General features: G+C 72.0%; 55 protein-coding genes and 1 tRNA gene (2 of these 56 cut by a window edge). 20 read left to right on the forward strand and 36 right to left on the reverse strand.

Translation table 11 applies throughout. The features are described from left to right. The 7 genes from RNL97_RS13085 to RNL97_RS13115 form a co-directional block, all read right to left on the reverse strand. Positions 1–1,281: the 5' portion of an ABC-F family ATP-binding cassette domain-containing protein gene (locus tag RNL97_RS13085; protein ID WP_030589003.1), read on the reverse strand. The gene continues 537 nt to the left of window position 1, outside the view; the window shows 1,281 of its 1,818 coding nt (coding positions 1–1,281); it begins with the start codon at positions 1,279–1,281; the stop codon falls past the left edge of the window. Between the two features lie 145 nt (positions 1,282–1,426). Further along, positions 1,427–2,779, reverse strand: coding sequence for an acyltransferase family protein (locus RNL97_RS13090; protein ID WP_030589000.1), 1,353 nt, complete (start codon positions 2,777–2,779; stop codon positions 1,427–1,429). 81 nt (positions 2,780–2,860) lie between these two features. Then, positions 2,861–3,760, reverse strand: a complete 900-nt coding sequence (locus RNL97_RS13095; protein WP_243314209.1) for a 4-(cytidine 5'-diphospho)-2-C-methyl-D-erythritol kinase — start codon at positions 3,758–3,760, stop codon at positions 2,861–2,863. Beyond that, positions 3,757–4,629: a 16S rRNA (adenine(1518)-N(6)/adenine(1519)-N(6))-dimethyltransferase RsmA gene (gene rsmA, locus RNL97_RS13100; RefSeq protein WP_030588994.1), complete on the reverse strand. Its 873-nt coding sequence runs from the start codon at positions 4,627–4,629 to the stop codon at positions 3,757–3,759. The genes RNL97_RS13095 and rsmA overlap by 4 nt, the downstream gene beginning before the upstream one ends. Continuing rightward, positions 4,626–5,957 carry a ubiquitin-like domain-containing protein gene (locus RNL97_RS13105; protein ID WP_308381857.1) on the reverse strand — a complete coding sequence of 444 codons (1,332 nt, stop codon included), beginning with the start codon at positions 5,955–5,957 and terminating at the stop codon, positions 4,626–4,628. Before RNL97_RS13105 ends, rsmA begins: the two co-directional genes overlap by 4 nt. Before the next feature lie 108 nt (positions 5,958–6,065). Next, the gene (locus RNL97_RS13110) at positions 6,066–6,941 is read right to left on the reverse strand and encodes a TatD family hydrolase (protein WP_030588988.1); all 876 of its coding nucleotides are present in this window, start codon (positions 6,939–6,941) and stop codon (positions 6,066–6,068) included. Positions 6,942–7,117: 176 nt separating this feature from the next. Further along, positions 7,118–7,489, reverse strand: coding sequence for a hypothetical protein (locus RNL97_RS13115; protein ID WP_030588984.1), 372 nt, complete (start codon positions 7,487–7,489; stop codon positions 7,118–7,120). 452 nt (positions 7,490–7,941) lie between these two features. Between RNL97_RS13115 and RNL97_RS13120 the strand changes: the two genes are divergently transcribed. From RNL97_RS13120 to RNL97_RS13140, 5 genes are read left to right on the forward strand one after another with little or no spacing between them, the layout of a single operon-like run. Continuing rightward, positions 7,942–8,118, forward strand: coding sequence for a hypothetical protein (locus tag RNL97_RS13120; protein WP_007455151.1), 177 nt, complete (start codon positions 7,942–7,944; stop codon positions 8,116–8,118). Positions 8,119–8,128: 10 nt separating this feature from the next. Then, the gene (locus tag RNL97_RS13125; protein ID WP_030588981.1) at positions 8,129–8,836 is read left to right on the forward strand and encodes a hypothetical protein; all 708 of its coding nucleotides are present in this window, start codon (positions 8,129–8,131) and stop codon (positions 8,834–8,836) included. Next, positions 8,833–9,891 (forward strand): DUF6895 family protein, encoded by a 1,059-nt coding sequence (locus tag RNL97_RS13130; protein WP_030588978.1) that lies wholly within the window; start codon positions 8,833–8,835, stop codon positions 9,889–9,891. Before RNL97_RS13125 ends, RNL97_RS13130 begins: the two co-directional genes overlap by 4 nt. Beyond that, entirely contained in the window at positions 9,888–10,829 is a 942-nt protein-coding gene (locus RNL97_RS13135; protein WP_030588976.1) for a DUF6895 family protein, read from the forward strand. The genes RNL97_RS13130 and RNL97_RS13135 overlap by 4 nt, the downstream gene beginning before the upstream one ends. Further along, positions 10,826–11,887: a serine hydrolase domain-containing protein gene (locus tag RNL97_RS13140; protein WP_243314210.1), complete on the forward strand. Its 1,062-nt coding sequence runs from the start codon at positions 10,826–10,828 to the stop codon at positions 11,885–11,887. Before RNL97_RS13135 ends, RNL97_RS13140 begins: the two co-directional genes overlap by 4 nt. On the opposite strand, the gene rsmI is transcribed toward RNL97_RS13140, so the two are convergent. Further along, positions 11,888–12,781: a 16S rRNA (cytidine(1402)-2'-O)-methyltransferase gene (rsmI, locus tag RNL97_RS13145; RefSeq protein WP_199814240.1), complete on the reverse strand. Its 894-nt coding sequence runs from the start codon at positions 12,779–12,781 to the stop codon at positions 11,888–11,890. A 53-nt stretch (positions 12,782–12,834) separates the two neighbouring features. Here rsmI and RNL97_RS13150 point away from each other — a divergent pair, with 53 nt between their 5' ends. After that, on the forward strand, positions 12,835–14,604 hold the full coding sequence (locus RNL97_RS13150; protein WP_243314211.1) for a dolichyl-phosphate-mannose--protein mannosyltransferase: 1,770 nt from the start codon (positions 12,835–12,837) through the stop codon (positions 14,602–14,604). Positions 14,605–14,745: 141 nt separating this feature from the next. On the opposite strand, the gene RNL97_RS13155 is transcribed toward RNL97_RS13150, so the two are convergent. From RNL97_RS13155 to RNL97_RS13165, 3 genes are all read right to left on the reverse strand, one after another. Next, entirely contained in the window at positions 14,746–14,901 is a 156-nt protein-coding gene (locus RNL97_RS13155; protein WP_010059700.1) for a hypothetical protein, read from the reverse strand. A 157-nt stretch (positions 14,902–15,058) separates the two neighbouring features. Continuing rightward, complete coding sequence (locus tag RNL97_RS13160) at positions 15,059–15,550, reverse strand: hypothetical protein (protein ID WP_030588969.1); 492 nt, start codon at positions 15,548–15,550, stop codon at positions 15,059–15,061. Between the two features lie 63 nt (positions 15,551–15,613). After that, positions 15,614–16,237, reverse strand: coding sequence for a hypothetical protein (locus RNL97_RS13165; RefSeq protein WP_243314212.1), 624 nt, complete (start codon positions 16,235–16,237; stop codon positions 15,614–15,616). A 105-nt stretch (positions 16,238–16,342) separates the two neighbouring features. Between RNL97_RS13165 and RNL97_RS13170 the strand changes: the two genes are divergently transcribed. From RNL97_RS13170 to RNL97_RS13180, 3 genes are all read left to right on the forward strand, one after another. Beyond that, complete coding sequence (locus RNL97_RS13170) at positions 16,343–17,983, forward strand: penicillin-binding transpeptidase domain-containing protein (RefSeq protein ID WP_243314213.1); 1,641 nt, start codon at positions 16,343–16,345, stop codon at positions 17,981–17,983. 287 nt (positions 17,984–18,270) lie between these two features. Continuing rightward, positions 18,271–18,789: a YbaK/EbsC family protein gene (locus RNL97_RS13175; RefSeq protein WP_243314214.1), complete on the forward strand. Its 519-nt coding sequence runs from the start codon at positions 18,271–18,273 to the stop codon at positions 18,787–18,789. Next, positions 18,786–19,637: a DMT family transporter gene (locus tag RNL97_RS13180; protein WP_313750717.1), complete on the forward strand. Its 852-nt coding sequence runs from the start codon at positions 18,786–18,788 to the stop codon at positions 19,635–19,637. Before RNL97_RS13175 ends, RNL97_RS13180 begins: the two co-directional genes overlap by 4 nt. Positions 19,638–19,645: 8 nt before the next feature. Here the strand turns inward: RNL97_RS13180 and RNL97_RS13185 are convergent, their stop codons facing one another. Then, positions 19,646–19,867, reverse strand: a complete 222-nt coding sequence (locus RNL97_RS13185) for a DUF397 domain-containing protein (RefSeq protein ID WP_030588957.1) — start codon at positions 19,865–19,867, stop codon at positions 19,646–19,648. After that, positions 19,864–20,742 (reverse strand): helix-turn-helix domain-containing protein, encoded by an 879-nt coding sequence (locus RNL97_RS13190; protein WP_243314217.1) that lies wholly within the window; start codon positions 20,740–20,742, stop codon positions 19,864–19,866. The genes RNL97_RS13185 and RNL97_RS13190 overlap by 4 nt, the downstream gene beginning before the upstream one ends. A gap of 165 nt (positions 20,743–20,907) precedes the next feature. On the opposite strand from RNL97_RS13190, the gene RNL97_RS13195 reads away from it, so the two are divergent. Both RNL97_RS13195 and RNL97_RS13200 read left to right on the forward strand, forming a co-directional pair. Continuing rightward, entirely contained in the window at positions 20,908–21,342 is a 435-nt protein-coding gene (locus tag RNL97_RS13195; protein ID WP_243314218.1) for an ATP-binding protein, read from the forward strand. Positions 21,343–21,682: 340 nt separating this feature from the next. Next, complete coding sequence (locus RNL97_RS13200; protein ID WP_243314219.1) at positions 21,683–22,681, forward strand: hypothetical protein; 999 nt, start codon at positions 21,683–21,685, stop codon at positions 22,679–22,681. 17 nt (positions 22,682–22,698) lie between these two features. On the opposite strand, the gene RNL97_RS13205 is transcribed toward RNL97_RS13200, so the two are convergent. Continuing rightward, positions 22,699–23,613 carry an aminoglycoside phosphotransferase family protein gene (locus tag RNL97_RS13205; RefSeq protein WP_279344460.1) on the reverse strand — a complete coding sequence of 305 codons (915 nt, stop codon included), beginning with the start codon at positions 23,611–23,613 and terminating at the stop codon, positions 22,699–22,701. A gap of 14 nt (positions 23,614–23,627) precedes the next feature. After that, complete coding sequence (locus RNL97_RS13210) at positions 23,628–24,209, reverse strand: GNAT family N-acetyltransferase (RefSeq protein ID WP_032766254.1); 582 nt, start codon at positions 24,207–24,209, stop codon at positions 23,628–23,630. Between the two features lie 123 nt (positions 24,210–24,332). Here RNL97_RS13210 and RNL97_RS13215 point away from each other — a divergent pair, with 123 nt between their 5' ends. Continuing rightward, the gene (locus RNL97_RS13215; RefSeq protein WP_030588938.1) at positions 24,333–24,782 is read left to right on the forward strand and encodes a GNAT family N-acetyltransferase; all 450 of its coding nucleotides are present in this window, start codon (positions 24,333–24,335) and stop codon (positions 24,780–24,782) included. Positions 24,783–24,820: 38 nt separating this feature from the next. Here the strand turns inward: RNL97_RS13215 and RNL97_RS13220 are convergent, their stop codons facing one another. Genes RNL97_RS13220 through RNL97_RS13230 form a run of 3 tightly spaced genes read right to left on the reverse strand, consistent with a single transcriptional unit; the run spans position 24,821 to position 27,279 of the window. Further along, entirely contained in the window at positions 24,821–25,288 is a 468-nt protein-coding gene (locus RNL97_RS13220; RefSeq protein WP_030588936.1) for a GNAT family N-acetyltransferase, read from the reverse strand. 42 nt (positions 25,289–25,330) lie between these two features. Beyond that, positions 25,331–26,116, reverse strand: coding sequence for an SDR family NAD(P)-dependent oxidoreductase (locus RNL97_RS13225; protein WP_243314221.1), 786 nt, complete (start codon positions 26,114–26,116; stop codon positions 25,331–25,333). Then, positions 26,113–27,279, reverse strand: coding sequence for a serine hydrolase domain-containing protein (locus RNL97_RS13230; protein ID WP_030588929.1), 1,167 nt, complete (start codon positions 27,277–27,279; stop codon positions 26,113–26,115). Before RNL97_RS13230 ends, RNL97_RS13225 begins: the two co-directional genes overlap by 4 nt. A gap of 464 nt (positions 27,280–27,743) precedes the next feature. On the opposite strand from RNL97_RS13230, the gene RNL97_RS13240 reads away from it, so the two are divergent. Next, positions 27,744–28,178 carry an SsgA family sporulation/cell division regulator gene (locus RNL97_RS13240; protein WP_030588926.1) on the forward strand — a complete coding sequence of 145 codons (435 nt, stop codon included), beginning with the start codon at positions 27,744–27,746 and terminating at the stop codon, positions 28,176–28,178. Positions 28,179–28,332: 154 nt separating this feature from the next. Here RNL97_RS13240 and RNL97_RS13245 read toward each other — a convergent pair whose 3' ends face one another. Together RNL97_RS13245 and RNL97_RS13250 are read right to left on the reverse strand one after the other, a co-directional pair. Continuing rightward, the gene (locus RNL97_RS13245) at positions 28,333–30,564 is read right to left on the reverse strand and encodes an MMPL family transporter (protein ID WP_313750718.1); all 2,232 of its coding nucleotides are present in this window, start codon (positions 30,562–30,564) and stop codon (positions 28,333–28,335) included. 121 nt (positions 30,565–30,685) lie between these two features. Next, positions 30,686–31,258, reverse strand: coding sequence for a TetR/AcrR family transcriptional regulator (locus tag RNL97_RS13250; RefSeq protein ID WP_030588920.1), 573 nt, complete (start codon positions 31,256–31,258; stop codon positions 30,686–30,688). A 172-nt stretch (positions 31,259–31,430) separates the two neighbouring features. Between RNL97_RS13250 and RNL97_RS13255 the strand changes: the two genes are divergently transcribed. Together RNL97_RS13255 and RNL97_RS13260 are read left to right on the forward strand one after the other, a co-directional pair. Then, complete coding sequence (locus tag RNL97_RS13255) at positions 31,431–34,823, forward strand: S41 family peptidase (RefSeq protein ID WP_030588918.1); 3,393 nt, start codon at positions 31,431–31,433, stop codon at positions 34,821–34,823. Positions 34,824–34,950: 127 nt separating this feature from the next. Beyond that, positions 34,951–36,042 carry an aromatic ring-hydroxylating oxygenase subunit alpha gene (locus RNL97_RS13260; RefSeq protein ID WP_030588915.1) on the forward strand — a complete coding sequence of 364 codons (1,092 nt, stop codon included), beginning with the start codon at positions 34,951–34,953 and terminating at the stop codon, positions 36,040–36,042. A 106-nt stretch (positions 36,043–36,148) separates the two neighbouring features. Here the strand turns inward: RNL97_RS13260 and RNL97_RS13265 are convergent, their stop codons facing one another. The 4 genes from RNL97_RS13265 to RNL97_RS13280 form a co-directional block, all read right to left on the reverse strand. Next, positions 36,149–36,343: a hypothetical protein gene (locus tag RNL97_RS13265; RefSeq protein ID WP_030588912.1), complete on the reverse strand. Its 195-nt coding sequence runs from the start codon at positions 36,341–36,343 to the stop codon at positions 36,149–36,151. 133 nt (positions 36,344–36,476) lie between these two features. Further along, positions 36,477–37,370 carry an SDR family oxidoreductase gene (locus RNL97_RS13270; RefSeq protein WP_243314223.1) on the reverse strand — a complete coding sequence of 298 codons (894 nt, stop codon included), beginning with the start codon at positions 37,368–37,370 and terminating at the stop codon, positions 36,477–36,479. Further along, positions 37,367–38,305: an alpha/beta fold hydrolase gene (locus tag RNL97_RS13275; protein ID WP_313750719.1), complete on the reverse strand. Its 939-nt coding sequence runs from the start codon at positions 38,303–38,305 to the stop codon at positions 37,367–37,369. The genes RNL97_RS13270 and RNL97_RS13275 overlap by 4 nt, the downstream gene beginning before the upstream one ends. Then, positions 38,302–39,903 carry a flavin-containing monooxygenase gene (locus RNL97_RS13280; protein WP_243314225.1) on the reverse strand — a complete coding sequence of 534 codons (1,602 nt, stop codon included), beginning with the start codon at positions 39,901–39,903 and terminating at the stop codon, positions 38,302–38,304. The genes RNL97_RS13275 and RNL97_RS13280 overlap by 4 nt, the downstream gene beginning before the upstream one ends. 168 nt (positions 39,904–40,071) lie before the next feature. Between RNL97_RS13280 and RNL97_RS13285 the strand changes: the two genes are divergently transcribed. Continuing rightward, positions 40,072–40,713, forward strand: a complete 642-nt coding sequence (locus RNL97_RS13285) for a MerR family transcriptional regulator (RefSeq protein WP_030588900.1) — start codon at positions 40,072–40,074, stop codon at positions 40,711–40,713. A 61-nt stretch (positions 40,714–40,774) separates the two neighbouring features. On the opposite strand, the gene RNL97_RS13290 is transcribed toward RNL97_RS13285, so the two are convergent. Next, positions 40,775–41,590, reverse strand: coding sequence for an exodeoxyribonuclease III (locus tag RNL97_RS13290; protein ID WP_243314226.1), 816 nt, complete (start codon positions 41,588–41,590; stop codon positions 40,775–40,777). 50 nt (positions 41,591–41,640) lie between these two features. On the opposite strand from RNL97_RS13290, the gene RNL97_RS13295 reads away from it, so the two are divergent. Next, positions 41,641–42,129, forward strand: coding sequence for a GNAT family N-acetyltransferase (locus tag RNL97_RS13295; RefSeq protein WP_030588895.1), 489 nt, complete (start codon positions 41,641–41,643; stop codon positions 42,127–42,129). 81 nt (positions 42,130–42,210) lie between these two features. On the opposite strand, the gene RNL97_RS13300 is transcribed toward RNL97_RS13295, so the two are convergent. Both RNL97_RS13300 and RNL97_RS13305 read right to left on the reverse strand, forming a co-directional pair. After that, a complete protein-coding gene (locus RNL97_RS13300; protein WP_030588892.1) occupies positions 42,211–42,672 on the reverse strand; it encodes a GNAT family N-acetyltransferase in 462 nt (153 codons plus the stop codon). A 44-nt stretch (positions 42,673–42,716) separates the two neighbouring features. Continuing rightward, entirely contained in the window at positions 42,717–44,237 is a 1,521-nt protein-coding gene (locus RNL97_RS13305; protein ID WP_243316316.1) for a sigma-70 family RNA polymerase sigma factor, read from the reverse strand. Between the two features lie 139 nt (positions 44,238–44,376). Here RNL97_RS13305 and RNL97_RS13310 point away from each other — a divergent pair, with 139 nt between their 5' ends. Further along, positions 44,377–45,423, forward strand: a complete 1,047-nt coding sequence (locus RNL97_RS13310; protein WP_106978451.1) for a helix-turn-helix domain-containing protein — start codon at positions 44,377–44,379, stop codon at positions 45,421–45,423. 60 nt (positions 45,424–45,483) lie between these two features. Here RNL97_RS13310 and RNL97_RS13315 read toward each other — a convergent pair whose 3' ends face one another. Next, complete coding sequence (locus RNL97_RS13315) at positions 45,484–46,704, reverse strand: S1 family peptidase (protein WP_243314227.1); 1,221 nt, start codon at positions 46,702–46,704, stop codon at positions 45,484–45,486. Between the two features lie 327 nt (positions 46,705–47,031). Here RNL97_RS13315 and RNL97_RS13320 point away from each other — a divergent pair, with 327 nt between their 5' ends. Continuing rightward, complete coding sequence (locus RNL97_RS13320; protein WP_234313475.1) at positions 47,032–47,385, forward strand: hypothetical protein; 354 nt, start codon at positions 47,032–47,034, stop codon at positions 47,383–47,385. 100 nt (positions 47,386–47,485) lie between these two features. Next, positions 47,486–50,785, forward strand: coding sequence for a hypothetical protein (locus RNL97_RS13325; RefSeq protein WP_234313474.1), 3,300 nt, complete (start codon positions 47,486–47,488; stop codon positions 50,783–50,785). Positions 50,786–50,815: 30 nt separating this feature from the next. Here RNL97_RS13325 and RNL97_RS13330 read toward each other — a convergent pair whose 3' ends face one another. From RNL97_RS13330 to sepX, 8 genes are all read right to left on the reverse strand, one after another. After that, a complete protein-coding gene (locus tag RNL97_RS13330) occupies positions 50,816–51,505 on the reverse strand; it encodes a contact-dependent growth inhibition system immunity protein (RefSeq protein WP_030588878.1) in 690 nt (229 codons plus the stop codon). A 12-nt stretch (positions 51,506–51,517) separates the two neighbouring features. Next, positions 51,518–51,823, reverse strand: coding sequence for an RNase A-like domain-containing protein (locus RNL97_RS13335; RefSeq protein ID WP_243314228.1), 306 nt, complete (start codon positions 51,821–51,823; stop codon positions 51,518–51,520). Between the two features lie 30 nt (positions 51,824–51,853). After that, the gene (locus RNL97_RS13340) at positions 51,854–52,525 is read right to left on the reverse strand and encodes a hypothetical protein (RefSeq protein ID WP_030588872.1); all 672 of its coding nucleotides are present in this window, start codon (positions 52,523–52,525) and stop codon (positions 51,854–51,856) included. A gap of 34 nt (positions 52,526–52,559) precedes the next feature. Further along, complete coding sequence (locus RNL97_RS13345; protein ID WP_313750720.1) at positions 52,560–54,296, reverse strand: RNase A-like domain-containing protein; 1,737 nt, start codon at positions 54,294–54,296, stop codon at positions 52,560–52,562. After that, positions 54,296–54,598: a WXG100 family type VII secretion target gene (locus tag RNL97_RS13350; RefSeq protein WP_030588869.1), complete on the reverse strand. Its 303-nt coding sequence runs from the start codon at positions 54,596–54,598 to the stop codon at positions 54,296–54,298. The genes RNL97_RS13345 and RNL97_RS13350 overlap by 1 nt, the downstream gene beginning before the upstream one ends. 17 nt (positions 54,599–54,615) lie before the next feature. Next, on the reverse strand, positions 54,616–55,017 hold the full coding sequence (locus RNL97_RS13355) for a WXG100 family type VII secretion target (RefSeq protein WP_030588866.1): 402 nt from the start codon (positions 55,015–55,017) through the stop codon (positions 54,616–54,618). A 246-nt stretch (positions 55,018–55,263) separates the two neighbouring features. Then, positions 55,264–55,337, reverse strand: a tRNA-Ala gene (locus RNL97_RS13360). Positions 55,338–55,444: 107 nt separating this feature from the next. Next, positions 55,445–55,822: the 3' end of a divisome protein SepX/GlpR gene (sepX, locus tag RNL97_RS13365; RefSeq protein WP_030588863.1), read on the reverse strand. 834 nt of this gene lie beyond the right edge of the window; 378 of the gene's 1,212 nt are visible here — the last part of the coding sequence; its start codon lies off the right edge, out of view; the stop codon is at positions 55,445–55,447.

Here is a 55,822-nt window from a genome sequence, read left to right on the forward strand (position 1 = left end):
GAGCCGTCGGCGCTCACCGCCGGAGAGGTCGCCGACGGGCGTCCACTGCTTCTCCTTGGTGAAGCCGAACTGCTCGCAGAGCTGGCCGGCGGTCATCTCGCGGCCCTTGCCGAGGTCGACCCGGTCGCGGATCTGCTGGACGGCTTCCAGGACGCGCAGGTTCGGGTTCAGCTCGTGGACCTCCTGGGAGAGGTAGGCGAGCCTGACGGTCTTGCCGACGACGATCTTCCCGTCGGCGGGCTGCTCCTCGCCCTGGGTGCGGGCGGCCTCGGCGAGGGCGCGCAGCAGGGAGGTCTTGCCCGCGCCGTTGACGCCGACGAGGCCGACGCGGTCGCCGGGGCCGAGCTGCCAGGTGAGGTGGGTGAGGAGGGTCTTGGGCCCCGCCTGGACGGTCACGTCCTCCAGGTCGAACACGGTCTTGCCGAGGCGGGCGTTGGCGAACTTCATCAGCTCGCTGGTGTCGCGCGGCGGCGGCACGTCGGCGATGAGCTCGTTGGCGGCCTCGATGCGGTAACGCGGCTTGGAGGTACGGGCGGGGGCGCCGCGGCGCAGCCAGGCCAGCTCCTTGCGCATGAGGTTCTGCCGCTTGGACTCCTCGGTCGCGGCGATCCGCTCGCGCTCGGCGCGGGCGAACACGTAGTCGCTGTAGCCGCCCTCGTACTCGTGGACGACGCCGCGCTGTACGTCCCACATGCGGGTGCAGACCTGGTCGAGGAACCACCGGTCGTGGGTGACGCAGACGAGGGCGGAGCGCCGGGTCCGCAGGTGGCCGGCCAGCCAGGAGATGCCCTCGACGTCGAGGTGGTTGGTGGGCTCGTCGAGGACGATCAGGTCCTGCTCGTCGATGAGGAGCTTCGCCAGCGCGATACGGCGGCGCTCGCCTCCGGAGAGCGGGGCGATGACGGTGTCGAGGCCGTGCTCGAAGCCGGGGAGGGCCAGCCCGCCGAAGAGCCCGGTCAGCACGTCGCGGATCTTGGCGCTGCCCGCCCACTCGTGGTCGGCGAGATCCCCGATGACCTCCTGCCGGACGGTCTTCTCCGGGTCCAGGGAGTCGTGCTGGGTGAGGACGCCGAGGCGCAGTCCGCCGTTGTGGGTGACGCGGCCGGTGTCCGCCTCCTCCAACTTGGCGAGCAGCCGGATGAGGGTGGTCTTGCCGTCGCCGTTGCGGCCCACGACACCGATCCGGTCGCCCTCGGACACCCCGAGGGATACACCGTCGAGCAGGGCACGGGTGCCGTACACCTTGCTGACCTGCTCGACATTGACCAGATTGACGGCCATTTCACTCCTGTCCCGGGGGTCCCTGCGGCGAGGACCACTCGACGTACCAGAGTAGTCGCCGTGCGGGGTGCGATAGCGTGCCGCGATCGATCATGGGAAAAAGCCCCAGGTCGGAGCGGTGCGGGCGACATCTGAGGTGGGGACTTCATGAAGATGACGCGCGGGACGGGACCGGGCGGCGTCCCGCCCGCTCCACCAGCAGCCAGCCGCCCAGCGTCATCGCGACGGCGGCCGGGGCGCTGACCGGGATCGCGATCAGCAGGGCCGTGCGGCCGTCCAGCAGGCCGCTGAAGCCGACCATGGACAGGCCGAGGACGCCGAGCAGGCAGAGCGTCGCGCCGAGGGCCGCGAGCGGGCCGGCTCCGGGAGCTCCCGGGGTTCCGGGGGCTGCCGTGGGGGCGGCCGGGCGTTCGAAGGTGCGGAAGGCGGCGACCAGGGCCGCGGTCAGGGCCGCCGCGAGGGCGAGGCGCAGCGGGACCTGGGTCCACCAGGCGGCCGACGCGGGCTCGGGCAGCTCGACGTCGAGGGCCAGCAGCGCCCCGTACACCCCGAACATCGCCGTGAGGTGCCAGAGGAACGCGGTCATCGCCACCCCGTTGGCCGCCACCACCGTGCCCCAGACGCGGGGGCGCTCCAGCAGGCGGGCGGCCGGGCCGCGGAGCAGTTCGACCGCGCCGACGAGCCAGAGGCCGTGGGCCAGCAGGGCGAGGGTGGGCGGGGCCATGTTGCTGACCTTCTCGCCGGGCATCCCGACCATGGACAGCGGGTACGGGCCGAACGCCACCAGCGTGCAGGCGGTGACCAGGCCGCCGCCGGCGAGCAGCGCGGGACGGCGGACGCGGCCGTCGGCGCGCAGGAAGCCGAGCTGGTGGACGGCCAGCCAGACGAACGCGAAGTTGAGGAACTCGACGTAGGGGACGCCGGCGGCGAACCGGAGGACGTCCACCGCGACCGCCGCCCCCGCAAGACCGGCGAACGCCCCCCAGCCGTACCGCTCGTGCAGCCTCAGCAGCGGCGGGGTGAAGGCGACCATCGCCAGGTAGATCCCGATGAACCACAGCGGCTGGGTCACCATGCGCAGGGTCACGCCGGTCAGCCCGCCGCCCCCGCCGAGGAGTTGGACCAGCAGCGCCGCCGCGCCCCAGACCAGGACGAAGACCGTGGTGGGGCGCAGCAGCCGCTGGAGGCGGGCGCGCAGGAAGTCGGAGTAGACGGAGTCCTCGGACCCCTCGGGGCGCTTGCGGAGCAGGGAGCGGTAGGACAGCGCGTGCGAGAAGCCGCCGACGAAGAAGAACACCGGCATGACCTGGAGCAGCCAGGTCAGTGGCTGGAGCGCCGGGACGACCGCGAGCAGGTTGCCCACCCCGTCCGGGGTGACGGCGGCCATCAGCCAGTGGCCGAGCACGACCGCGCCGAGCGAGGCGACCCGGAGGAGGTCGACGTAACGGTCCCGGGTGGCGGGCGTCGCCCCGGCCAGTTCACGAACACTTGATCCCATGGGCCCAACGTCGCGCGAGCCGGGTGGGGTGCGGCAGCGCGACCGTACTCAGATCCGGGGTGAGTACGCCCGGCAGGAAGCTCAGACCACGTGCGCGCCCGGCGCGGGCGACGCCGCAACGCGCGCGTTGCGGCAGGTCCCGGACGCCAGCAGCGCGGCCGCCACCTTCTCGGCCGTCTCCTCGTCCGGCACCAGGAACGCCGTCGTCGGCCCGGAGCCGGAGACCAGGGCGGCTGAAGCCCCCGCCTCCGTGCCCGCCGCCAGTGTGTCCGCGAGGGAGGGGCGCAGGGAGAGCGCGGCGGGCTGGAGGTCGTTGCTCAGGGCTCCCGCGAGTGCGCCCGGGTCGCCGGAGCGCAGGGCGGCCAGGAGGGTGGGGGACGCGGTCGGCTCGGAGACCTCCGCCTGCGCCGTGAGGCGGTCGAACTCCCCGTAGACGGCGGGTGTGGAGAGGCCCCCGTCCGCCACCGCGAAGACCCAGTGGAAGGTGCCGCCGACCTCGATCGGGGTCAGCTTCTCGCCGCGTCCCGTACCGAGCGCGGCCCCGCCCACCAGGCTGAACGGCACGTCGCTGCCCAGCTCCGCGCAGATCGCGAGGCATTCGTCGCGGCTCGCGCCGGTCCCCCACAGGGCGTCGCAGGCGACCAGGGCGGCGGCCCCGTCGGCGCTGCCGCCCGCCATGCCGCCCGCGACCGGGATGTCCTTGGCGATGTGGAGGTGGACGGCGGGGTCGATGCCGTACCGCTCGGCGAGCGCGAGGGCGGCGCGGGCGGCGAGGTTGGTGGTGTCCAGCGGCACCTGCGCGGCGTCCGGCCCCGAGCAGGTGATGCGCAGCTCGTCGGCGGGGGTCGCGGTGACCTCGTCGTACAGGCCGACGGCGAGGAAGACGTTGGCCAGGTCGTGGAAGCCGTCGGGGCGGGCCCCGCCCACGGCGAGCTGGACGTTGACCTTGGCGGGGACGCGGACGGTGACAGCGGCGGTCATGCCGACACCTCCGGCTTGTGCTCCGCGATCGCCGCGAACTCCTCCACGGTCAGCGCCTCGCCGCGCGCCTGCGGCGAGATCCCGGCGGCGACGAGCGCGGCCTCGGCGGCGGGCGCGGAACCGGCCCAGCCGGACAGGGCCGCGCGCAGCGTCTTGCGGCGCTGGGCGAACGCCGCGTCCACGACCGCGAAGACCTCGGCGCGGGAGGCCTCGGTGGCGAGCGGCTCGGTGCGCCGGACGAGCGAGACGAGCCCGGAGTCGACGTTCGGGGCGGGCCAGAAGACGTTGCGGCCGATCGCCCCGGCGCGCTTCACGTCCGCGTACCAGTTGGCCTTCACCGACGGCACGCCGTAGACCTTGTTGCCCGGGCGGGCGGCGAGGCGGTCGGCGACCTCGGACTGGACCATGACGAGGGTCCGCTCGATGCTGGGGAAACGCTCCAGCATCGTGAGCAGGACGGGCACGGCCACGTTGTACGGGAGGTTCGCGACGAGCGCGGTCGGCGCGGGGCCCGGCAACTCGGTGACCAGCAGGGCGTCGGAGTGGACGAGGGCGAAGCGGTCGGCGCGCTCCGGCATCCGGGCCTGGACGGTGGCGGGCAGCGCGGCAGCGAGCACGTCGTCGATCTCGACGGCGATCACCCGGTCCGCCGCCTCCAGCAGCGCCAGGGTCAGCGAGCCGAGCCCGGGGCCGACCTCGACGACCACGTCGTCCGGGCGGACCTCGGCCGTGCGCACGATGCGGCGGACGGTGTTGGCGTCGATGACGAAGTTCTGACCGCGCTGCTTCGTGGGGCGTACGCCCAGCTTCGCGGCCAGGTCGCGGATGTCTGCGGGCCCCAGGAGGGCGTCGGGCTCTGTGCTGCTCACCCGGTAAGCCTACGGCCGCAGTGGGGCCACGGACTCGCCCCCCGCTGCACGTACAGCTTCTTCGCCCGGTACGTCTGCTCGGCGGCGGGCGCCTCCTGGGGCCGTCCGCTGCCGCCGAGGGACTGCCAGGTCCGCGTGTCGAACTGGTACAGCCCGCCGTACGTACCGCTCGGGTCGACCGCGTCGGGGCGCCCGCCGGACTCACAGGCGGCGAGCGCGGACCAGTTGAGCCCGTCCGCCCCGGCCACCGAGTCGGGCCGCTGCCGGGTGCCGGTGCGCACGACGCGGCTCACCGGCATCTGGACCAGCTCCTCGGCGGCCCGGCGCGGCTTCTGCCGGACGCCGTTGACGGTCCGGACGGCGTACGTGACCCGGCGTACACCGTTGCGGCCCGCGCGCTCGACGACCTCCGTGCCCCGGAACAGCTCGGGGTCCTCGCTGCGTTCGACGGCGTACGGGACCGTCTCCTCGCGCACCTCGCGGGTGTCGGTGATCCGCATGACGGAGATCGTCTGGCCGTCGCGCGGGAAGCTCGCGGGGTCGACGGAGGTGGTGTCCCGGCCGTGCAGGGTGACACCCGCCTGGGCGAGGGCCTCGTGGACGGTGGCGGCGTTGGTGCGCAGGGTGCGTTCCTGGCCGTCGGCCATGAAGGTCACGGCGCGTTCGGTGCGGACGGTGAGGGTCAGGCCGGTGCGGGGGATCCGGGTGGAGCGGGCGGCGGAGAGGTGCGCGCCCTCGGCCCGGATCCCGAACTCGCGCAGCGCCCCGGCCACGGTGTCGGCGGTCGTCCAGATCCGGTGGCGGACGCCGTCGAGGGTGAGGGTGACGGGCCGCCCGTGGCGGACGACGACCTCGTCGCCGTGGTCGAGGCCGGCTCCGGGGTCCGGGGAGACGCGGTCGTGCGCGCCGACGGTGACGCCTTCCTCCTCCAGCAGCTCGGTGACGTCGTCGGCGAAGGTGTGCAGGGTGCGGGGCGTGCCGTCGACCTCCAGCCGGACGGCCTTGTCGTGGGCGACGAACGCGGTGGTGCCGCCCGCCAGGAAGGCGACGACCAGGGCCCGGGGGACGAGCCGGCTCAGCTTCAGGTTCTCGGGGGCGGCGACGCGTCTCCGGCGGCGCTTGGCGGCCCGCCGGGCGTCGGCGCGGGTGGGTCCCTGCCGGGGCACGGTGAGCGGCGGCGGCCCGGTGAACGGGGTGTTGACGAGCGGGGTGTCGACGACGGTCGGGGCGTGGGCGGCGGGGCGCGCCGTCCACGCCCCGTCGGCCAGCGTCAGCTGCTCATGGAACGCGTCGATACGCCTGTCCTGCGAAGTGTTCACGCCGTTCACGCCGCTCCCGAAGATCCGCCCGCTGCCGCCCCCGTCGTGCGCGGGGACGATAGCGGAGCAGTGGTGACTCTCCAAAGCGACACGGCTACGCAGCGTGCGCACCCGGGCTCAGAAGTCGAACGCCCGCGCCGTGTTGTCGTAGATCGCGGCGGCCAGCACGTCCTCCTCCAGGCCCTTCACCTCGGCCATCGCGCGGAGCGTGACGGGGATGAGGTAGGGCGCGTTGGGCCGACCGCGGTACGGCGCGGGGGTGAGGAAGGGGGCGTCCGTCTCGACGAGGACCAGCTCGGCCGGGGCGACGGCGAGGGCGTCCCGCAGCGGCTGGGCGTTCTTGAAGGTCACGTTGCCCGCGAAGGACATGAAGTACCCGGCCCGCGCGCAGATGCGGGCCATGTCGGCGTCGCCGGAGTAGCAGTGGAACACCGTCCGCTCGGGCGCGCCCGCGTCCGCCAGCACCCGCAGCACGTCCGCGTGCGCGTCGCGGTCGTGGATGACGAGGGCCTTGCCGTGCCGCTTGGCGATCTCGATGTGGGCCCGGAAGGACTCCTCCTGGGCGGCGACGCCTTCAGGACCCGTACGGAAGAAGTCGAGGCCCGTCTCGCCGACCCCGCGTACGTGGTCGAGGGCGGCCAGTGCGTCGATCTCCGCGAGCGCCTCGTCCAGTGCCGCCTTGCCGCCGGGCTCCCGTGCCCCCTGCCGCGCGGTGCCGTCGGTGCCCTCGACGTACCCGTGGACGATGCGCGGGGCCTCGTTGGGGTGCAGGGCGACGGAGGCGTGGACGGCGGGGTGGGCGGCCGCGGTCCCGGCGGCCCAGCGGGAGCCGGCCACGTCGCAGCCCACCTGGACGACGGTGGTCACGTTCACCGCGGCGGCACGGGCGAGGGCCTCCTCGACGGTGGCGTCCTGCATGTCCAGGTGGGTGTGGGAGTCGGCGACCGGAACCCGCAGGGGCTCGGGCAGCGGCGGGGCTTCGGTACGGCTCATGCCGACGATCGTACGAGGGCCCCGCCCCCGTACGACGCCGGCGTCCGGCCCGGAGCGATCACTCGCGGGGACGGGTCGCCTGCGGGGAAGGGCCGCCTGCGGCGGTGTCACCTGCGGGAGGCGTCACCTGCGGTGGAACGGGTGCAGCAGAGGGGAAGGGCCGCCTGCGGGAGGCGTCACCTGCGGTGGAACGGGTGCAGCAGATCGGACAGCCGCCAGTGCCGGTCCGGCGTGGCGGCGGTCGACACCGCACGGTCCTCCGCACTGCTCTCCGAGGTCTGCGGCGTCTGCTGCTTCCGCAGCAGCTCCTGGACGCCCGCGACCCGCCCCGCCCGCATGATGCGCACCACATGCCCGCCGCAGTTGGCGCAGGTGGGCGTGGAGAGCGGCGACGGCACCCGCTCGCCGTCCGCCGTGTAGACCACGAACGCATGACCGTGCACGTCGACGTGGTGCTCTATCTCGTAGGACTGCTCCCAGCCGTACCCGCACTTCATGCAGGCGAAGGCGTACGCCTCATGGACAGTGGTCGCTGCGATCTCGCTCATGCCTGCTCCTCTTGTCCGCCGGACACGCGCTCCGGGGACGGCCGACCCGCCCGAGGGGTTCGAACAGGTGGCCCGTCCCTTCCAGTGGACACCTGCGCCCGGATGGACGCACCAGCTCAGAGGCATTGTTGATGCGTTCTTGGCCTCCTTTGGCCGCCCTTTGCCGACGCATGGCCGGGGCGAGGAGCGCGGCAGGACAGCGCGTGACCGCCGGCCCACCGAGCGCCCCCGAGCGCGCCGCGCGCCGGTCGTGAACGCGCCCGCGCACCACCCCCGTCCACCCCCTCCCTCTTCCTTGCGATACCGGGCTTTCAGCCCCATCCGCACCTCATGAATTCACCATTCAATTGAATGCACTATTTCCCCGGATGCCGCTCCCGATTTGCGACGTCCCCCTTCCTCCTTTTCACTCATTACGTCCACCCCATTTCCCACAGGACGGGGAACAACCCATGTTCACCACGGATACCACTGCCACCGACATCGAGCTCGACCTCGACGCCGCTCTCAACCCCGGTGAGGTCGAAGGTCTGTACCGCGACTCCCGCGAGTGCGCCTACCTGGCGCTCCTCGCAGGCGGCGGAGCCCTGCTGCTCTCGCCTCCGACCCCGCGCCCGAAGAAGGGCTAGTCGCCGGCACATGGACCAGACACATGCTTCGTCGCCCCTGGCGGGTGCCGTGCATGACCTGGCAACAGAGGTGGTCCTCGCTCTTCGGAGCGGGGACCACCTCGCCACGGTGTGCGGCGCGGCGGGAATCGACGAGGAGAATCGGACCGGAATCGCGGCGGTACGGGTCATCGGGGCCGACCTGCTGCTGCCGAGTGTTCTGTACGGACGCCATCCGCATCCGGGGGACGTCGCCGTACTCGACCGGGCGGTGCGGGAATTCCCGCCCAAGCCCGACGCTCCGGCCGCCACGGCCTGGAGCCACTGGCACATGATCTCCACGCTCCAGCGGATGGCGCCGCCCGCACCGGGCGCCGCTGCCCCCGGCACGTACGCGGAGCCGGACGCCGCCTGGCTGGAGGAGGCCCCCTGGCAGGCGTTCACCCACCAGCTCTCGGTCCTCGCACCGCTCGCCGTTCCGGCCGCCCCCTCGGCCGTGCAGCGGGCCGCGGCGAACCGGGCCGTCGACCTGTCGCGCGGCTTCGTCCGCGCGGTGCGGCGGCGCGACTGGCTCCAGGCGGCGGGCGCGGGCCGCTGGCTCGCGGCGATCGGCGGTGAACCGGCCACCCTGGGCCTGGACCGCGGCCTGGACTTCGTCGAGCTGATGGGCGGGCACGACCCCCGGGTGACGCTCCATGTGCGGGCCGCCCGGCTGATGGCCGAGGCGAGGGCCCGGTGACGACGACCGCGACCGAGGACCCGCAGGGCCGCCCCGGGCCGGGTCCTGAGGAGCGCGCCTCCTCCTCCGGGGCCTGTGGGGCCGCGCTCGCCGTCCTCCCCGGAGTCCTGAGCTCCGCCCTCGCCTGGACCGACGCGCACCGCACGCGCTTCGCGCTCCCCGACGACGTCCTGGAACCCCGCACCCAGGTCAACGCCACGCTGAAGCCGCTGGGCGAGCTGGCCCAGCTCGGCTCGGCGATCCGCCGCACGACCGCCCCCGGCACCCCGGAGCACGAACGGGCCGGGGACCTGGTCACGTACGCCTGGGGGCAGGTGCACGAGGGCGCGCTGCTCCTGGAGCTGCTGCGCGCCGAGCCGTTCGCCGCGTACCCGTACGAGATCTACGCCGCCTTCGCCGGGTACGGGCTGCGCCACGAGGGCTTCGAGGCGCTGGCCCGCCCGCTCACCGCGACCCGCGCCTGGGCGCACACCGAGCAGCACGCGAACCGGCAGCTGGGGCTGGTCAACTCCGAGCGCCGGGTGGGCGTGGTCACCCACACGGACGCGGGCGGGGTGCTGTCCCGGACCTGGCTGGGCGGTCTGTCCGAGCCGTGGATGTTCGAGGGCCCCTCCGGCTACGCGCTGACCCACACCGTCTTCCACCTCACCGACTGGGGCCGGATGCCCGACCGGGTGCCGGAGAAGATCGACGGCTATCTGCGGACCTGGCTGCCCGCGTGGGCGGACGGCTGTCTGGAGAGCCGCCAGTGGGACCTGACCGGCGAGCTGCTGGCGGTGGCCGCGTCGCTGCCGGGCCCGGCCCCCGTGGAGCTGCTGGACGCGGTCTGGCCGGTGCTGGTCGATGTCCAGCACCCGACCGGCTGCGTCCCGGAGACCGGTGTGCCGGCCGAGGACCCGTCGCCCGACCCGTACCCCTTCATCGACTGCTACCACTCCACGCTGGTCACGGCCTTCGCGGCGGCCCTGTCCCTCGGATCGCTGCGGCGGACGCGCGAAGGGACGGGCGAGCAGACACGCGAAACGACTCCCGGCCGGGAAAGGCACACCCCATGAGCAGCGGCACCCCCAGCGGCATCCAGCAGATCCACGACGTCGGGGCCAAGGCCCTGGGCTGGCTGTACGAACACCGCGAGGGCTTCCGGCTGGAGACGGACCCGTCCCCGGAGGCGGGGATGCTGGACCGGTTCAAGCCGCTGGGTGAGCTGGCGCTGATCGGGAAGGTCATCTTCCGCGAGGGGGTGGCCGGTTCGCAGCAGTCCTCCCTCGCCCACAAGCTGCTGGACCACGCCTGGCACGAGCTGCTGGGCTCCGGGGAACGGCTGCTGGAGGGCCAGCGGCGCGAACCGCTCTCGCCGGTGCCGCTGGAGGTCTACGTACCGTTCCGGGAGCTGGGCTACCGGCAGCCGGACCTGGAGTCCGCGATCCGGCTCAACCACCGCCTGGCCAGCTGGGCGGCGCTGGAGGTGCTGCCGGTGCGGCGGCTCGGCCTCAGCGCCATCGAGCGCCGGTTCGGGGTGGAGCCGAGCGTTCCGGAGACGGCGGCGCTGGCCCACACCTGGCTGGCGCGCAGGCCCGAACCGTGGACGGTGGAGGGCCATATCGGCTACGACATCACGCACACGGTGTTCCACCTCACCGACTGGGGCGAGAAACCGGCCGGACTCCCCGCCGACATCGCGGAGTACCTGGCCCTCTGGCTGCCGGTCTGGCTGGACGACTGGCTGGACCTGAAGCGCTGGGACCTGCTGGGCGAACTGCTGGTGGTCGACGCCTGCCTGCCGGAACCGGCCCTGGACCCGGCGGCCTGGACCGGGTTCGCGCAGGCCCAGGAGCCGGACGGGGCGATGCCGGTGGTCGGGGGTATGCCGGAGGGGGACGAGGAGTCGGTGTTCGACCTGGTCTACCACCCGACGCTGGTCGCCGCGTTCGCCTCGGCGCTGGCGATGTCCCGCGCCCTGTCCGGCCTCAGCGCGTCCCCGGCCCCGGCATGACGGACACGGCCGCGGTCCGCGTGACCGCCCCCGGCTCCCCGGCGGCCACCGCCCGCCTCCTCGCCGAGGCCGGACGGGCCGTCGACGCGCCCGATCTGGTGCTCGCGGTCAGCCGGAACGGGGTGCGCACGGTCCACACCGGCGGAAGCGCGGAGCCGGGCCCGGTCCCCCGCGAGCAGCTGGCCCACGAACTGGGCTCGGCGTCGAAGCCGTACGCGGGGCTGCTGCTGGCCCGGCTGGTGGCGGAGGGCCGGGTGCGGTACGAGGACCGGGCGGCGGACCTGCTGGCCCCGGGCTTCCCGGTGCACCCAGCGGTACGCCGGATCACCCTGCGCCATCTGCTCACCCACACCTCGGGGCTGCCGGGCCTGCCCGCCGACTTCTACCCGCAGGCGGTGCCCCGCTGGTCGACCGACCCGTACGGCGGCTACCCGTCCGACCGGGTGGTCCGGGCCTTCCTGCGGGCCCGCCCGCGCCACCGGCCCGGTACCCGCTGGCACTACTCGAACTTCGCCGTCTCGGTGCTCGGCCACACCCTGGCGGCGGCCACCGGAACCCCGTGGGAGGTCCTGCTGCACCAGCAGGTGCTGGCCCCGCTGGGCCTGGAGGCGACCCGGGTGCGCCCGGGCCCGGACGGCACGGACGCGGTGGGCCACCGTCGCGACGGCACGCCGGTGCCCGCGCTGGACACCGGGGGCTTCGCGGCGGCGGGCGCGGTCCGGGCGGCCCCGCTGGACCTGCTGACGTTCCTGGAGGCGCATGCGGGCGTCGGGTCCGACCCCCGGGACCCGACGTTGACGGCGGCGCTGGCGGAGGTCCGGCGCCCGGTGCTGCGACGCGGCTGGCGGCACGCGCACACCCATACGCTCACGTGGTTCCGCCACCCGTCCCCGTACGGCCCGGTCCTCTTCCACGCCGGGGCGACCCTCGGCCAGCAGGCGTTCCTGGGCTTCCGCCCGGAGACGGGGCTCGCGGTGGCGGCGACGGCGACGCGGCGGGTGCACCGGGCGGACACGTTCGTGGCGACGGCGTACGCACTGCTGACGGAGACGCCGTAGCTACTGAGCCTTCGGGGCCTTTCCCGCACCCTTCTCCGCGTTCTTGGCGGCGACGACCGCGTCGAACACGTCCCGCTTCGGCAGCCCGGCATCGGCGGCGACGGCGGCGATGGCCTCCTTGCGCCGCTCCCCCGCCTCCTCGCGCACCCGTACGCGCCGCACCAGCTCGTCGGCGTCCAGCTCCTCGGGCCCGGAGTCGGCGGCGCCCTCGACGACGACGGTGATCTCGCCGCGCACCCCGTCGGCGGCCCACACGGCCAGCTCGCCGAGGGGCCCGCGCTTGACCTCCTCGTACGTCTTGGTCAGCTCGCGGCAGACGGCGGCGCGGCGCTCGGCGCCGAAGACCTCGGCCATGGCTGCGAGGGTGTCGTCGAGCCGGTGGGGGGCCTCGAAGAAGACCATGGTGCGCCGCTCGCCGGCGTTCTCGCGGAGCCGGGAGAGCCGTTCACCGGCCTTGCGCGGCAGAAACCCTTCGAAGCAGAACCGGTCGACGGGCAGCCCGGAGAGGGCGAGGGCGGTGAGCACCGCACTCGGCCCCGGCACGGCGGTGACGCGGATGTCCTTCTCCACGGCGGCGGCGACGAGCCGGTAGCCGGGGTCGGAGACGGAGGGCATCCCGGCATCCGTAACGAGAAGCACCCGGGCGCCACCGGCGAGGGCCTCGACCAGCTCGGGCGTCCGGGCGGACTCGTTCCCCTCGAAGTAGGAGACGACACGCCCCGAGGTGTGGATGCCGAGCGCCTGGGTGAGCCGGCGCAGCCGCCGGGTGTCCTCGGCGGCGACGACGTCGGCCCGCTCCAGTTCGGCGGCGAGGCGGGGCGGGGCGTCCGCCACATCGCCGATGGGGGTCCCTGCGAGCACGAGCGTTCCAGTCGTTCCAGTCACATCAGCCATCCTCGCAGCACGGGCAGCGCCCTTCGCACAGATGCGTTCCCTACGATGGCGCGGTGACGAGTACCGCACCCGAGACCCGGCGGGGCCACGACGCCGGGGACCCGCCCGGCGAACAGCCGACCTCCTGGCAACGGCGGCTGCGCCGCTTCGGCCATGTCCCCCGCCCGGAGACCTCGCTCCGCGACCGGCTGGACCCGCCGTACACGCGGCCCGGCCGGCAGGTGTGGTCGGTGCTCGCGATCCCGCCGCGGACGGCGGACTGCCTGGTGCGCTGGTCCGGCTGGGGCGGCCCACTGCTGGTGACACTCGTCGCGGGACTGCTCCGCTTCTGGAAACTGGACCAGCCGCACGCGGTGATATTCGACGAGACGTACTACGCGAAGGACGCGTGGGCGCTGGTCAACCAGGGGTACGAGGGGTCCTGGCCCAAGGACGTCGACAAGCAGATCCTGAACGACCCCTCGTCCGTCCCCGTCCCGACCGACCCGGGCTATGTGGTGCACCCGCCGGTCGGCAAGTGGATCATCGGCTTCGGTGAGCAGTTGTTCGGCTTCACGCCGTTCGGCTGGCGGTTCATGGTGGCGGTCCTGGGCACGGTCTCCGTACTCCTTCTCTGCCGGATCGGCCGGCGCCTGTTCCGCTCGACGTTCCTGGGCTGCCTGGCGGGCCTGCTGCTCGCGGTGGACGGCCTGCACTTCGTGATGAGCCGGACCGCGCTGCTGGACCTGATCGTCATGTTCTTCGTGCTGGCGGCGTTCGGCTGCCTGGTGGTGGACCGGGACCACGCCCGCCGCAGGCTGGCCGGAGCGCTGCCGGTGGGCGAGGAGGGCGTGCTGCGCCCGGACGCCCGGGTGGCGGAGACGCTGCGCCTGGGGTGGCGGCCGTGGCGGCTGGCGGCGGGCGTGATGCTGGGCCTGGCGTTCGCCACGAAGTGGAACGGCCTGTACGTGCTGGCCGCGTTCGGCCTGATGACGGTGGTGTGGGACGTCGGCGCCAGGCGTATGGCAGGGGCCGTGCACCCGTACCAGGCGGTGCTGCGCCGCGACCTGATCCCCGCCTTCGTCTCCACCGTCCCGGTGGCGATCGTCACGTACCTCGTGTCCTGGACCGGTTGGATCGTCACGGACAAGGGCTACTACCGCAACTGGGCGGCCACCGAGGGCAAGGACTCCTCCTGGAGCTGGCTGTTCCCGGACTGGCTGCGCAGCCTGTGGCACTACGAGAACCAGGTGTACGACTTCCACGTCGGCCTCACCTCGGGCCACACGTACGAGTCCAACCCCTGGAGCTGGCTGGTGCTGGGCCGCCCCGTCTCGTACTTCTACGAGGAGCAGACGGGCTGCACGCAGTCGTCCACGGGCAAGTGCGCCGCCGAGGTGCTGGCCATCGGCACCCCGCTCCTGTGGTGGCTGGCGTGCTTCGCCCTCGCGTACGTGGTGTGGCGCTGGTTCTTCCGCCGCGACTGGCGGGCGGGCGCCATCGCCTGCGGCGTGGTGGCGGGCTGGCTCCCCTGGTTCTTCTACCAGGAGCGCACGATCTTCCTCTTCTACGCGGTGGTGTTCGTCCCGTTCCTCTGCCTGGCGGTCACGATGATGCTGGGCGCGATCGTCGGCCCCGCGGCAGGCACGGGCGCCCGAGCCGAACTGGGCCTCACCCCCCACGACCCCACCGGCGAACGCCGCCGCACCCTGGGGGCGATCGCGGTGGGCGTGCTGGTGCTCCTGATCATCTGGAACTTCATCTACTTCTGGCCGCTGTACACCGGGACGTCGATCCCGGAGGACCTGTGGCGGGACCGGATGTGGCTGGACACCTGGGTGTAGGCGCCACAGTGTGACGGAAGCGAAAAGAAGAAATGCGGGCGGGCCGCGACGACAACGCGTCGCGGCCCGCCCGCATTTCACGGGACTCCGCCTCATCGACAGAATTCCCGCATCTCCAGAAGCCGGATCTGGAGCTGAAGCCTAGAAGAAGTGCTTTCGCCCGCCGACGGCACGGCCGGTCGCGCCCAGGATCCACAGGATGGCACCGACCAGGATGAGGATGCCGCCGATCGTGGTCAGCAGACCCATACCCACAAGCAGGCCGATAATCAGCAGAATAAGCCCAAGGATGATCATTTTTTAGCTCCCATCGTCAAGTCTGGTTCAGACACTCGCGTGCCTGCGCTTCACAACGGCCTCGTTGCACCCCACCGGAATGTCCCGGCTCCGAATGTCGCCAGGACCTCGTTGCGAAAGTCCGTGTGCCCACCCATTCGGCGCTTACACACATCACTCACACGGATCTTCGAAATCTCTTGGACCGCCGCTCGCGCACCAGAAAGATCGCGGCGATCCCCGCCAGCACCAGGAACAACCCGGCGGCCCCGCCCGAGATCCAGGCGAACAGGGCCGCGCCGCCGCCGCCGACATCCGCTTCGCGGGCGACCACCTGAGGGTCGTCGGCCTGGTAGCGGACGGTCAGGGCGGCGCCTGCGGACTGCTTGCCGCCGCCGCTGCCCGTCGGCAGATCCGCCACCACGGTCCGCCCGCCGGCCTCGAACTCGACCCGGCACTGGCCGATCATGCACGACCCGCTCGTGTGCAGCGTGGCGTCGGCCCGCTCGCCACCCCGGAGGGAGCGCAGGTGCTCGGCCGCCGGGAACATCACCAGCACCGACAGCATCCCCAGCAGCAGCGCGAGCGTCAGCGACATCACCAGGGACCCACGGGGCCCCAGCCCGCTCTGCCCACTCCCGGACGCACCCTCGTTCACTCTGCCGTCCACGTGTCCCGCCCTCCCCGTCCGTCGGCGCCCGACCGACGTTCCCCGTTCTGGTGTACGAGCAGACTAGTTCCGATGTCCGGGCGGGACCGGAGCCGAAAACAGAGGGCACCCCGGCTCAGTCGCCCCCGCAGCCGCCGCAGTTCGACCCGCTGCTCGATCCGCAGCCGCCGCCACTGCTGTACCTGCCGCGGTCGCCGCTGCCGCCCGACCGGCCCGGGCCCGCAGCCGCAGACCGCCTCCGGTGACCGCGACGGCGAGGACGACCAGATACCCCCCTGTCGCCGGGCGGTCGATGCCGTCGGCCCGGACCGCCACCAGCGCCGCCTCCACCGCGACGAACAGCGCCGCCGGAAAGACCGCGACCGGAACATACCGGTACCAGAGCGGCAGGGCCGCCAGAAGGACCACGCCCGGATACCTCAGCCAGTCCGTCCCGCCCCCGGTCCCGTCGCGCCAGGCCCCGGACGCGGACGAGAGCCCGAAGAGGAGGACGTACGCCGCCCCCACCAGGGCGGCCAGGATCCAGCCGCCCAGGACGGGGGCGAGGACGGTCGGGCCGCCCGCCTTACGCCAGCGTTCCGCGTCGGCCACGGACCAGGCGGTGACGGAACCTCCGGTCGTGGACCGGGTGGTGCTGCCGTCCCCGCCCCCACAGACCGCACCGGAGAGCGCTTTCCAGCCAAGCATTCCGGTCCGGTAACAACCCCCTCACCGTCCGCCACAGCCCCTTAGGGTTCCTCACAGTTGCCCCTTGAACATGTTCAGGGGGCAACTGGGGAGGGGGACTGCGAGATGCGCAGTGGAGCGAAGGTCGCCGTCATCGGCGGAGCGTTCGTGCTGGTGGCCGGCGGGATCGGTTACGGGGCGTACAGCGTGCTCGGGGACACGGGCGGCGGGAGCGGCGACGGTGCGCGGAGCACGTCCCAGTCGTCGAAGGTGAAGACGGGGCCGCCGAGCGCGGAGGAGATAGCGGAGACCTCGAAGGGCTTCTTCGACGCGTGGGCGGCCGGGGACGCGTCGACGGCGGCCCTCCTGACCACCAACGAGGCGGGCGCGGAACCGGTGCTCGCCTCGTACGGCGAGGATGCCCACATCGGCAAGGTGGAGATCACCCCGGGCCCGGCCGTCGGCACGAAGGTCCCGTACACGGTCAAGGCCACCGTCGCGTACGAGGGGAAGGCGAAGCCGCTGTCGTACGCCTCGGAGTTGACGGTCGTCCGCGGTCTCACCACGGGCAAGGCCCTCGTCGACTGGGCCCCGACCGTCGTACACCCGCAGTTGACGGAGGGCGCGACGCTGAAGACGGGCGAGTCCTCGACGCCGGCGATCGAGGCCGTCGACCACAACGGCACGGTGCTGACGAAGGAGAAGTACCCCTCGCTGGGCCCGATCCTGGACACCCTGCGTCAGAAGTACGGGGAGACCTCGGGTGGTTCGGCCGGCATCGAGACCTGGATCGAGCCCGCCGACGAATCCCAGCCGGACGTCAATCTGCTGACCCTGTCCAAGGGCAAGCCGGGCAAGGTCCAGACGACGCTCGACGCGAGCGCCCAGGCGGCGGCCGAGCGGGCGGTGAAGAAGTTCGCCCAGGCGTCGGTGGTCGCGGTGAAGCCGTCGACGGGGGCGGTCCGCGCGGTGGCCAACAACCCGGTGACCGAGTTCAACGTGGCGCTCCAGGGCAAGCAGGCGCCCGGCTCGACGCTGAAGATCATGACGGCGGCGCTGCTGCTGGAGAAGGGGCTGGTCCAGGCGAACGGGGCGGCGGAGTGCCCCAAGGACGTGCTGTACCAGGGCGCTTCGTTCCACAACCTGGACCACTTCGCTCTGCCGGACGGCTCCACCTTCACCCAGAGCTTCGCCCGGTCCTGCAACACCGCCTTCATCAAGCTCATCGACGACACGAAGGACGACGCCGCCCTCCCCAAGATCGCCCGGGACGTCTTCGGGATCGGCCTGGACTGGAAGACGGGCGTCGTCACCACGGACGGCAGCGTGCCGGAGGAGGTGGGCGGCGAGGCTGCCGCCCAGTACATCGGGCAGGGCACGGTCCAGATGAACGTCCTCAACATGGCGTCCATCACCGCGACGGCCATGACCGGCACCTTCCACCAGCCCGTCATCGTCCCGCAGTCCCTGGACAAGCGGGAGTTGGCGACGGCCTCGCGTTCGCTGTCGCCGTCCGTCTCCCAGCAGCTCACGACGATGATGCGCGCGACGGCCGCCTGGGGCACGGGCGCGAAGGCCATGGCAGGCGTGGGCGGCGACAAGGGCGCGAAGACCGGATCGGCGGAGGTCGACGGACAGGACACCTCGAACGCCTGGTTCACCGGCTTCAGCAACGACCTCGCGGCCGCGGCGGTCGTCCAGGTCGGCGGGCACGGCGGCGACGCGGCGGGCCCGGTCGTGGCGGAGGTGCTGAAGGCGGGCGGCTGAGGCCGCGGTTGGCCCGCGTAGTCGGCCGAGGCAGCGGCCGGCCCGCGCGGGCTGCCGCACCCCGGGCACGAGGGCCCGGCCTCTGCGTGCGGGCGGCCGGGCCCGGGTCATCCGGGTGTGGCAGCCGTGCCGCCCGAGCGGACCGCGCCCTCTGCCGGTCGTCGACGAGCGCGTTCATCGAAGTGTCCCGCCGTCCAGGCGACCACACCCCGGACTCCCACACCAGAGAGAGCCCACGCTCCGGAACCCCCTCGCGTGCATACTGCACGGAACGCTAGCGTGCAGCCATGAGCACACCCGAACCCACAGAATCCGCTCCCGCCGCACCCGTCTCCCACGCCCATCCCCGGTTCGCGCAGGCGCTGGCCGAGCTGGGCCTCCAGGTGGAGGTGCGCCGCTTCCCCGACGCGACCAGGACCGCCGTCGAGGCCGCTGCGGCGGTCGGCTGCGAGCTGAGCGAGATCGTCAAGTCGCTGGTCTTCACGGCGGACGGCGTGCCGGTACTGGTCCTGATGGACGGGGCGTCCCGGGTGGACGTCGAGCTGGTACGCCGCGAACTCGGCGCGCAGAAGGTGGCGCGGGCCGACGCGGACCTGGTCCGGGAGACGACGGGGTACGCGATCGGAGGCGTGCCCCCCTTCGGCCACGCCACCCGGACCCGTGTCCTGGCCGACCGGCGCCTTCTGGACCACGCCGTGGTGTGGGCGGCGGCGGGCACCCCGCACACGGTCTTCCCGCTCGACCCGAAAACGCTGATCGCCCACGCGGGCGCGACGGTCGCGGATGTGCGCGAGCCCGCCAGGTGACCCCACTGGTCGCCCTCGCGGTCCTCATAGCCGCGGTCACGCACGCCAGTTGGAACGCCATCGCCCATGCGATCAAGGACCAGTTGCTCTCCTTCACCCTGATCTCAGGCGGCGGTCTGCTGATCGGCGCGGTGATGGCGCTGTTCGCCCCGTTCCCGGCGGCGGGCGCATGGCCCTACCTCCTGGTCTCGGCCGCGCTGCACGTGGCGTACATGCTGCTGCTGATGCGCTCGTTCACGCTGGGCGACTTCGGCCAGATGTACCCGATCGCCCGGGGCACGGCCCCGCTGGTGGTGACGGTCCTGGCGGCGGTGTTCGTGGGCGAGCGTCCTGACGCCTGGGCCACGGCGGGCGTGGCGGTGGCATCGGCCGGACTGGTCGGCCTGGCACTGTGGGGCATCCGGGGCTCCGGGAAGCGCCCGCACTGGCCGGCGATCCTGGCAGCCCTCGGCACGGGCCTGGCCATCGCCGGTTACACGACGGTCGACGGCGTCGGGGTCCGCGCGTCGGGCACCCCGCTGGGTTACGTCGCGTGGCTGATGATCCTGGAGGGTCTGGCGATCCCGGCGTACGCGTACTACCGCCGCCGCGCCGAACTGCTCCCGCAACTACGGCCGTACGCGGTACGCGGCCTGCTCGGTGCGGCCCTGTCGGTGGTCGCGTACGGCCTGGTGCTCTGGGCCCAGACGAGGGCCCCGCTCGCCCCGATCGCGGCGCTGCGCGAGTCGTCGATCATCGTGGGAGCGGCGATCGGCACGCTGTTCTTCAAGGAGCGCTTCGGGGCTCCGAGGATCGCGGCGGCGGGGCTGATGGTGGTGGGCATCGGGCTGATGCTGCACACGAGTTGAGGCCGGGTTCAGCGGCCTTCTTCGCCACCGCCCGCATACGGCACGAAGGCCGCCCACGCGGCGGGAGCGAGGGTGAGGCGGGGCCCTTGGAGGTTCTTGGAGTCGCGTACGAGTACGGCGTCGAGGGCGGTCGCGACCTCGACGCACTCGCTGCCGTTACTGCTGTCGCTGTAGCTGCTCTTGAACCAGCGCAGCTCGGAGGCGTTACCAGCAAGCGGCTTGCCCATCATGTCTCTCCCAGCACGTGCTCGATGAAGGCCGTCGACTCCCGAGGGGTCAGGGCCTGGGCCCGGATCATGCCACACCGCAAATCAAGGATTCTGACCTGCTTCGGATCGGAGACCGGCCGCCCGCCGAACGCCCCCTCGGACCGCCCTACCGCCGAGCCGTCCTTGAACTTCAGCACCTGGATCTCCCCATCGATTCCTGCGTGCTCCTCCAGGCCCATCGGCATCACCTGCACCGTTACGTTGCGCAACTCGCTGACGGACAAGAGGTGTTCCAGCTGGCGACGTAACACCATCTTGCCTCCGAGCGGACGCCGGAGCACCACCTCTTCCAGGACGAATCCGAGCGTCGGGACAGGCGAGCGCTCGAAGATGGCCTGCCGCGCCATACGCGCGGCTACTCCACGTTCGATCTCGTCCGGCGGGTAGGCGGGCTGGCGCATCGAGAACAGCGCCCGAGCGTACTCGGCCGTCTGCAACAGGCCGTGGACACTGCTGTTGCCGTAAGCCAGCACCTCCACGGCCGCAGCCTCCAGCTTCGCCAGCTCCCGGATCTTCTTCGGATACCGCACCTCCGCAAGATCCGGCTTCATCGCCGCGAGCTTCCCGCCCGCCCCCACCGCCACGTCCACCGCGTCCATGAACTCCGGGCGCGGGATGCGCCGCCCGCCCTCGACCTTGTAGACCAAATCCTCGCCATAGCCCAGGAGTGACCCCAGCTCGCCCACCCGCAGGCCCGCCGCCTCACGCCAGGTCTTGATCTGGCGGCCCACCGCCGCGACGACCGCCGCCCCCGACTCGTCGTCCGGGTCGACTTCCCAACCAGGCTCGTCCACCGCGTCGTTGCCGCGCCCCGTACCGTCCTCGACCATGCTCATGCAAGCCCCCGCTTCCGACGTGCGTGCCGTTCCTGCCTCAACCGCTTCCGTTCCCCGCACGTCACCGCCGACAGCCCGGACAACACCGGACAAGCCCCGGACAGTCACCGTACGCAACGGCCGCATCACTGGGAAAGGTACGCCGGGGCGGCCACGCTGAGTGACATGAACCAGGAAGTCACTCGCACCCCGCACACGCCCACCGAACGCGCGTTCACCGTGCTGCTCTCCCCCACCCGCCGAGGGGCCCGGCTCGCCCGGCTGCTGACCGCGGCCCATCTCGGCGCGTGGGGGCTCCCTTCGGAGTCGGCCGCGCACATCGTCGCCGAGCTGGCGGCCAACGCCACCGTCCACGGCCGCGTGAAGGGCCGGGACTTCCGACTCGGCCTCACCGTCACGGGCGGCACGCTGCGGATCGAGGTCACGGACACGCGCGGTGACAGCGTCCCTCCCGGCCCCGGAGCCGTGAAGCCGCCCGGGGACGACGCGGAGACCGGGCGCGGCCTGCTCATCGTCGAGGCGCTGGCGGACCACTGGGGCATCGTCCCCGGGCCGGTCCCGCGCAAGACGGTGTGGGCGGAGATCGACCTCGTGCGGTAGCCGCCCTCCACCGCATCGCACCCCGGCGCGATCCGGTACGGCCTCATAAGACCTCACCGGATCGCACTCCACCGCGACCCACTGCGGCGCGACATCAACTACTCAAAGAACCAGGAGAAAGAACCCCACCCGGCCCCACCCCCGGTGGCCACCTGACGGACCCCAGGAGCTTCCGGGGCCTCATCACTCACACGGGTGACATTTGCCAACTCGGCTCGCTTTCGGGCAGGTTGCCCGGCATATGCTCACGCCAGACCACATCCCACACATACGTCGGCCCCCGACCGGGACTGCAATCCCAACCGAGGGCCTGGCCACCTAGGAAGATTCACCCTTCCCGATGGATACCCAGCAGAATACTGCCCTCACCCGCGCCCTGGCGGAGGTTCCCGGACCTCTCCCCACCTCGGGCGTCATCCACATCACCCTCCCGCACACCGACCGCTTCACCGTCGTCGGCAACCACCTCGCCCAGCACCCCGACCTCAGCTGCACCGCCGTCGGACTCGCCGTACGCATCCAGTCGCTGCCCCAGGGGGCGAAGGTGGGCATCAAGGCGCTCGCCGCCCGCTGCACGGAAGGCGAGAAGCGCATCGCCGCCGCCCTGCGCGAACTCGAAGCCCACGGCTACCTGCGACGCGTCCGCGACCGACTGCCGAGCGGCCGGATCATCACCCGCACCGTCTTCTGCAACCGGCCCACCGCGCTGCTGCGCCCCCGCCACCCGGCAGTGGCACCACCGCAGCCCGCCAAGCCAGAGCCCGCGCCAACCGCTGAGGCTCCCGCGCCGGACCTGCCCGCCCCGCAGCCGGCACCACCGCAGGCCCCACTCTCCGTACCGCCCTCGCCTGCGCCGCTCTTCGTACCGCGCGTACCGCCCCCGACCGCCCCCAAGGCACCTCGTCGGCCGCTCCCCCGGCCCAGCGCACTCACCCCGGAGCTCGACCGCGCGGCCACCGCGTTCCTCAGCGATCTGCACCGACACGCACCCCAGTTCATGCTGTCCGAGGAAGACGTCCGTCGGCTGGTTCCCGGCGTGGCGGCCTGGCTCGAACGCGCAGCCTGTCCGGACGCCATCCGCCGCGTCCTCACCGACGACCCGCCGCACCCCCTCAAGCACCCGGCCAAACTCCTCACCTACCGGCTCACCGAGCTGCTCCCGCCGGCCCCTCCCGGCGTCGACGACCTCGCCGCGCTCGCTCGGCCGCGCATCACCGTCACGCCCTTCCAGACCTGCGACGACTGCGACCGCGCCTTCCGCTCCCCCACGCCAGGGCACTGCCGCGACTGCCGCGAAGACCGCGCCCGCCGAACCGCATACGCACAGGCCGCCGCCTGACCGGCCCCGAGCCGAGGTCACCGCATGCGCAGGGACTCCGCGACGGCGAGGGCGGACGGGGCGAGCCGCGGCTCGCCGTCCTCGATGTCCCAGAGGGCGTTCTGCAGCAGCCGCCCCAGCGTCCAGCCGGCGGCCCGTGCTCGGTCCAGGCCGAGGACATCGGTGAGCAGGTCGAACCGGCGGCGCACCACGCGCAGCGGCTCGCCCTTCGCGACGACGTCGTCCCACCGGCTGTCCAGGGCGGGCCACAGGTCGAACCCCGGATCGCCGGCGAGCGGTTCGGGGTCGATGGCGATCCACGGCTCACGCTGCGCGGCAAGGACGTTGTCGTAGTGGAGGTCCCAGTGCAGCAACCGGTCTCCGGGGTCGTCGGCCACTTCGGCGACGGCCGAGGCCCAGCCCCGCAGGTGGTGCCGGTCGGCCGGGTCGGTCAGATGGGTGATCGCCCGCGGGACCTGCTCCAGCATCGCGGCGGCGACGTCACCGAGGCCGCGCAGTCCCGGCGGTGCGTGGACCGCGACCAGCCGCGCGTGCAGTCCGGCGAGAATCCCCATCGCCACGTCGTCATCCTCGATCGACGCCAGGGTGCGGGCTCCGTCGAGCCGTTCCAGGAGCATGCTGCTGCTCGCGGGATCGTGGTCGAGCAGCCGGACCATTCCCTCGCCGTTCCAGGCGCGGAGCCCGATCAGGGCGGCGGTGGTCTCCGCCCTGGGCGGCTGGAGTCTGAGAACCGCGCGCGTGCCGTCGTGGCGCAGGACCGGCAGCACCAAGGATGCCTGCCCGGACCGGACAGCCCCGTCCCGCCGCAACTGCCAGCGCTCCAGCATGTCCGCGGTGAGGGACGGAAGTCCGGCGATCCAGGCTCTTCCCTCCTCTCCGAAGCTCGTGGCGTACGACGCCACCAGGGGTTGCGGGACCTCGTCGCCAGCCAACGCGTCGGGTGCTGTCACCGGTTCTCGCTCTCGGTCCAGCGGCCGGCCGTCGCGTGCCAGTCGCGGCGGAGGAGGCCGAAGACCCACGAGTCGGAGACGTCGCCGTTGACGACGCAGTCCTCGCGGAGGGTGCCTTCGAGGACGAAGCCGAGCTTCTCCAGGACCCGGGCGGACGCCACGTTGCGGGTGTCGGCCTCGGCCTGGACCCGGTTCAGGTCCAGGGCGTCGAACGCCCACCGCAGGACGGCATGCGCGGTCTCCGTGGCGTAGCCGTTGCCCCAAGCGGCGGCGTCGAAGACATAACCCAGGGACGCGCTGCGGAAATCCGGGTTGAAGCTCGTCAGGCCGCACCAGCCGATGAACGAGCCGTCGGAGACGCGCTCGACGGCCACCCGCGCTCCCGAACCCTCCTCCTCGATCCTCCGGCAGGTCGCCAGGAACCGCTGGGAACGGGCCGGATCGGTCCACGGCGGGGAGTCCCAGTAACGCAGCACATGGGCGTCGCTCTGCAGCGCGTAGAGCGGTGCCGCGTCGGCGTCGGTGAACGGCCGCAGGAGCAGGCGCTCGGTCTTCAGCTCAGGGGTGGGCAAGGCCATACGGGGCATCCTGCCGAGTGACCCCCGGTCCCGCCATTCGTTTTCCGACGGCGTCGGCCGTCGCGGACGACGACCAGCCGCACCAGCGGCTGGATCTCCGTACCGCGACTACCATCCCGGCCCATGACCATCTCCACGACCGGCGAGCGGGCCGGCGAAGACGCGTACGAGATCGACACCGACCCGGACCGCATCGACATCGGCCTCGTGCACCACTGGCTCTCCACCGACGCCTTCTGGGCGCTCGGCCGCAGCCGAGACCTTGTGGAGCGGTCCCTGCGCGGATCGCTCAACTTCGGTGTGTACGACGGCGAGGGGACGCAGGTCGCCTACGCCCGCGTCGTCACCGACCAGGCCACCTTCGCCTGGCTCTGCGACGTCTACGTGGACCCCGCGCACCGCGGGCGGGGCCTCGGCGTACGCCTGGCGACCGCCGTCCGCGACCACCTCGCCCCGTACGGACTCAAGCGGACCCTGCTCGCCACGCTCGACGCCCACGAGCTGTACGCCAAGGTCGGGTTCGCCCCCGTCCCCGACCCGCAGATGCTGATGATGCTCGGCCCGGCGACGTAGAGGCGCGGCCGGCGGAGCGAGCCCGCACTCCGCCGCCGCTACGTCCACTCCGCCACGGTCTCCCCGTCCTCCTCCACCCCCGTCGGCCGGAAGCCGAGCGCGGTGTACAGGTGCGCGGCCGCCTCGTTCTCCGGGGCGTACGAGAGGCGTACGGCGGTGCCGGGCTCGCGGGCCGACAGCCAGTCGGCCAGGGTGAGTACGGCGGCCCGGCCGATGCCCGCGCCCTGGTGGGCGGCGTCGATCAGCATGCCGCCGATCCAGTGCGAACCGTCCTCGTCCCGGGCCCACATGATGTGGCCGGTCACCTCGTCGCCCGCGAGGACCGCCAGGGAGTTCCAGGTGTCCTCGCGGCTGCTCAGGACGAGGTAGCGGGCGGCCAGGGCGGGGACCCAGTCGCGCTGGTCGTCGCGGGGCGCGCAGTCGGCGACGGCCCGCCAGTTGTCCGCGTCCACCTCGTGGAGGGTGACGGGGCGGCCGGTTCTGTCGGTGTGCTCGTGGTCGATCATCCGCGCAGGGTAGACCGCCGGGGCGGTGCCCGGCCACGGGGTTTACGGCTGCCCCATCGCCTGCCGGAAGCCCGTGTTCACCGCGAGGATCCCGCCGTCCACGCGCAGCGTCGTCCCCGTGATCCACGATGCGTCGGACGAGGCGAGGAAGGCCACGGCCGACGCGATGTCCTCCGGCGTGCCGATGCGGCCCAGGGGGTAGAGGGCCGCCGCCCGGGCCAACTCGGCGTCGCGGCCGGCCCAGGCGTCGGTGCGGATCGTGCCGGGGGCGACCAGGTTGACCCGTACGCCGCGCGGTCCCGCGTGGCCCGCCAGCGTACGGGTCAGGCTGGCCAGGCCCGCCTTCGCGGCGCTGTACGCGTGGCCGCCGAAGTCCTGTTCACCGTTGACCGAGCCGATGGTGACGATCGCCCCCCGGCCCGAGGCGACGAGGTGCGGCAGGGCGGCGCGGGCGCAGCGGAACGGGCCGGAGAGCGTGATGTCCAGATCGCGTTCCCACTGCTCGTCCGGCTCGTCCTCGAAGAGTTCGGTGTCCTCGCTCGCCGCGTACGCGTTGTTGACCAGGACGTCGAGCCGGCCGAACCTCTCGACCGCGTAGGCCACCGCCGCCTCCACCGCCGTCCGGTCGGCGACGTCGCAGGCGAGGGAGGCGGCGGTGCCGCCCGCCTCGCGTATCGCCGCAGCCGTGTCGGACGCGCGCTTCGCGTCCAGGTCCGTGACGAGGACCGAGGCGCCTTCCGCCGCCAGGCGGTGGGCTGTTGCCGCGCCGATTCCCTGGCCCGCGGCGGTGATCAGGACGCTGTATCCGTCGAAGCGCGTAGATGTCATAGCGCCGACCGTACTGCTCTGACCAGGGCCTGGGCACGGGGGTCGGCGGTGACTCCCTTCTGGAGGCCGTTGGTGACATAGCCGAGCGCGATGCCGGACTCGGGGTCGGCGAAGCCGAGGGAGCCTCCCCGTCCCGGGTGGCCGAAGGAGCCGGGGCCCAGCAGCGGGGCGGCCGGGCCGTGCAGCATGTAGCCCAGGCCGTAACGGGTGTTGACGACCAGGACCCGGTCCGGGCCGGCCGACTCCTCCGTGCGGGCCAGGGTGAGCGTGGCGGGGGCGAACAGGCGGCGGTGGCCGTCGACGGGGCCGATCATCGCGGCGTAGCAGCGGGCCAGGCCCCGGGCGGTCGCGATGCCGCCCGACGCCGGGAGTTCGGCCGCGCGGTAGGCGGGGTCGTTCTCGTCGGGGAACGGGTCGATCGCCCCGAACGCCCGCCGGGTGAGCGACTCCGGGTCGCGGTAGGCCTCGACGACCGAGCGTTTGGGGCGTACGCGCAGGGCACCCGACGCGGCGGTCGCGGCCGGGGGTTCCACGGGGCCGATGCGGCCGATGCGGTGGGCCTCGTCGGCGGGGAGCCCGAACCAGAAGTCGAGGCCGAGCGGGCGGGCGATCTCCTCGGCGATCCAGCGGCCGATGGTGCGGCCCGTGGCCCGGCGGACCAGTTCGCCGATCAGCCAGCTGTAGGTCTGGGCGTGGTAGCCGTGGTCGGTTCCGGGCTCCCACTGCGGGCGCTGCGCCGCCACGGCCGCCGGTCCGGAGACCCCGTCGGCGGCCTCGGCGGGGGTGAGGGTGCGGTCCAGGGCCGGGACCCCGGCCCGGTGGGCGAGGAGGTCGCGGACGAGGACGCGTTCCTTGCCGTTCGCCTTGAACTCCGGCCAGTAGGTGGAGACCGGGGCGTCCAGGTCCACCTGCCCGCGCTGGTGGAGGAGGAGCGGGACGGCGGCGGCGATGCCCTTGCCGGCCGAGCGGACGATCTGGACGGTGTCGACGGCCCACGGCTCGCTGCCGTCGACGTCTCTCGTACCGGCCCACAGGTCGACGACCTTGCGTCCGTGGCGGTAGACGGCGACGGCCGCGCCGCGGTCGCCGCGCTGCTCGAAGTTGCGGACGAAGGCGTCCGCGACCGGTTCGTATCCGGGGGCCACCGTGCCCCGGACGTCCACGGTCACGGCCACGCCCGTGGTCGCTGCCGCTTCCGTGCCGGATTCCGCTTCCGCGCCCGTACCCGTCGTGCTCACTCCCACGCTCCCGCTCATCCCTCCATGGTGCACGTCCCGGCGGGGTGTTCGGGGAGCGGGTCTCCGCGGCCACCGGGCTGTCACCATCTGTTTACGGCGCCGGAACGTCGACGGTTCCCGGGCCGAAGCCGCACGGCGGCTCCAGCCGGTGAGACCCCATCAGCTCCTGGTCGCGCAGCAGGTCCCGCGTGCGGTCGTCGGCGGCGATGAGGCCCTCGCTCAGCGTGGTACGGAGACAGGTGCGTCGATGGATCCACCGGGTACACGCACGGCAGGGACCCCGCGGCTGAGATGCACCCACGGTCGGTCACGGGGGACTCTCACCGTGCCACTTCCGCAAAATATGGGACATTAGAGGACAGAGCTACACATATAGGAGGAGCCGGCCTATGTCCCCTGTGATCGAAGAACACGCACGCGCCCGGCTCATCACCGATGGCCCGCTCACCCGTCCGGTCCCCGTCGACCTGCGCTACGACCCGGCCGACGAGCGGCGCACCGTCCACATAGGTCTGCCCGACGGCACCGACTGGGCGTTCGGCCGCGACCTCCTGGAACGCGGTCTGCGCACGCCGATCGAGCGCGGCGACGTCCGCGTCTGGCCCTGCGGCCGTACACAGCTGATCGTGGAGCTGCATTCGACGGACGGGGTCGAGGTGTTCCAGTTCGAGATCCGGACCCTGATCCGCTTCCTCGCCCGCACCCGTACGCAGACGCCCGCGGCATCACCGGACGCGGGCGGCGAACCGCGGCAGCCGTCCCGCACGACCCGTCCGGACCAGGGCGCCGACCAGGCGCGGGGCGCCCAGCCCGCTCACGGCTGAGCCGGCGGCGAGTCCGCAGGGGTGCGGAAAGCCCCCGTGCCGCTCGCACGGGGGCTTTCGCTGTGCCCCGGTCCCCGTCCCCACAGGTAACCGGCGCTTCCGGGGCCGCGCTCCGCTCAGACGCGGGCCCCGGAGTCTTCACCGTCCGGACGGGTCAGACGCGGACGAGCTCACGCTCACCCTCGCCGCCGCCGTCACCGGACCCCGCGGAACCGGACTCGTCGGTCAGCTGCTGCTGCAGCTTCTCGCCCTCCACGTCCACGTTGGGCAGCGCCCGGTCCAGCCAGCGCGGCAGCCACCAGGCCTTGCGGCCGAGCAGGGCCAGGACGGCGGGCACGATGGCCATGCGCACCACGAAGGCGTCGAAGAGGACGGCGATGGCGAGCGAGAAGCCGATCATCTTGATCATCTGCTCGCTGGAGCCGATGAAGCCGGAGAAGACCGCCATCATGATCACCGCGGCGGCCGTGACCACCCGTGCGCCGTGCTTGAAGCCGGTCACGATGGCCTGGCCCGGGCTCTCGCCGTGGACGTACGCCTCGCGCATCCGGGTGACGAGGAAGACCTCGTAGTCCATCGCGAGACCGAAGACCACACCGACCATGAAGATCGGCATCATGCTCATGATCGGACCGGTCTGCTCGACACCGAAGAGCGAGCCGAGCCAGCCCCACTGGAAGACCGCGACGACCGCACCGAGGGCCGCGACCACCGAGAGCAGGAAGCCCAGAGCCGCCTTCAGCGGGACGAGGATCGAGCGGAAGACCAGCATCAGCAGCAGGAACGCGAGCCCGACGACGAGCGCCAGGTAGGGCACCAGGGCGTCGTTCATCTTCTGCGAGAAGTCGATGTTCATCGCGGTGGCGCCGGTGACCAGGACCTCGGCCCCGGTGTCGGCCTTGATGTCCTTGCCCGCGTCACGGATGTCGTGGACGACCTCCTCGGTGGCGTGGGAGGACGGCCGGTCCTTCGGGATGACCACGATCGTCGCGGTGTCGCCGGCCTTGTTGAACTGGGCCGGAGTGACGGCGACGACACCGATGGACTCGATCTCCTCGGAGACCCGTGCGGCGGCGGCCTTGCCGTCGGAGCTGCTCTTCGTGTCGACGACGACCATCAGCGGGCCGTTGAACCCGGGGCCGAAGCCGTCCGAGAGCATGTCGTACGCCTGGCGCTGCGTGGTCGACTTCGGCTGGGCGCCGTCGTCGGGCAGGCCCATCTCCAGCGAGGCGGCCGGTACGGCGACGATGCCGAGGCCGAGGACGCCGACGAGCATGACCCAGACCGGCCGGCGCAGCACGAACCGCGCCCAGCGGGTGCCCATGTTCGGCTTGGACTCGGGGCTCTTCTCCGCCTCGGCGGCCTTGCGCGCCTTGCGGCCCATGATCCGCTTGCCCGCGAAACCGAGGGCGGCCGGGACGAGGGTGAGCGCGATGAGAACGGCGATGGCGACCGTGCCGGCGGCGGCGAGGCCCATCTTCGTCAGCATCGGGATGTTGACGACGGCGAGGCCCGCCAGGGCGATGACCACGGTCAGGCCCGCGAAGACGACCGCGGATCCCGCGGTACCCACGGCCCGGCCGGCGGCTTCCTCGCGCTCCCGGCCCTCCGCCAGTTCGGCACGGTAGCGGGAGACGATGAAGAGGGCGTAGTCGATGCCGACCGCGAGGCCGATCATCATGGCGAGGATCGAGGTGGTGGAGCCGAGGTCCATCACGCTCGCCAGCGCGGTGATCGTGGAGACCCCGATGCCGACCCCGACGAGCGCGGTCACCAGTGGCAGCCCCGCCGCGACCAGCGAACCGAAGGTGATGACGAGGACGATCGCGGCGATGACGACACCGATGATCTCGGCGGTCCCGGTGTGCGGCATGACCTGGAGGGCGTCGCCGCCGATCTCCACCTTCATCCCGCTCTTCTGCGCGTCCTTGCCCGCGTCCTCCAGGGAGTCCCGGGTCGCGTCGGTCAGCTCCATGGAGTTGACCTGGTAGGTGACGGAGATGTACGCCGTCGAGCCGTCCCGGCTCACCGCCTTCGCCTGGAACGGGTCGTCGACCTTGGCGATCTGCTGCGAGCCGGACTGCAGCTCCTTGACGATGCCGGTGATCTCGCGCTTGTTCTCGGCGTCGGTCACCTTCTCGCCGTCGGGCGCCTTGAAGACGACCCGGGCGGTCGCACCGTCGGCGCTGTTTCCGGGGTTGCGCTCTTCCAGGAGGTCGAAGGCGCGCTGCGCCTCCGTACCGGGGATCGAGAAGGAACTGGAGGGGGCGGTGGACGCGGTGGCCGCACCGATTCCCGCGACCGCCAGCAACGCCACCCAGATCAGGGCGACGAAGCCGCGGCGGCGGAAGGTGAGCCGTCCGAGTTTGTAGAGGAAAGTGGCCACGGGGGCGTACTCCCGGTCAGGTCGTATGAGTGGAAATTGGGCGTGAGGAACCAGCCCGACGACGAGAGCGGCGTGTCAGGTGGAGCTTCGGGGAGAGGGCCGTACAGGTGGGGCGGGGACGTCAGACACCGAGGGCGGGGAGAACCACGGAGTCCACGTAGTCGATGAGGAACGCCTGGTCCACAGGCTGGTCCTCGATCAGCTCACGGGCGGCCAGCGCACCGATCATCATGTGCACGATGTACTTCAGCGCCGGATTGTCCGCACGCAGTTCGCCCCGGTCCACCGCCCGTTGCAGCAGCTGGTCGAAACCGGTCATCTCCGGTTCGATCAGCAGCTCTCGCAGGGCCTTGAGCAGATCGGGGTACTCATGGATGGCATGGGCCAGACCCCGCATCAGCGCGGTGTCCTTCTCCATCTGGCAGTCGTCGGTCCGGCTCAGCGCGGCATGGAAATCACCGCGCAGCGAGCCGGTGTCGATGTCCGAAAAGCTCCCCGGCTTGTTGTGCCGCATCGCCTTGGCGACCAGCTCGGGCTTGGAGCCCCACTGGCGGTAGAGAGTGGCCTTGCTCGAACGGGTGCGGGCGGCGACGGCGTCCATGGTCAGGGCGTCGTAACCGACCTCGCGGAGCAGGTCGAGGACGGCCTCGTAAAGCTCGCCCTCACGCTCGGGGGTCAGCCTCGTGCGTGCCATCCGCCGGCCTCCTCCGCGCTCGTGTCTCCCTACCGACCAGCTTCGCTCAGCATCGAACGAAACCGTTTCGTACACCTGAACCGTACCCCCACCCTCCAGCGAAACGAAATCGTTTCGCTTGTGTCGTGCACCACAAGTTGCCCCCGGCTCCCCGCACCGAAACCATTGGGGGGTGAGTGACGACGTGGCGTATCTCCGTTTTCCGCACCTCCACCAGGACTTGCTGTGCTTCGCGGCCGAGGACGACCTCTGGGTCGCCCCTCTCGCCGCCGCGGGGCACCGGCCCGGACGCGCCTGGCGGGTGACCGTCGACCGGACCCGGGTCAGCCATCCCCGCTTCTCGCCCGACGGCACCTCCATCGCCTACACGACCTGGCGGACCCTGGACCCCGAGATCCACCTCGCCCCGGTGGACGGCGGCCCGGCGCGCCGGCTCACCTACTGGGGCTCGACGGACGCCCGGGTCTGCGGCTGGAGCCCCGATCCGGGCGAGACCTGCCAGATCCTCGCCGTCTCCTCGCACAACCAGCCGTTCTCGTACTTCTCCTGGGCCTACAGCGTCCCCACCGACGGCAGCCCCGGCGGCAGGCTCCCCTGGGGCCCGGTCTCCGACATCGCGGTCGCCGACATCGACGGCGAACGCCGCACCCTGCTGCTCACCGGCACGCCCCCGCACGAACCGGCCGCCTGGAAGCGTTACCGGGGCGGGGCCATGGGCCGCCTGTGGCTGCACGGCGAACGGCTGCTCCCGGACATCGACGGGCACCTCGCCAACCCGATGTTCGTCGGCCGCCGCATCGCGTTCCTCTCCGACCACCAGGGCGTCGGCAACCTCTACTCCTGCCGGACGGACGGCACCGACCTGCGCCGCCACACCGACCACGACGCCTTCTATGCCCGCAACGCCTCCAGCGACGGGCACCGGGTGATCTACCAGTGCGCGGGAGAACTGTGGCTGGTCGAGGACCTGGAGTCGCCCGACGCCACCCCGCGCAAGCTGGAGGTACGCCTCGGGGGCCCGCGCACCGGCCGCCGCGTCCACCAGGTGCCCGCCGCCAGCAACGTCGACTCGCTCTCCGTCGACGAGACGGGCCGGGCCAGCGCCGTCACCGTACGCGGCAGCCTCTACTGGCTCACCCACCGCGACGGCCCCGCGCGCACCATCGCCGACACCCCGGGCGTGCGGGTGCGGCTGCCGGAGATGCTCGGCAGCGGCGGGCAGGTCGCGTACGTCACCGACGCGGACGGGCCGGACGCGGTCGAGATCGCCTATCTGCCGCGCGCCAGCGGCGACCGTCCGCCGCGCAGGCTGGCCTCCGGACTGCTGGGCCGGGTCCAGGAGATGACCTCCGACCCGGACGGGAAGCGCCTGGCCATCGCCTCCAACGACGGCCGTCTGCTGCTCCTGGACACGGGCGAGGAGGAGGCCGGGGCGGAGCCCCTGGAAGCCGTGGAGAAGGCCCCCAGCGGCTCGACCCGCGCCGACCTGCACGCGGCCACCGGTGCGGCGACCCCGGACAGCGCCGTACCGGTCGACGAGCACCCCGGGCTCACCGAGCTGATCCGCTCGGTCAACGGCCCGGTCCGCGATCTGGCCTTCTCCCCCGACGGCGACTGGCTGACCTGGTCGCACCCGGGCGTCGGCCGGTCGCTGCGGCAGATCAAGCTGGCGCGGATCTCCGGCCCCGGCGCACCGGCGATCGTGGACGTCACCAACGGCCGCTTCGAGGACGAGAACCCGGTCTTCACGGAGGACGGCCGCTATCTGGCGTTCCTGTCGTGGCGCGGCTTCGACCCGGTGTACGACGTCCACACCGGCGACCTGTCCTTCCCGCTCGGCTGCCGCCCGTACCTGGTCCCGCTCTCCTCGGCGACCCCGTCCCCCTTCGCGCTCTCGCCCGACGGGCGCCCGGCGGCGGGCGGCCTGGACCCGGTGGACGTGCCGGAGGGCGGTACGTCGGAGGGGTCGACGGTGATGGTGGAGTTCGAGGGGCTGGAGAGCCGGGTGACGCCGTTCCCCGTCTCCGCCTCCAAGTACTCGGCGCTCGCCCCCGTGAGCGGCGGCGGTCTGGTCTGGCTGCGCTGGCCGATCTCGGGCGCGCTGGGCGAGACGTTCGCGAACCCGGCCGACATGTCGGGGCGGCCCACCCTGGAGCACTTCAACATCGCGAAGGCCCGCAGGACCGAACTGGTCGACCACCTCGACTGGTTCGCGGTCAGCGGCGACTGCTCGCGGCTGGTCGTGATGGACGACGGCGAACTGCGCGCCGTCCCCGCCACCGAACCGGGCGACGGCGACACCACGGTCTACCTCGACCTGCGCCGCATCCTGCACGAGGTCGACCCGGGGGCGGAGTGGCGGCAGGCGTACGGGGAAGCGGGCCGGATCATCCGCGACTACTTCTGGGAACCGGACATGTGCGGCATCGACTGGGACGGGGTGCTGGACCAGTACCGCCCGCTGGTCGAACGGGTCGCCTCCCCCGACGAGTTCGCGGATCTGCTGCGCGAGGTGCTGGGCGAGCTGGGCACCTCGCACGCGTACGTCTCCCCCGCCCGCCGCAACGAGGGCCCGCCGCACTACCAGCGGGCGATCGGTCTGCTGGGCGCCAACCTGGTCTGCCGGGACGGCGCGTGGATCATCCAGCGCATCCTGCCCGGCGACTCCTCGGACTCCAAGGCGCGTTCGCCGCTGGCCGGTACGGGGATCCGGGAGGGCGCGGTCCTCACCCATGTCGACGGCCGGCCGGTGGACCCGGTGGCGGGCCCGTACCCGCTGCTGACGGCGGCGGGCGGCACCACGGTGGAGCTGACCTTCTCCCCGGCGGGCGGCGGCCCCTCCCGCCGGGTGGCGATCATGCCGCTGGTCGACGAACGCCCGCTGCGCTACCAGGACTGGGTGGCCAAACGCCGTGACGTCGTACGGGAGTTGAGCGGCGGCAAGTGCGGCTATCTGCACATCCCGGACCTGGGCGGCTCCGGCTGGGCCCAGTTCAACCGGGACCTGCGCCTGGAGGTGGCCCGGCCCGCGCTCATCGTGGACGTACGGGGCAACGCGGGCGGCCACATCAGCGAGCTGGTCGTGGAGAAGCTCACCCGCACGATCCTCGGCTGGGACCTGACCCGTAACGCGCAGGCGGTGAGCTACGCCTCCAACGCGCCGCGCGGACCGGTGGTGGCCCTGGCGGACGAGGCGACCTCCTCGGACGGCGACATGATCACGGCGGCGTTCCGGCTGCTGAAGATGGGGCCCGTGGTGGGCCAGCGCACCTGGGGCGGGGTGGTCGGCATGACCGGCCGCCACCGGCTCGGCGACGGCACGTCGATCACGGTGCCGATGAACGCCGCCTGGTTCGACACGTACGGCTGGTCGGTGGAGAACCACGGTGTGGAGCCGGACGTGGAGGCCCTGCGCACCCCGCTGGACTGGGCGGAGGGCCGGTACGCGGTCCTGGACGACGCGGTCCGCCTGGCGCTGGACCTGCTGGCGGCCCACCCGGCGGCGACGCCCCCGTCGTACGACACGGCACCGAACCTGCGAAGGCCGCCGCTGCCGCCGAGGTGACGGCCGGTCACACCGGGCGGCATCCCCCGTGCGGGCGTGGTGTGCACCCGTCCGGGCGTCCCGGGCGGGCGCTCGTCCGCGGGCGGCGGACACGATGGAAGGGGCCGCCCACGTACGAGGGAGACGCATGACCGAGAACCGCTCGGACCAGATCGCACGCGGTCGGCCCGGGGAGGGCCCCGGACCGGCCCCCGCCCCGCCCGACCTGCGGCGGATCGGGGCCAACCCGGACTTCTGGTACCCGGTCGCCCTCTCCCGGAGCGTACGGAAGGAAGGGGTGGCCGCGGCCGTGTTCGCCGGGGAGCGCATCGCGCTCTACCGCGCCCGGAGCGGTGCCGTCCACGCGCTGGAGGACCGGTGCGCCCACCGGCAGGTGCCGCTGAGCATGGGCGTCGTGGACGGCGAGACGCTCCGCTGCTGCTACCACGCCTGGGCCTACCGCGGCGACGGCCGCATCTCGCAGATCCCCTACCTCGCCAAGGGCGACGCCCGGCCGCCGCGCGGCGTGCGCGCCTATCCGGTGCGCGAGGCGTACGGCCTGGTGTTCGTCTTCCCGGGCGACCCGGAGAAGGCGGCGGTCACCGCGCTGCCCGACGTTCCCGCCTTCGCCTCGCCGCAGTACAAGACGATGACGTTCTCCCGGACCGTGCGCTGCCACTACTCGTTCCTGCACGAGAACCTGCTCGACATGAACCACCAGTTCCTCCACCGGGGCGTGGTCGGCAAGCTCCAGCCGAAGCTGCTGGGGTACGAGAGCGGCCCCGCCTCGGTGGAGGCCCGCTACCTGTTCACCCACACCGGCGGCAAGCGCAACCGCAGCGCGAGCCTGCTGGCCGCCGAGGGCCTGGGCGGCCGGTCCTCCAGCGATGTCATGACCATCCGCACCGAGTACCCCTACCAGACGCTGGACCTGGTCCCGGAGAACGCCGACCACCCGGCGCTGCGCCTCTGGGCGGTGTACGTCCCCGAGGACGCGGAGCAGCGCGTCTGCCACGCCTACGGGCTGCTCATGATCGAGAAGCCCAGGGTCCCCGCCGCCCTCAACGTGGCCTGGCCGTTCATCCGGCACTTCACCGAACGGGTCTTCGCGGAGGACCGCATGGCCGTCGAAGCCGAACAGCGGGCGTGGGACGAGCAGGGCGAGGACCGCAACCACGAGGTCTTCTCGCTGATCCTGGACGTCCGCGACGTCCTGCGCGCCAACGGCGTCCCGCTCTAGGTCCGTCAACGAGAAGGAGGCGCACCCGGGAATCCGGGTGCGCCTCCCGACGCGACGCGTACGCACGCGCTGACCGCAGCACGTACGCGTCACACCTCAACGACCGTCAACGGTCAAAACGCTCGCGCGCCTGGTCCTTCGCGTCCTGGGCACGGTCCTTCATGCCCGAGGAGGAGTCCGACCGCTGGTCGCGGGCCCGGGAGGCCCGGTCCTGGGCCTGGTCCTTGCCCTGACCGGTCTTCTGCTTGGCCTGGTCGGCGAGCTCCTGCGCCTTGTCCTTGAACTGGTCTGCGATACCCATGCTGTTCACTCCTGTGGGATGCGTGGGACGGATGCGGGGGTGGCCCCAGCGGGGCCGTGCTCAGCGTTACACGACCCGACATCCCGCGCATTTCGGACCGTTACCCACCGTGAGGCGGGGCCTGTCCACCCCGTTACGCACGGTCCGAGCGCTCCGCACGCGCGTCCTGGTCCGCCGCGCCCCCGGCCCCCACCAAGCCCTTCGACACGGTGTGCAGGCGCGGTTCGAAGCGCCGCATCTCGCGCTGTCCGCCGAGCGCGATGACCGAGGGCAGGTAGCCCCGGACCGACTGCATCCCGCGCAGCCACCACTGGGCGTAGACGTGTGGGGAGCGCCGCGCGATACCGTCCACGATCCGGTCCACGGCCGGGCCGAGCGGGTAGGTGCGGTTCATCGGCCACGGCAGCCGCTGCCGCAACTCCCGCATCACGGAGTCCTGGTCCGCGCCGCGCACCATGTCGGTGTCGGTCCAGGAGAGGTAGCCGACGCCGACCTTGACGCCCTTGTGGCCGACCTCGGCGCGCAGGCTGTGCGCGAAGGCCTCGACGCCCGACTTGGACGCGCAGTACGCGGTCATCATCGGGGCCGGGGTGATCGCGGCCAGCGACGCTATCTGCAGGAAGTAGCCGCGGCTCTCCGTCAACACCGGCAGGAAGGCCCGCCCGGTGACCGCGCCGCCGATGAGGTTGACCTCGATGACCCGCCGCCAGGCGGCCGGGTCGGAGTCGGCGAACGGGCCGCCCGCGGCGACGCCGGCGTTGGCGACGACCACGTCGACCTTGCCGAACCGATCCTTCACCTCGCGCGCCACCTGGGCCATCGCCTCATGGTCGGTGACGTCGGCGAACCAGTGGTCGCTCTCGCCGTGCAGCCGGTCGGAGACCTGCTTCAGCTCGTCCGGCTCCAGGCCGACGAGCGCGAGGGTCGCCCCCCGTGCGGACAGCTTGCGGGCGAGCAGTTCGCCCACACCCCGGGCCGCGCCGGTGACGACGACGACCTGGCCCTCCAGATTCCGCTTGTCGCTCATGCGACATCCTCCTTCTCCGCCGTGGCGGACGCGCCCGTGGCGACGTACCGGATGACCAGCTCCCTGATTTTCGCCGACACGGCCTCCGGGGCCTCGACCGGCGTCATGTGTCCCATGCCCGTCAGCTCGGTCAGGCCGAGGCCGACCGGCAGGGCGTCCGCGATGGCCCGGGCGAGGACCGGCGGGGTCAGCCGGTCGTCCGTGCCGGCGATCACCGCGGTCGGCACCCGCAACGCCCGTACGCCGGCCACGAGATCCAGCTCGGCGAGCACATGGCCCCACCCCACCCGGGCGCGGCGCGGGCAGGCGTGCACGATACGGGCGCAGGCGTCGACCCGGTCCGGCGCCGAACCCCGCCCCATCGTGGCGTACTTGAGGATCTTCCTGGAGACCGGGTTCACCGGCCCGAGTGGGGCTTTCGCGCCCAGGACGGCGGTGGTGAGCCGGGTCCGCAGCACACCCGCGCGGAGTGGCAGGACCAGGGCCTCGGCGGTCAGCCGCGCACTGCCGGTGGAACAGAGCAGCACGGCTGCGGCGTGTTCGCGCAGTCCGGGACGGGAGGCCGCCGCCATCACCGTCATCCCGCCCATGGAGTGCCCGGCGACGACCGCCTTGCGGCCCGGGGCGAGCGTCGTGGCGAGGACCGCTTCGAGGTCGTCGGCCAGCGCGTTCGTGCTGTAACCGCCGGGTCCGGGCTCGGGGGAGAGCCCGTGGCCGCGCTGGTCGTAGGCGATGACGCGGTGGTCGGCGACCAGGTCGCGGATCTGGGCGTCCCAGAAGCGGGTGTTGCAGGTCCAGCCGTGGGCGAGGACGACGGCGGGCGCGTCCTCGGGGCCGTGCAGTTCGACGTGGATCCGCGCACCGTCGGCGGAGCGCGCGGTCAGCTCGGCGGCGGGCACGGGCGGGAGGGTGCCGCGGTGCAGGAGCCGGCTCATCGCGTGGCCTCCTCGGCGACGGGCCCCGCTTCCGACGCGGCGGCGGTCACGGTCTCGCGGTCGGTGCGGCCGGGCTGCTCGGGGACGCGTCCGGTTCCGACGGCCCTACGTTCACCGTCCACGACGCCGGCCCGGACGACGTCGTACTCCGCGAGGTCCACCGACCGGGTCTGGCGCCGGAACTCACCCGTCGTGCCCGGCCAGACGGTGGTGTTGCGGCCCGCCTCGTCCAGGTACCAGCTGGTGCAGCCGCCGGTGTTCCACACCGTGCGCTTCATCCGCTGCTGGACCTTGTCGTTCCACGCGGTGACCGAGGCGGACCGGGCGTCGAGCGCGGCGCGTCCGCCCAGCACGTTCAACTGGCGGAGGTAGTCGGCCATGTAGTTCAGCTGGGACTCGATCATCAGGATCATCGAGGAGTTCCCGAGGCCCGTGTTGGGGCCGATGATCGTCATCCAGTTGGGGAACCCGGAGGCGGTCGCGCCGCGCAGCGAGTTCATCCCGTCCTTCCAGGTCTCGGCGAGGGTGATGCCCTCCGCTCCGACGACCCGCTCGGCGATCGGCATGTCCGTCACGTGGAAGCCGGTGCCGAAGATGATCGCGTCGACCTCGGCCTCGGTGCCGTCGGCGGCGACGACCGTGGAGCCGCGTATCTCACTGAGCCCGGAGGCGACCACGTCCACATTGGGCTGGGCGAGCGCCGGGTAGTAGGTGCTGGAGAGCAGGATCCGCTTGCAGCCGATGCGGTAGTCGGGGGTCAGCTTGGCCCGCAGGCCCGGGTCCTTGATGGCCCGTGCCATGTTGGACTTGGCTATCTTCTCCACCAGACCCAGCTGGTCGGGGTGCTTGGTGAAGGCGCTGACCTGCAACTCCCTTATACCCCACAGCAGTCCGCGGCGCGCGGTGCCGGTGACGGGGACCGCCCGGTGGAGGGCGCGCTCGGCCTTGCTGATGGTGCGGTCCATGCGCGGCATGACCCACGGCGGGGTGCGCTGGAAGAGCGTGAGCTTCGCGGTCCTGGGCTGGATCGCCGGGACGATCTGGATCGCGGAGGCGCCGGTGCCGACCATCGCCACGCGCTTGCCGGCCAGGTCGTAGTCGTGGTCCCAGCGCGCGGAGTGGAAGACCTTTCCGGGGAAGGAGTCGAACCCCGGTATGTCGGGCATCTTGGGGTCGGAGAGCGGACCGGTGGCGGAGACGACGACGTCCGCGTGGAGCGTGGTCCCGTTGGCCGACTCGATCACCCAGTACAGGTTCTCCTTGTCCCAGCTCATCAGCTTCACCTCGTGGTTCAGCCGGATGTGCGGGCGGAGCCCGAAGGTGTCGGCGACGCGCTCCAGGTAGGCCCGGATGTGCTCCTGGCCGGAGAAGGTGCGCGGCCAGTCCGGGTTGGGCGCGAAGGAGAAGGAGTAGAGGTGGGACGGTACGTCACAGGCGCAGCCGGGATAGCTGTTGTCCCGCCAGGTGCCGCCCACCGAGCCGGCCCGTTCCAGGACGACGAAATCGGTGATGCCTTCGCGGCGCAGCCGGACGGCGGCCCCCAGGCCCCCGAATCCGGTTCCGATCACCGCCACACGTACGTGCTCCTGCTGGGCCATGCTGCCGCCTCCCGCGGTACGTCACGCGACTCCGCCAGCAATCACTGGCATGGTTCGGAGAGTAGAGCAGGACCGTACTGATGGGTAGGGGGCGGACCAAGGAAAGTTACCGGCGGTACAACATAGGGTGCCTCTGTGGCTGAAGGACGCGAGCACCGCGAATACCGCATGGAGGAGCTGGCCAAGGAGGCCGGCATCACCGTGCGGACCCTGCGTTTCTACCGGGAGCGCGGGCTGATCCCGCCACCTCGCCGCGAGGGCCGGATCGCCTGGTACGACGACCACCACCTGGCCCGGCTGCGGACCATCACGGGCCTGCTGGAGCGCGGTCACACGCTCAACGGCATCGCCGATCTGGCGGCCACCTTCGATAGCGGCCGCGATGTCGCCGAGGTGCTGGGACTGGGCGAACCGACCGAGGAGACCCCGGTCCGGCTCACCCCGGAGCAGCTCGCGGACTACTTCGAGGGCGAGGTCACGCCGGAGAACCTCGCCGCCGCGCTGGACCTGGGCTATCTCGCCACCGACGGGGACGAGATCGTGCACATCAGCCGCCGCCTCCTGGAGGTGTCGGCCGAGCTCGTACGGGAAGGGGTGCCGCTGTCCACGGTGCTCTCCTCGGGCCGCCGCGTCCGCGAGCACGCGGAGGCGCTCGCCGAGATCTTCGTGCGCGTACTGCATGCCCACACGAAGGAGGCCGAACCCGCCCAACTCCGGCCCCTGGCCCGCGCGGTGGTGGACGCGGAGCTGTCGATGGCCCTGGACCGGCGGCTGCGCCGCGAGGACGGCACCCAGCCCCCGAAGGCGTGACCGCACCGAGGGACCGGGACCGCGCGACGCCGCCCGCGCCAGCCGACCGGGGGCCGGCCGCCTAGCGCTCGTAGACGACCGTGACGGGCGCGTGGTCGCTCCAGCGCTCGCCGTGCGTGGCCGCCCGCTCGACCCACGCCTTCACCGCACGCCCGGCCAGCCCCGGGGTGGCCATCTGGTAGTCGATGCGCCAGCCGGTGTCGTTGTCGAAAGCCCGACCCCGGTAGGACCACCAGCTGTACGGCCCCTCGGCATCCGGGTGCAGCGACCGCACGACGTCCACGTACGCGGCCTCCTCCAGGACGCGGGTCAGCCAGGCGCGCTCCTCGGGGAGGAAACCGGAGCTCTTGCGGTTGGCCTTCCAGTTCTTCAGGTCGGCCTCCTGGTGGGCGATGTTCCAGTCACCGCAGACCACCACCTCGCGGCCGTCCGCCGCCGCCCGCGCCTTCAGTCCCTGGAGGTAGGGGAGGAAGGCCGCCATGAAGCGCTCCTTCTCGTCCTGCCGCTCGGTACCGACCTCGCCGGAGGGCAGGTACAGGCTCGCGACGGTGACCCCGGGGAGGTCGATCTCCGCATACCGGCCGCTCATGTCGAACTCCTCGGCCCCGGGGACCCCGTGGCCGCCGAAGCCGATCTGGACCCGCTCGGGGGCCTGCCGCGAGTAGAGCGAGACGCCCGCGCGCCCCTTGGCGGCGGCGGGCGCGTGGACGGTGTGCCACCCTGCGGGGGCGCCCACCCCTTCGGGCAGCTGGGCGAGCTCGGCCCGCACTTCCTGGAGACAGACCACATCGGCGTCGGTCCCGGCCAGCCACTCGACGAAGCCCTTCTTGGCGGCGGCCCGGAGCCCATTAACATTCACAGACGTAACGGTCAGCATCCCCGAACAGTACCTACTCCACCCCAGCGCACAGATATACGATACTCAGCATGCTTATTCACCCTCGGCCCTTCGACCACCCCGACGCCGTCAAACTCAACGACCAGGTGCAGCTCGAATACGCCGAGCGCTACGGCGACGAGGGCGATGTCACACCGCTCGACCCGTCGATGTTCGTGCCGCCGCACGGTCTGTATCTGCTCGCCTACGACGAGCAGGAGCGCCCGGTGGCGACCGGCGGCTGGCGGACCCAGAACCTCAACGCCGACGGCTACGAGGACGGCGACGCCGAGATCAAGCGGATGTTCGTGATCCCCGAGGGCCGGGGCCGGGGCCTGGCCCGGCGGATGCTCGCCGCCCTGGAGGAGGACGCCCGGGCCGCGGGCCGGACCAGGATGGTCCTGGAGACCGGCGACCAGCAGCCCGAGGCCGTCGCGCTGTACACCTCGTGCGGTTACACCGTCTGCGACGTGAAGTTCGGCCACTACCGGACGTACGACAGCAGCATCTGCATGGCGAAGCCGCTGCGGCGGCCGTAGGCGGCCGGCCGACGGGGACCGGCGGTCGGTCACGCACTCCGGCCAGGCGGTTCGGTCAGGCACTCCGGCCGGGGCTGTCGGTCACGCACTCCCGCCGAGCACCAGCATCACGTGCTCGTCCTCCCCGTGCCGCACGGTGCCGGTCGCCGTGAACCCGCACTTCTCCAGCAGGCGTACCGAGCCGGTGTTGCCCGAGACGGGGTCCGCGTACAGCGGGCGGGCCGTCTCCCGCTCCAGGAACGCGGTCAGCGCCCGCGTGCCGATGCCCCGGCCCCAGTACGCACGGCCGAACCAGTAGCCGAGGAAGCGCCGGTCCTCCTCCCACCAGGCCACGATGTTCCCCGCCGTCTCCCCGTCCACGAGGACCGTCTGCACGAAGTTGGCGGGATCGCCCAGCACCCGCGTCTTCCAGTGCGCCATGAACGCGTCCCTCTCCCGAGGGGTGAACCGCGACCGCCGGACCGCCTCCGGATCGTGCTCGTACGCGAGAAACACATCCAGGTCCTCGGGTAGGACATCCCTGAGCTGCACGCTGTTCTCCATACCGACCGAGTCTGGCACCCGCCACTGACAATCGGCCCGGCCGCTCACCTCGGGGTGGCCAGCACCTGGGTCCAGTAGGGACCGCGCGGGGAGTCGGCGATGCCCACGCCCACGTGGACGAAGTCGCAGTTGAAGATGTCGTCGTCCCGGCCGGGGCTGTTGCGCCACTCCTCGACGACCGCGGCCGGATCGCTCATTCCGGTCGCGATGGTCTCCCCGACGGCCGACCACGCGTAGCCGGTGGCGCCGACCCGGTCGCCCGCACCCCGGCCCGAGGAGTCGGTGTGGGCGAAGTAGTTCCGCGCGGCCATGTCCTCGGAGTGCCGCTGGGCGACCTCGGTCAGCCGGGGGTCGGTCTCCAGCTCCGGGCAGCCGTTCGCGGCGCGCAGGGTGTTGACCCGGGTCACCACGCGGGCGTCCGGGCCGGGTCGCGGCTTTGGCGCCGGCGAGGCGGAAGGCGACGGCGGGACGGTGGGCGGCCGGGTGGCGGCGGTCCGGCTCGGGGTGGGCGTGGGCGTGGGCGTGGGCGAGACCGTGGAGGGGCTGGGGCTCGGCTCGGCGGGGGCGGTCGCGGGCGGGGGCACGGGGCTGCGGGTGGCGCCGCCGCCCCGGGACTCGGGCTCGGTCGGGGCGGAGGGCCAGATCAGTACGGCGAGGGCGGCCACGGCTGCCGCCCCGGCTATGAGCCCGGCCGCCTTCGAGGCCGAGAAGGCGGCCGGAGCGGCGTGCGCGGCGGCCGAGGGCGCGGCGGCGGAAACGGTGGCCGGGGCGGTCGAGGAGGCGACGGCCACCGCCACCTGCTGCCCGCTGTCGTAGAGCGGCACCACGAGCGCGAGCCCGGAGAGCAGACCCTCCGGCGGGACCAGCCCCGTACTGCCGTCGGAGCAGGAGGCGCAGCCCCGTACATGGCGGGCGATCCGCTTGCGCCACAGGGGCGTCGGCGTACCGTCCCAGTCGCCCAGCAGGTCCTCCAGGGCCGGGCAGCGGGGGTCGGAGGCCAGGGCCCGGACGACCGTGCGGCCGACGTCGAGCTGGTTCTTCACCCGCTGGACGCGCACGGCTGCGTGCTGCGGGGAAAGACCGAGCGCCTCGGCCAGCTCGGACCGGGTGAGGTCGCCGGTCGTCTCCAGCCACCACAGGGAGAGCACATCGCGCTCGGCCTCGTCCAGCCAGCGGGTCGCCTCGGCCGTCTCGCGCCGCTGGCCGGAGAGTTCGAGGCGCAGGATCGTCAGGTCGACGAAGTCGGCGGCGGGATCGGCGGGGTCATTGGTCTCCTCCAGCGGGGCGGGGCGGTGGCCGAGGTTGGACCAGCGGCTGCGGACCTGGTTCATGGCGATGGCGACGAGCCAGGAGCGGAAACGGGCCGGATCGCGCAGGGCGGGCAGGCCGGAAAGCGCCCGGAGCATGGTCTCCTGCACCACGTCGTCCACGTCCGGATGGCCGTTGAGGGCGCGCCCGACGACGTTGTAGACCAGCGGGAGGTACTGAGCGGCCAGCCGTTCGCCGGCGGCCCGGTCCCCGTCCCTCGCCGCGATGACCAGAGCGGTGCTGTCCACGCCGTTCACGCCCTTCGTTCGGTTCGCCACCGGAATGTGGGCCAGGTCACCCCTGGGGGTTTTGTTATCCGTCCCCGGTCCGGTGGTCAACCAGTATGCGGGGGCCGGCAGGCAGCCCCGCCGGGAGAGTGCGGGAGCGGGGAGAGACATGTCGAGCGACACGGAAACCGACGAGGCGCACGCCACCGCGGCGCGGACGGGCGAGGCCATCACCACCTCGGCCCTGCACGCTGCGGCGACCGGCGCCGACACCTTCCCCGGGGTCCTGCGGGAGGCGCTGAACCGCCGCGGGCTCTCCCTGGAGCGGGTGAGCGAACGGCTCAGGGTGCGCGGCATCACCATCAGCCAGGCCACCCTGAGCAGCTGGCAGCGCGGCCGCAGCCAGCCCGAACGGGCCCGCTCCCTCCAGGCGGTGGACGTGCTGGAGGAGATCCTGGAACTGCCCGCCGGGTCGCTGCGTTCGCTGCTCGGCCCGCGCCGCCCGCGCGGCCGGACCACCCCGCCCGACACGGAGGGCGCGGCGCTCCAGATCCTCGGCGAGGACTCGGTGGTGGAGAAGGCGCTCGGCGCCCGCTTCCGCCACTTCAACCAGGAGACCAGCTCGCTGATGGTCCACGACATCGTCAGGGTCGGCGAGAGCGGCACACTGAGCGGGATCTCCACCACGAACGTGCTGCGGGCCAAGCGGGCCGGGGCCGACCGGGCGGTCTTCGTCCTCAGCTTCGACGACGAGGCGGCCGAACCCGTCGACATCCGCGTCACCTGCGGCCGCCTGGCGGAGGCCACGTATCTGAAAGGGCTCAAGTCCCTCGTGCTGGAGATCCACTTCGGCCGGGAACTGGCCAAGCTGGACACCACGGTGGTGAGTTACGCGGTCGAGGTGAGCCCGTCCGAGACCCCGGCCACGCACTACGAACGCTGGTCGCGGACGAACCTCCACGAATACCTCCAGCAGGTCTTCTTCCACCCCGGCGCCCTTCCCGCGGACTGCCACCGCTACGTCCGGGACAGGGTCGGCGACCCGCCCCGCGGCCGCCGTCGCATCCCGCTGAGCGAGGCGCACGACGTCCATGTGCTCACCTCCCGGTGCAAGCCCGGCGTCCACGGGGTGGCGTGGGAGTACGGGACGGGAACGGGCGGAACGGGTGGTACGGGTGGGCCGGGAACAAGTGGAACGGGAGACCGCCCAGGATGAGTGGACGGTCTCCCGCGTCTGGGGGGTGGCCTTTTCCGCCGGTCTGGTCCCGCGGTGGGACTACTTGGTGTTGAGGGTCAGCCCGTAGTACGCGAGGGCGTCGTCGAGCGGCTGGAAGTAGGAGGAGCCGGGCGAGTTGACCTGGCCGTTGCAGCGCTGGTTGGTGGGACCGCCGGACGTCATGCCCTGGGCCTGGTCACCGGAGACGTACGCGCCGCCGCTGTCCCCTCCCTGGGTGCAGACGCTGGAGCTGGCCAGTCCGGTCACGACGGTGTCCGGGCCGCCGTTCTGGTCGGTGTAGGTGACGCTGACGTTGTACGAACCGACCTTGCCGCACGTCCAGTTGGTGGTCTGGCCGGACTTGCAGAGCGCCGCGCCGGAGGGGGCCCGCTTGCTGCCCTTGACCGGGACGGTGCCGGCCTTGCCGTACGTGGTGATGTCGAGGCCGATCGAGTTCCCGGCGTCGACGGCGGCGATGCCCATGTCGACGCTGCGGGTGCCGAGCGCGAACCGGGTGTGGGTGCCCTTGGCGAACCGGGTGCCGTTGTACGCCAGTACGGGCAGGTCCTCGATGCAGTGGCCGGCGGTCACGAGCACCTGCTTGCCGTTACGGTCCTTGGCGCCGTAACCGACGGAACAGAGGTAGCCGTTGAAGGTCATCCGGCTGCCGGGCGGAACGACGGCCTGGGTCTCCAGCTTCTCCTGGCCCTTGATCACGCGCACGGCGTCGCCGTTGCTCTGCGCGGCCTTGAGGAAGCTGCGGGTGGCGGCGTCGGTGGCGCCGTTGACCTCGACGGTCACGGTGTCCGACGCGAGGTCGACGGACCACGCGGAGACCCCGGCCGGAGCGCTCTTGAGCGCCTTGGCGTCGAGCTGGGCCTTGATGCGGTCGAGTTCGCTCTCGCCGCGCTCGGGCACCCGGGCCTTGAGACCCGCGGCCCGGACGTCCTTCGCCGCCTCGGCGTCGGCGGCGTTGACGACCAGCGAACCGTCCTTGGCGAAGAAGGCCCCGAGTGTGTCGACCCGGTCCTTCCGCAGCTCCGCGAACCGGTCCTGCTGCTCGGCCTCACGGTCCAGCCGCTCGACGGCGGCCTTCTCGCTGACACCCAGGGTCACGGCGAGCGCCTTGACCATCTCCGGCTGGTACGCCGGCGCCGCCGCGGGCGCCGAGGGCTCCTCCGTCGTACCGGCGTAGGCCCCTGTGGCGACTCCGGCCGACAGAAGGGCGCCGATCGAGGCGGCCACGATGTATCTGCGCGCGTTCTTCTTTCCGTTCTTCACGCGATTCCTTCCGCTACGCAGGCGAGCGTCCAGACAATGGGGGGGTGGCCACACCGCGCCTGGGGAAGCGCGATGTGTTCCATGGACACTGCCCGGCGGCGATGACATGTTCCTGTCGCCGCGCCTCGAACTCTGTCGTAGCCGGAACTGCCGCGACAAGAAGTGGCGGTGGGGCTCTTTTCTACAGAACTGGCCGAGAACTGTAGAGAGAACGAGGGAAAGCGCTGGTGCGGACCTTTGCGCCGGGTCGTACGCCTGTTCCGGAGTCCGCCCCGAGCACCATTCCCCAGCAGTAGAGTTGCCTTCCGAATGAGGGGGGACACCGGCGTGAACAGAGGCCGAAGAGCCGTACTGATGTGGACGGGCCTGGCGGTCGCCGTGCTCGCGGGAGTGCTGTCCTTCCTCAGTTGGGACCGGGCCGACCAGGTGGCCGGAGTGGTCTCCGCCGTGGTCGGCGTGGCCGCCCTGGGAGTCGGCGTGTACGGGGCGCTCGGCCCGCCCCGGGGCCCCGACGTGCAGGTCTCGGCCACGGGAAGGGCCGTGTCCCGCGGCGGCGGCGAGGCCAACACCGGGTTCGTCGCTCCGGCCTCCACCACCGCGCCCGGTTCGGTGTCCGTCAGTGGCACCGGTGACGCGGAGGCCGACGGGGGCAGCGCCAACTCCGGATTCCGGCAGGGGTAGCGGGGCTGTGGCCGACGGCAGGATCGGGGCGAAGGGAACGGGCGACGCGTCGGCGCAAGGGAGCGCGGCTCTCTCGAACACCGGGGTCATCAACGGCCCGGTGACCCTTTACTCTCCCCTGCGTCGGCCCGCAGTGTCGGGCTATCTGCTCCAGGTCGAGAGGGTGGCGGCGGCCGACTTCCGGGGACGTGAGGCCGAGCTTTCGAAACTGGCGTCCTTCAGCACGCAGGCGCGTCCGGAAGACGTTCCCGAAAGGAACTACTGGCGCTGGCTGGCCCCCGCCTGGGCCGGAAAGTCCGCCCTGCTGGCGGAGTTCGTCCTGAACCCACCGGCCGGAATCGACGTCGTAGCGTTCTTCATCACCTCCCGTATGGCGGGCCAGAACGACGCCGCCGCCTTCTGCGAGGTCGTCCAGCGACAGCTGTACGCCCTGTTGCGGGAGGAGGAGCCGCTGAGCACGCCGGCCACGCGGGACGAACAGCTGCGGCTCGCCATGGACCGGGCGGCGGAGCGCTGCGCGGTGGAGGGCCGACGGCTTGTCCTGGTGGTGGACGGCCTGGACGAGGACCACGGCGTCACCGCCGGTCCCGACTGCCACAGCATCGCCGCGCTGCTGCCCCGCACTCCCCCGCGCGGCATGCGGATCATCGTGGCCGGCCGCCCGCACCCGCCGGTTCCGGACGACGTGCCCGGCGACCATCCGCTGCGGACCACGGAGATCAACCACTGGCTGGAACCCTCCCCGTACGCCCAGGCGGTCCGCTGGGACGCGGAGCAGAACCTGCTGCGCCTGCTCGACGGCGGCGGACTGGGGCGTGAGCTGGTCGGTCTGACGGTGGCGGCGGGCGGTGGTCTCAGCGCGAGCGACATCGCCGAACTGACCGGAAGCCGCCCCCGCCTCGTGGAACGCGAACTGTCGGCGGTGACCGGTCGCAGTTTCCGCCGCCGCTCCATGCACTGGGCGTCCCACGGACCCGAGGTCTACCTCCTGGCCCACGAGGAGATCCAGCGCAGCGCGGCGGAGCTCCTCACGGACGCCGAGCTGGCGGCCTGCCGCACGCGTCTGCACCGATGGGCCCAGACGTACCGGAGCGCGGGCTGGCCCGCCACGACGCCCGAGTACCTGCTGCGCGGTTACGCCCAACTCCTGCGGGAACTGGGAAGCACCGGACAGCTGGTGGAGCTGGTCTGCGACGCCGCACGGCAGGAGCGGCTGTGGCAGGTCACCGGGGCCGACCTCGAGGCACTCAGCGAACTGTCGACCTCGCTGGACCAGTTGCTGGCGCACGGCAGGCAGAGGGGTGACCTGGACATCTCGGCCGCTCTGCGCCTGGCGGCGGCCCGCGACGGACTGCACAAGCGGACGGCTGTCCTGCCCGCCGATCTCATCGGCCTGTGGGCCCGGCTCGGGCACACCGGCCGGGCCGTCAGTCTGGCGGAATCGCAGCGCGAGTCGTACAACCGGGTAAGCGCCCTGACCGCCGTTGCCGCCTGCCTCGCCGCCACCGGTCACCGGGAGCGGGCGGAGGCGCTGGCGGCGGATGCGGACAGCCGCGAGGACGAGGCCCGCTTCCTCGAAGCCATCGCGAAAGGGCTGGCGGAGGCGGGCCTCTACAGCGAGGCCTTCCGGACGGTCGAGAGGATGGAGGGCACGGACCGGTTCGCGAAGGCTCTCGTCGCGACGGTCAGGCGGGCGGCGGGCGACCACGCAGCACACGGGCGGCTCGGGGCGGAGACGGTCACGCCGCACCTCGCCGAGGCGGTGCACGCCGTCGCGACGGTTCGCGGCGTCGAGCAAGGCGAGCTGTACGCCGATCTGGCCTGCGCGTTCTCCCTGTTCGGAGACGAGGAACAGGCGCGGGAGACGACAGACCTGGCCGTCCGGGACCGTTCGGACGGCGAAGGGGCGTTCCGGCAGGCCCAGAATCTCAGTCACATAGCCGTACGCCTCGCACCGTCACCAGGTCTCGCGCAGCGCGCCGCGAGCATCGCCCGTGACGCGGCCGAGTTGGCGGATACGCTCGACGATCCCCGAAGCGTCGAGTGGCTCTTCCCTCAGGTCGCCGCGGGCCTGGCGGCGACCGGGCAGTACGAGCGCGCGGAACAGGTCGCCAGGGCCCTGCCCGATCCGGCCGACCATGACGAAGGCCTGTGCGCCGCCGCCAGGGCGGCGGCGCACGCCGGCGCCCCGTGCTGGGCGCTGGAGGTCGCGGACCGCCTCAACGATCCGATCGACCGGGCCAGTGTTCTGGTCGCTGTCGGCAGGAAGCTGGCGCGGTCCGCCGAACCGGCAGAGACCTCGCACCTGGCCCGGCGGGTCCTCACGGTGATCGACGAAGTGTCCGCCCAGGTATGGCGGGTGAGTTTTCTGACCAGCACGTCGGAGTTCCTCCTCCGGGCGGGCGCGAGGGAACAGGCCGAGGCCGTGGCGGCCACAGCGACGGTTCTCGCCCGGAACCGTACAACGCCCCGGGGCAGCGTGACCGCGCAGATCGCCGTCGCCAGGGCCATGGTGGCGGCGGGCGCCGAGGCCGAGGCCCACCGGCTCGTCGACTGGGCGACGGAGTCGGCCGAAGCGGAGGCCGGATACGTCCGGCTGCTGCGTCTGGTCGACGTGGCGGGCGGGTTGCACGCGATCGGCCAGGACGACCACAAGGTGGCCATGCTGTCCGCACTGCTCGAAGAGGTCCGGCTGGAGGCACACCACTCGGAACACGCTGATTCCCTGCAGCGCGTGGCCGAGGCGTTCGGTGAGACAGGCCACCCCGACCTGGCGAGGGAGGTGGCTCGGGAGCTCCTCGACGGGGCGGAAGCCTTGGACAGCGCGTACCAGCAGGGGTGGAACAGATACTGCGCGGCCGGCGCCTATCTGGCGGCCGGGGACTTCGACAAGGCCTTGTCTCTCGCCTGCTCCCTGCCGGACGACGTGCTGGACGACTTCCGCTCCGGTGTCGTGGAGGAGCTGGTGCGGGCAGGCGAATACGTGTGGGCCGAGCGGCTCGCCGAGGAGTTGACCGGCACCATCGAAGGCGATCGCAGCCTCATACACATCGCGGCGGGCATGGCGGCCAGGGGTGACTTCCCCGGCGCGGTCGCCCTGCTCGACGAGATCCCCGTACCGGGCCTGCGCGACGAGGCCCTGGAGAAGGTCGTCAGCGCCTCGGCCCGGGCGGGCGCGCCGCACGAACCCCACGCCCTGGCCGGCACCATCACGGACCCGGGCCACCGGAGCAAGGCGCTCGCGGCCGTCGCCCGCGCCCACGGCCCCACCCCGGAGGGCCGCGTCCTGCTCGCCGAAGCGCTGACCCTGGGCCCCTGGGACCAGCTGGTCGAGGCGATCGCCGGGGTGGCCCCGGAGCATCTGCTCCTGCTGGCGGACCTGTCCCGAGGCGAGCGGTAGGGGCGCCGCGGGCGCACGGGGACCGTGCGGTCACTCGGCGGCGGGACCCGGCCCGTAGTCCGCCTTGAATCCGCTCAGACCGTCCGCGAGGCGGGCCAGCCACCCGCCCGGGGAGTACGGCTGGGGAGGATCGACCTCCATCCCCAGCTCGGCCATCGCGAGGCCGTAGTCGGACTCCTCCAGGCCGAGGGCGAGAAGCTCGCGAAGTTCACCCGCGAGACGGGCGACCAACTGCGGGTCGGTGGTCGCGGTGTAGTCGCGCACGGCCGCGTCGTGGTCCGGGAACTCGTCCGGCATGTCCTGCGAGAACCAGCCGCCGAGGAACTGGCCGAGCTCGGGGAAGCGGGCATGCCACTCCCAGTGGGTGCGAGGGCTAGCCGGGGGCGGCACCTCGCCTTCCTCGATCGACCGCTTCAGATGGTCCGCGACGACGAACAGCCAGTCCCGGATCGCCGACCGGGGCAGGCCGACATCCGGCACGGGGTAGAACTCACCGAGGCTCAGGCGCAGGCGGCCCGGCGGGGTGCGGGCGTAGTCGCGGATCTGCCGTTCGGCCGTGGCCAGGGCGTCGGGGCGGGTGTGCCAGGTGTGGCGGAGGTAGGCCTGGAGCGCCTCGCTCGGCCTGTCCGGCTCGTCGTCGGCAGACATCCCGGTGTACGCCCTGATGACCTGGTCCAACTCGCCGTAGCGGCGGTCGAATTCGAGCGGCTTCATGGACACGGCGTGGGACCTCTACAGATAGATCGGGACGGTGGTGAGCACGACGAAGCCGTGCCGGCTCGCGGGCTCACGCCTGAGGACGACCCGTGCCGCGCGCACCTCGACGGGCTCACGCCCGGCGAGCATCATCGCCTGCAGCAGGACGCGGCCGACAGGAGCCTCACGGGTGGGCCAGGCGGCCTCGACGGTGAGACGGGCCCGGGTGCCCTGCGCGAGCCAGCGGCGAATCCTCTGCTCGTTGACGGTCACCACCTGCTGGGTGGCCCATTGGGCGGTTTCCCGGTCGGGGTAGGTGGCCGAGCGGTTCCTTGCGGTCATTCGGGGAACTTCCTGTGAGCTGTGCGTGGTTCAGGAACCTGCATGCTCGGTCCGCATATGGCCGTCGATTTCCCGGATGACTTCGCGCAGCGCCTCGTGCGAAACCCACGGAACCCAACGCGTCACATTGGCGGACAACACCGCGGGCTGCGGAAATGTCACGAGCACCGATTGGGCGTCGGCGGCCAGTCCGGAGAAGGTCTCGCCGCAGAACGGATGCTCCGCGTCGATGAAAGCCGCCAGCGAATCGGACAGCGACGGATACTCGCCGTCGTAGATCCAGTTGGCGCCGAACCCGAAAAGCTCCGGAAAGCGCGCCGCCGCCTCCCAGTCCGCCAGGGGAAGATCGGCGAATCCGGATTCCGGCTCCTGTTCGGCCGCCCGGAGCAACCCGGCCAGCGTGCGCAGGTAGTCGTCTCCGGAAACGCCGCCGCGCGCCTCGTCCAGCCGTTCGGTGAACGTACGGGGGAAAAACGGCGGGCCCTCCGACCGCACGAGGTCGGCCGTGTGGTCGAGCAGGGCGGCAACGGAGGCGACGGGTGACAGCCAGCGTGTCGAGTCGGCGGCCCCCATCGTGCGGACGAGGCGCCTGAGCTCGTCGTTCAGGTCCAGAGCGCCCTGCGACCGCTGAGCGCGCAGCGCTGTCTCGACCACGCGTCTGACCGGCCCGTCGTTGAAGAGGGCACCGGTGTGCGAGATCACGTCGCGATCATCTCCATGCAAGGTCCGGGGGGTCTCAGGGGGCCACAGGGTACGACGTGATCACCACGAAAGGGGGGTCCATGCCCTTCTGGTACTTCAGGGCGACCTGAGCGGAGCGGACTTCGCTCGCGGTCGCCCCCATTCCGTGCGCATCATAGTCGGCGCGCTCGACGGTGCGCCCGGTGGCGTCCGGGAAGGTGAGGGTCAGCGGCGGGGATATCTTGGAGTTGTTCGGGTCCCACGCCGGGTTGTTCCTTTCCCGCTGCTGCACCCGCTCGATCCATTTCTCGATCCGGTCCGCATTGTCGATGTCGTCGAGGGCAGCCTGGGTGTACCGCTGCGCGGATGGGAGATCCTTGTACGACGAAGCGGACGGCGCGTTGTTCTGGTCGCGCAGTCGCTGGGTCAGCTGGTCGTCGGTGAGCCCGATGTGTTTGTCCACACCGTGGCTGTTCCCGATGCCTTCCTGACTCGCGAGGTCGAGCGGAAAGAAATGGTCCTTCGGATCCTCGCCCGGAACCAGGTATTGGTGTTCTTTCTTGAAGTCGTTCAGGGCCCGCGCACCGAACGCCTCGGCCCGCGCCTCCTCCGCGTGGAACGAGGGCGCGCTCCGGTGCGCCTCGTCCAGTGGCGCCATCAGTGCGTCCAGCTTAGGCACCAGTGCGTTGACGCGGGAGTTGTACTCGGTGACGATCGCGTTCAGTTTCGCGGTGTCGATGTTGAGGACGATACCCGCACCGATCTGGGCGGCGCCCTTGACGACGCCCTTCGCCACGCCCTTGACGAACCCTTTGACGTCGTCCATGCCGACGCCGTCCTTGAGGTCCACCTCGACCTTGGGTACGGCATCCTTGACGGCATCCCAGTACACGTCCCAGACCTCGCCGTTGACGTACACGGCCGCCTCGGCGAACTGGTACAGCAGATCGCTGACCTTCTGGGCGGTGTCGAACAACACCGTCATCACCGGATGCGTAGCCGTGGGCGAGGACGCCGAGTCGTGCTTCCACTGGTAGCCCGCGGTGCTCGTGCCCCACGCCGTCGTGCCCCACAGCGAGCTGCAGAACTGGCGCATGGCATCGTGCCATTCGCTGTTGCTCTGCTGCGTGATGCTGCTGACATTGCCCGTCAAGCCGCTCTCGGTCATGGAGAGCGTCATGGTCATCTCCATCCACGCCTTGGAGAGCGAGTTGAGATGGTGCTGCTGCGGGTACGGGTAGACCTCTGCGACCTTGCCCATCCGGAAGGCGTGCTTCACCACCGGCCGCAGCACGTCGCGGATCGGCTCCGGCACCCATTCGAGCAGCGAACGGATCCAGCCGTCGCCGCCGTCGTCGTCGCCCCACTTCAGGTTCGGGACGGAGCCGTAGCCAGGTACTTTCTGGATGACGCTCGGGAGCGGCTGGGTGACCGCCTTCGTCCGGCCCGTGGGGTCGTTGGCCGCTTCGGCCTTGGCGTAGTTGTTGGCCGTGGAGGTGAAGCCGACCGCAGCGCCGCCGATGCTGACGACACTCCTCGCCCACACCTCGAGAAACCGGTTGCCCACCTTCACGTACGAGGCGGCGAAGGCCTGGGGGGCCGTGCCGTAGCCGCCGGCGTCCGGGTACTGCCTCAGCTTGTCCAGGAGGCCCTTGGCGCCTCTGTCCATGGGCGTCTGCTGCATCGCCACGCCGCTCGCGACCCTGAACAGGTCCGCCGGTTTGACGTCAATGGTGCCGTTCTGCCCAGGAGCCTGCGGGCTCGACGGCGAGCCGGAGCCCGGTCCCGCCATCAGCCGACACCCCAGCCCCGCAGCACCGCCCGGTGTGCCGCGGCATAGTTGACGTGCCCCTTGGTGACGACCTCGTGCAGCCACTTCTGTGCCGCCCGCAGGTCCTGAGCGGAGTGGTCCCACTTGTCGAGCTCGTCGACGAAGGCCTCGCGGGCCTCGCCTTCCCAGCTGAGAACGGCCTTCTCCGCCCGGCCGTACAAGAGGTCCAGCTGCTCGTTGAGCTTCTTCAGAATGTCCTCGAGCTCGCCGGTCAGACTCCGCAGCGTCGCGAAGTCGACCGTTATGTGGTCGTCGTCCGCCATCCCTGGTCCCCCCTTGCTCACAGATCGTCGAGGCTGCTCCGCGACGCCTCGGCGACCGGATTCGGCGTCGAGAGCTCAGCGGCCTCGGCCTTCACATCCGTCTCGACCTGGACCTGCCGCAGCCGCTCCATGATGTCGAGTTCCTGCTCCGAGAACCCGTCCCTGCTCAGCCGCACGCCCTGCTCAAGGCGCTGAAGGACCATGCGGATGCGCACGGCGTCCTCGGCGGCGCCCCGGTGCAGAGCTCGGTACGCCTTGGCCGCCGGCCCGCGCCAGCCCGCCTCGATGCTGTCGACAACGGCGTCCATGCGCTTGATCTGAGTGTCGAGATGAGTCTGCATCGCGTCGAGGTCGTCGGCGAGGACGGTCAGTCGATCGCCTTTGACCCGCAGTCTGCTCTGTCCACCTTCGTCGCTCATGGATGGCCCCCCGGGTCCGTGGTGGTCAACAGCGTTGCCCCCGCCGCCACTTCCGTTGCAGGTGACACCCTATCAACGCCCCTGTCAGGGCACGGAGGCGGCAGATCGCCCCACCGAAGGGCCGCCCTTCACCCGCCGGCCCGGCTCTCGCGCGAGGAGGAGCCGAAACGACGAGATCCCGCCCGATCTTTCGATCGGGCGGGATCTCGTCACCGTTCCCGAGAGCTACTCGCGAACTGTCGGTTGTGGACCTGTGGGGATTTGAACCCCAGACCCCCTCGATGCGAACGAGGTGCGCTACCAGACTGCGCCACAGGCCCTTGCGACGTGTGAAACTCTAGCACCCTCACAGGGGTGCTTGGAAATCCGTTCCTCCGCTGGTCAGCGGTGTCGGGTTTCCCGGTGCCCCCGGGTGCTCCCGGGGGCCTCACTCATTGGCCGCACGCGGCCGGTCCTCGTCGTCGTACTGGTCGAAGAGCGGGGTCCGGCCCCCGTCGCGGTTGCGGCGGGACTGGTTCGTGCGCTGGCGCGGGGCCGGGTCGACCGCGGGGGCCGTCGGGTGCGACGTGCCCGTCTGGGTGGGCTCGGCGGTGCTGGAGCGGGCCGCGCTCCAGGTCTCCGGGTCGCCGACCTCCACACCGCCCGTGGCCCGGGGGGCGACGGGCGCGGTGACGTAGGTGGGCAGTGGTACGGGGACGGGCTCCCAGCTGTCGCCCTGGACGCGGCCTCGTTCGCGCTGCTGGTCCACCCACTCCGCGTGGTCCGTCTGCTCGACGAGAGCGCGGCGGCCGGCCTCCTGCGGGGA

This window comes from Streptomyces parvus (assembly GCF_032121415.1).
GTDB classification, from domain to species: Bacteria; Actinomycetota; Actinomycetes; order Streptomycetales; family Streptomycetaceae; genus Streptomyces; species Streptomyces globisporus_A.

Bases quoted from the DNA above. Each gene is read 5' to 3' on its own strand.
- RNL97_RS13090 (WP_030589000.1), bottom strand. From the start codon at position 2,779: ATGGGATCAAGTGTTCGTGAACTGGCCGGGGCGACGCCCGCCACCCGG.
- RNL97_RS13095 (WP_243314209.1), bottom strand. From the start codon at position 3,760: ATGACCGCCGCTGTCACCGTCCGCGTCCCCGCCAAGGTCAACGTCCAG.
- RNL97_RS13110 (WP_030588988.1), bottom strand. From the start codon at position 6,941: ATGAGCCGTACCGAAGCCCCGCCGCTGCCCGAGCCCCTGCGGGTTCCG.
- RNL97_RS13115 (WP_030588984.1), bottom strand. From the start codon at position 7,489: ATGAGCGAGATCGCAGCGACCACTGTCCATGAGGCGTACGCCTTCGCC.
- RNL97_RS13120 (WP_007455151.1), top strand. From the start codon at position 7,942: ATGTTCACCACGGATACCACTGCCACCGACATCGAGCTCGACCTCGAC.
- RNL97_RS13125 (WP_030588981.1), top strand. From the start codon at position 8,129: ATGGACCAGACACATGCTTCGTCGCCCCTGGCGGGTGCCGTGCATGAC.
- RNL97_RS13135 (WP_030588976.1), top strand. From the start codon at position 9,888: ATGAGCAGCGGCACCCCCAGCGGCATCCAGCAGATCCACGACGTCGGG.
- RNL97_RS13140 (WP_243314210.1), top strand. From the start codon at position 10,826: ATGACGGACACGGCCGCGGTCCGCGTGACCGCCCCCGGCTCCCCGGCG.
- rsmI (WP_199814240.1), bottom strand. From the start codon at position 12,781: ATGGCTGATGTGACTGGAACGACTGGAACGCTCGTGCTCGCAGGGACC.
- RNL97_RS13155 (WP_010059700.1), bottom strand. From the start codon at position 14,901: ATGATCATCCTTGGGCTTATTCTGCTGATTATCGGCCTGCTTGTGGGT.
- RNL97_RS13165 (WP_243314212.1), bottom strand. From the start codon at position 16,237: ATGCTTGGCTGGAAAGCGCTCTCCGGTGCGGTCTGTGGGGGCGGGGAC.
- RNL97_RS13170 (WP_243314213.1), top strand. From the start codon at position 16,343: ATGCGCAGTGGAGCGAAGGTCGCCGTCATCGGCGGAGCGTTCGTGCTG.
- RNL97_RS13175 (WP_243314214.1), top strand. From the start codon at position 18,271: ATGAGCACACCCGAACCCACAGAATCCGCTCCCGCCGCACCCGTCTCC.
- RNL97_RS13185 (WP_030588957.1), bottom strand. From the start codon at position 19,867: ATGATGGGCAAGCCGCTTGCTGGTAACGCCTCCGAGCTGCGCTGGTTC.
- RNL97_RS13190 (WP_243314217.1), bottom strand. From the start codon at position 20,742: ATGAGCATGGTCGAGGACGGTACGGGGCGCGGCAACGACGCGGTGGAC.
- RNL97_RS13195 (WP_243314218.1), top strand. From the start codon at position 20,908: ATGAACCAGGAAGTCACTCGCACCCCGCACACGCCCACCGAACGCGCG.
- RNL97_RS13200 (WP_243314219.1), top strand. From the start codon at position 21,683: ATGGATACCCAGCAGAATACTGCCCTCACCCGCGCCCTGGCGGAGGTT.
- RNL97_RS13210 (WP_032766254.1), bottom strand. From the start codon at position 24,209: ATGGCCTTGCCCACCCCTGAGCTGAAGACCGAGCGCCTGCTCCTGCGG.
- RNL97_RS13215 (WP_030588938.1), top strand. From the start codon at position 24,333: ATGACCATCTCCACGACCGGCGAGCGGGCCGGCGAAGACGCGTACGAG.
- RNL97_RS13220 (WP_030588936.1), bottom strand. From the start codon at position 25,288: ATGATCGACCACGAGCACACCGACAGAACCGGCCGCCCCGTCACCCTC.
- RNL97_RS13225 (WP_243314221.1), bottom strand. From the start codon at position 26,116: ATGACATCTACGCGCTTCGACGGATACAGCGTCCTGATCACCGCCGCG.
- RNL97_RS13240 (WP_030588926.1), top strand. From the start codon at position 27,744: ATGTCCCCTGTGATCGAAGAACACGCACGCGCCCGGCTCATCACCGAT.
- RNL97_RS13250 (WP_030588920.1), bottom strand. From the start codon at position 31,258: ATGGCACGCACGAGGCTGACCCCCGAGCGTGAGGGCGAGCTTTACGAG.
- RNL97_RS13260 (WP_030588915.1), top strand. From the start codon at position 34,951: ATGACCGAGAACCGCTCGGACCAGATCGCACGCGGTCGGCCCGGGGAG.
- RNL97_RS13265 (WP_030588912.1), bottom strand. From the start codon at position 36,343: ATGGGTATCGCAGACCAGTTCAAGGACAAGGCGCAGGAGCTCGCCGAC.
- RNL97_RS13270 (WP_243314223.1), bottom strand. From the start codon at position 37,370: ATGAGCGACAAGCGGAATCTGGAGGGCCAGGTCGTCGTCGTCACCGGC.
- RNL97_RS13275 (WP_313750719.1), bottom strand. From the start codon at position 38,305: ATGAGCCGGCTCCTGCACCGCGGCACCCTCCCGCCCGTGCCCGCCGCC.
- RNL97_RS13280 (WP_243314225.1), bottom strand. From the start codon at position 39,903: ATGGCCCAGCAGGAGCACGTACGTGTGGCGGTGATCGGAACCGGATTC.
- RNL97_RS13285 (WP_030588900.1), top strand. From the start codon at position 40,072: ATGGAGGAGCTGGCCAAGGAGGCCGGCATCACCGTGCGGACCCTGCGT.
- RNL97_RS13290 (WP_243314226.1), bottom strand. From the start codon at position 41,590: ATGCTGACCGTTACGTCTGTGAATGTTAATGGGCTCCGGGCCGCCGCC.
- RNL97_RS13295 (WP_030588895.1), top strand. From the start codon at position 41,641: ATGCTTATTCACCCTCGGCCCTTCGACCACCCCGACGCCGTCAAACTC.
- RNL97_RS13300 (WP_030588892.1), bottom strand. From the start codon at position 42,672: ATGGAGAACAGCGTGCAGCTCAGGGATGTCCTACCCGAGGACCTGGAT.
- RNL97_RS13310 (WP_106978451.1), top strand. From the start codon at position 44,377: ATGTCGAGCGACACGGAAACCGACGAGGCGCACGCCACCGCGGCGCGG.
- RNL97_RS13335 (WP_243314228.1), bottom strand. From the start codon at position 51,823: ATGACCGCAAGGAACCGCTCGGCCACCTACCCCGACCGGGAAACCGCC.
- RNL97_RS13345 (WP_313750720.1), bottom strand. From the start codon at position 54,296: ATGGCGGGACCGGGCTCCGGCTCGCCGTCGAGCCCGCAGGCTCCTGGG.
- RNL97_RS13350 (WP_030588869.1), bottom strand. From the start codon at position 54,598: ATGGCGGACGACGACCACATAACGGTCGACTTCGCGACGCTGCGGAGT.
- RNL97_RS13355 (WP_030588866.1), bottom strand. From the start codon at position 55,017: ATGAGCGACGAAGGTGGACAGAGCAGACTGCGGGTCAAAGGCGATCGA.